General features: G+C 70.3%; 49 protein-coding genes, 1 tRNA gene and 4 pseudogenes (1 of these 54 only partly in view). 27 read left to right on the top strand and 27 right to left on the bottom strand.

Annotated features, from left to right (window positions below):
- A partial coding sequence (locus ACFY1H_RS33260; RefSeq protein WP_386953045.1) for a hypothetical protein occupies nt 1-418 on the top strand: 418 nt, incomplete at its 5' end.
- Between the two features lie 82 nt (nt 419-500).
- Nucleotides 501-1,184, top strand: a complete 684-nt coding sequence (locus tag ACFY1H_RS33255; RefSeq protein WP_386953042.1) for a DUF6766 family protein — start codon at nt 501-503, stop codon at nt 1,182-1,184.
- A 34-nt stretch (nt 1,185-1,218) separates the two neighbouring features.
- On the opposite strand, the gene ACFY1H_RS33250 is transcribed toward ACFY1H_RS33255, so the two are convergent.
- Both ACFY1H_RS33250 and ACFY1H_RS33245 read right to left on the bottom strand, forming a co-directional pair.
- Entirely contained in the window at nt 1,219-1,533 is a 315-nt protein-coding gene (locus ACFY1H_RS33250; RefSeq protein ID WP_366585033.1) for an ANTAR domain-containing protein, read from the bottom strand.
- Nucleotides 1,523-1,867 (bottom strand): hypothetical protein, encoded by a 345-nt coding sequence (locus ACFY1H_RS33245; protein WP_386953039.1) that lies wholly within the window; start codon nt 1,865-1,867, stop codon nt 1,523-1,525. The genes ACFY1H_RS33250 and ACFY1H_RS33245 overlap by 11 nt, the downstream gene beginning before the upstream one ends.
- 533 nt (nt 1,868-2,400) lie before the next feature.
- On the opposite strand from ACFY1H_RS33245, the gene ACFY1H_RS33240 reads away from it, so the two are divergent.
- The 6 genes and pseudogenes from ACFY1H_RS33240 (at nt 2,401) to ACFY1H_RS33215 (ending at nt 5,059) form a co-directional block, all read left to right on the top strand.
- Nucleotides 2,401-2,733, top strand: coding sequence for a plasmid stabilization protein (locus tag ACFY1H_RS33240; RefSeq protein ID WP_366585027.1), 333 nt, complete (start codon nt 2,401-2,403; stop codon nt 2,731-2,733).
- A gap of 414 nt (nt 2,734-3,147) precedes the next feature.
- Nucleotides 3,148-3,354 (top strand): alpha/beta hydrolase, encoded by a 207-nt coding sequence (locus tag ACFY1H_RS33235; RefSeq protein WP_386953065.1) that lies wholly within the window; start codon nt 3,148-3,150, stop codon nt 3,352-3,354.
- Nucleotides 3,351-3,413: pseudogene (locus ACFY1H_RS33230) on the top strand (hypothetical protein); the annotation flags it as partial. The gene ACFY1H_RS33235 and the pseudogene ACFY1H_RS33230, both read left to right, overlap by 4 nt.
- A 100-nt stretch (nt 3,414-3,513) precedes the next feature.
- Nucleotides 3,514-3,843, top strand: coding sequence for a hypothetical protein (locus tag ACFY1H_RS33225; RefSeq protein WP_366585112.1), 330 nt, complete (start codon nt 3,514-3,516; stop codon nt 3,841-3,843).
- A gap of 357 nt (nt 3,844-4,200) precedes the next feature.
- On the top strand, nt 4,201-4,749 hold the full coding sequence (locus ACFY1H_RS33220; protein ID WP_366585025.1) for a peptidase inhibitor family I36 protein: 549 nt from the start codon (nt 4,201-4,203) through the stop codon (nt 4,747-4,749).
- Nucleotides 4,750-4,921: 172 nt separating this feature from the next.
- On the top strand, nt 4,922-5,059 hold the full coding sequence (locus tag ACFY1H_RS33215; protein ID WP_366585023.1) for a hypothetical protein: 138 nt from the start codon (nt 4,922-4,924) through the stop codon (nt 5,057-5,059).
- 34 nt (nt 5,060-5,093) lie between these two features.
- On the opposite strand, the gene ACFY1H_RS33210 is transcribed toward ACFY1H_RS33215, so the two are convergent.
- Entirely contained in the window at nt 5,094-5,321 is a 228-nt protein-coding gene (locus ACFY1H_RS33210) for a DUF2188 domain-containing protein (protein WP_366585021.1), read from the bottom strand.
- Nucleotides 5,322-5,478: 157 nt separating this feature from the next.
- Between ACFY1H_RS33210 and ACFY1H_RS33205 the strand changes: the two genes are divergently transcribed.
- Entirely contained in the window at nt 5,479-5,805 is a 327-nt protein-coding gene (locus ACFY1H_RS33205; protein WP_366585019.1) for an ANTAR domain-containing protein, read from the top strand.
- A gap of 1,445 nt (nt 5,806-7,250) precedes the next feature.
- The gene (locus ACFY1H_RS33200; RefSeq protein WP_386953033.1) at nt 7,251-7,601 is read left to right on the top strand and encodes a dienelactone hydrolase family protein; all 351 of its coding nucleotides are present in this window, start codon (nt 7,251-7,253) and stop codon (nt 7,599-7,601) included.
- A gap of 382 nt (nt 7,602-7,983) precedes the next feature.
- Here ACFY1H_RS33200 and ACFY1H_RS33195 read toward each other — a convergent pair whose 3' ends face one another.
- Nucleotides 7,984-8,220 (bottom strand): hypothetical protein, encoded by a 237-nt coding sequence (locus tag ACFY1H_RS33195; protein WP_366585015.1) that lies wholly within the window; start codon nt 8,218-8,220, stop codon nt 7,984-7,986.
- A 338-nt stretch (nt 8,221-8,558) separates the two neighbouring features.
- Between ACFY1H_RS33195 and ACFY1H_RS33190 the strand changes: the two genes are divergently transcribed.
- Entirely contained in the window at nt 8,559-8,933 is a 375-nt protein-coding gene (locus ACFY1H_RS33190; protein WP_366585013.1) for an STAS domain-containing protein, read from the top strand.
- A gap of 103 nt (nt 8,934-9,036) precedes the next feature.
- Complete coding sequence (locus ACFY1H_RS33185) at nt 9,037-9,477, top strand: ATP-binding protein (RefSeq protein WP_386953029.1); 441 nt, start codon at nt 9,037-9,039, stop codon at nt 9,475-9,477.
- An 899-nt stretch (nt 9,478-10,376) separates the two neighbouring features.
- Here ACFY1H_RS33185 and ACFY1H_RS33180 read toward each other — a convergent pair.
- Genes ACFY1H_RS33180 through ACFY1H_RS33160 form a run of 5 tightly spaced genes read right to left on the bottom strand, consistent with a single transcriptional unit; the run spans nt 10,377 to nt 15,733 of the window.
- On the bottom strand, nt 10,377-11,264 hold the full coding sequence (locus ACFY1H_RS33180) for a Gfo/Idh/MocA family protein (protein WP_386953026.1): 888 nt from the start codon (nt 11,262-11,264) through the stop codon (nt 10,377-10,379).
- Nucleotides 11,261-12,415, bottom strand: a complete 1,155-nt coding sequence (locus ACFY1H_RS33175) for an ROK family protein (RefSeq protein ID WP_386953062.1) — start codon at nt 12,413-12,415, stop codon at nt 11,261-11,263. Before ACFY1H_RS33175 ends, ACFY1H_RS33180 begins: the two co-directional genes overlap by 4 nt.
- A 27-nt stretch (nt 12,416-12,442) precedes the next feature.
- The gene (locus tag ACFY1H_RS33170) at nt 12,443-13,300 is read right to left on the bottom strand and encodes a carbohydrate ABC transporter permease (RefSeq protein WP_386953059.1); all 858 of its coding nucleotides are present in this window, start codon (nt 13,298-13,300) and stop codon (nt 12,443-12,445) included.
- Nucleotides 13,301-13,305: 5 nt separating this feature from the next.
- On the bottom strand, nt 13,306-14,310 hold the full coding sequence (locus ACFY1H_RS33165) for a sugar ABC transporter permease (protein WP_366585007.1): 1,005 nt from the start codon (nt 14,308-14,310) through the stop codon (nt 13,306-13,308).
- A gap of 10 nt (nt 14,311-14,320) precedes the next feature.
- Nucleotides 14,321-15,733, bottom strand: a complete 1,413-nt coding sequence (locus ACFY1H_RS33160) for an ABC transporter substrate-binding protein (RefSeq protein WP_386953023.1) — start codon at nt 15,731-15,733, stop codon at nt 14,321-14,323.
- A gap of 151 nt (nt 15,734-15,884) precedes the next feature.
- Here ACFY1H_RS33160 and ACFY1H_RS33155 point away from each other — a divergent pair, with 151 nt between their 5' ends.
- Genes ACFY1H_RS33155 through ACFY1H_RS33140 form a run of 4 tightly spaced genes read left to right on the top strand, consistent with a single transcriptional unit; the run spans nt 15,885 to nt 20,924 of the window.
- Nucleotides 15,885-16,940 (top strand): zinc-binding alcohol dehydrogenase, encoded by a 1,056-nt coding sequence (locus tag ACFY1H_RS33155; protein ID WP_366585003.1) that lies wholly within the window; start codon nt 15,885-15,887, stop codon nt 16,938-16,940.
- Entirely contained in the window at nt 16,940-17,737 is a 798-nt protein-coding gene (locus ACFY1H_RS33150; protein WP_366585001.1) for a sugar phosphate isomerase/epimerase family protein, read from the top strand. The genes ACFY1H_RS33155 and ACFY1H_RS33150 overlap by 1 nt, the downstream gene beginning before the upstream one ends.
- The gene (locus ACFY1H_RS33145) at nt 17,734-19,035 is read left to right on the top strand and encodes a hypothetical protein (RefSeq protein ID WP_386953019.1); all 1,302 of its coding nucleotides are present in this window, start codon (nt 17,734-17,736) and stop codon (nt 19,033-19,035) included. The genes ACFY1H_RS33150 and ACFY1H_RS33145 overlap by 4 nt, the downstream gene beginning before the upstream one ends.
- Nucleotides 19,032-20,924, top strand: coding sequence for a glycogen debranching N-terminal domain-containing protein (locus ACFY1H_RS33140; RefSeq protein WP_366584997.1), 1,893 nt, complete (start codon nt 19,032-19,034; stop codon nt 20,922-20,924). The genes ACFY1H_RS33145 and ACFY1H_RS33140 overlap by 4 nt, the downstream gene beginning before the upstream one ends.
- A gap of 422 nt (nt 20,925-21,346) precedes the next feature.
- On the opposite strand, the gene ACFY1H_RS33135 is transcribed toward ACFY1H_RS33140, so the two are convergent.
- The 3 genes and pseudogenes from ACFY1H_RS33135 to ACFY1H_RS33125 all read right to left on the bottom strand — a co-directional run bounded on the left by ACFY1H_RS33135 (nt 21,347) and on the right by ACFY1H_RS33125 (nt 23,806).
- On the bottom strand, nt 21,347-21,982 hold the full coding sequence (locus ACFY1H_RS33135) for a hypothetical protein (RefSeq protein WP_386953015.1): 636 nt from the start codon (nt 21,980-21,982) through the stop codon (nt 21,347-21,349).
- Complete coding sequence (locus tag ACFY1H_RS33130; RefSeq protein WP_386953012.1) at nt 21,979-22,443, bottom strand: hypothetical protein; 465 nt, start codon at nt 22,441-22,443, stop codon at nt 21,979-21,981. Before ACFY1H_RS33130 ends, ACFY1H_RS33135 begins: the two co-directional genes overlap by 4 nt.
- Nucleotides 22,444-22,628: 185 nt before the next feature.
- Nucleotides 22,629-23,806, bottom strand: a pseudogene (locus ACFY1H_RS33125) (IS701 family transposase).
- Nucleotides 23,807-24,166: 360 nt separating this feature from the next.
- Between ACFY1H_RS33125 and ACFY1H_RS33120 the strand changes: the two are divergent.
- Nucleotides 24,167-24,346, top strand: coding sequence for a hypothetical protein (locus tag ACFY1H_RS33120; RefSeq protein WP_366584991.1), 180 nt, complete (start codon nt 24,167-24,169; stop codon nt 24,344-24,346).
- A gap of 485 nt (nt 24,347-24,831) precedes the next feature.
- Here the strand turns inward: ACFY1H_RS33120 and ACFY1H_RS33115 are convergent, their stop codons facing one another.
- The gene (locus ACFY1H_RS33115) at nt 24,832-25,092 is read right to left on the bottom strand and encodes a hypothetical protein (protein WP_366584989.1); all 261 of its coding nucleotides are present in this window, start codon (nt 25,090-25,092) and stop codon (nt 24,832-24,834) included.
- A gap of 768 nt (nt 25,093-25,860) precedes the next feature.
- On the opposite strand from ACFY1H_RS33115, the gene ACFY1H_RS33110 reads away from it, so the two are divergent.
- Nucleotides 25,861-26,199 (top strand): helix-turn-helix domain-containing protein, encoded by a 339-nt coding sequence (locus tag ACFY1H_RS33110; protein WP_366584987.1) that lies wholly within the window; start codon nt 25,861-25,863, stop codon nt 26,197-26,199.
- 684 nt (nt 26,200-26,883) lie between these two features.
- Here the strand turns inward: ACFY1H_RS33110 and ACFY1H_RS33105 are convergent.
- Nucleotides 26,884-28,578 carry a sigma-54-dependent Fis family transcriptional regulator gene (locus ACFY1H_RS33105; RefSeq protein ID WP_386953007.1) on the bottom strand — a complete coding sequence of 565 codons (1,695 nt, stop codon included), beginning with the start codon at nt 28,576-28,578 and terminating at the stop codon, nt 26,884-26,886.
- 16 nt (nt 28,579-28,594) lie between these two features.
- On the opposite strand from ACFY1H_RS33105, the gene ACFY1H_RS33100 reads away from it, so the two are divergent.
- Nucleotides 28,595-30,373, top strand: a complete 1,779-nt coding sequence (locus tag ACFY1H_RS33100; RefSeq protein WP_386953004.1) for an FAD-dependent oxidoreductase — start codon at nt 28,595-28,597, stop codon at nt 30,371-30,373.
- An 82-nt stretch (nt 30,374-30,455) separates the two neighbouring features.
- Here ACFY1H_RS33100 and ACFY1H_RS33095 read toward each other — a convergent pair whose 3' ends face one another.
- From ACFY1H_RS33095 to ACFY1H_RS33075, 5 genes and pseudogenes are all read right to left on the bottom strand, one after another.
- Nucleotides 30,456-30,950, bottom strand: coding sequence for a type II 3-dehydroquinate dehydratase (locus ACFY1H_RS33095; protein WP_366584981.1), 495 nt, complete (start codon nt 30,948-30,950; stop codon nt 30,456-30,458).
- Between the two features lie 22 nt (nt 30,951-30,972).
- Nucleotides 30,973-31,236: pseudogene (locus ACFY1H_RS33090) on the bottom strand (citrate/2-methylcitrate synthase); the annotation flags it as partial.
- A 154-nt stretch (nt 31,237-31,390) separates the two neighbouring features.
- A complete protein-coding gene (locus ACFY1H_RS33085) occupies nt 31,391-31,834 on the bottom strand; it encodes a CoA transferase (RefSeq protein WP_366584979.1) in 444 nt (147 codons plus the stop codon).
- Between the two features lie 124 nt (nt 31,835-31,958).
- Nucleotides 31,959-32,270, bottom strand: coding sequence for a phage integrase N-terminal SAM-like domain-containing protein (locus tag ACFY1H_RS33080; RefSeq protein ID WP_366585102.1), 312 nt, complete (start codon nt 32,268-32,270; stop codon nt 31,959-31,961).
- A 180-nt stretch (nt 32,271-32,450) separates the two neighbouring features.
- Nucleotides 32,451-32,524: transfer RNA gene (locus ACFY1H_RS33075), tRNA-Ile, on the bottom strand.
- Between the two features lie 177 nt (nt 32,525-32,701).
- Between ACFY1H_RS33075 and ACFY1H_RS33070 the strand changes: the two genes are divergently transcribed.
- The gene (locus ACFY1H_RS33070) at nt 32,702-32,974 is read left to right on the top strand and encodes a hypothetical protein (protein ID WP_386953000.1); all 273 of its coding nucleotides are present in this window, start codon (nt 32,702-32,704) and stop codon (nt 32,972-32,974) included.
- 307 nt (nt 32,975-33,281) lie between these two features.
- Here ACFY1H_RS33070 and ACFY1H_RS33065 read toward each other — a convergent pair whose 3' ends face one another.
- The gene (locus ACFY1H_RS33065; protein ID WP_220242519.1) at nt 33,282-33,494 is read right to left on the bottom strand and encodes a hypothetical protein; all 213 of its coding nucleotides are present in this window, start codon (nt 33,492-33,494) and stop codon (nt 33,282-33,284) included.
- Between the two features lie 146 nt (nt 33,495-33,640).
- Between ACFY1H_RS33065 and ACFY1H_RS33060 the strand changes: the two genes are divergently transcribed.
- The 3 genes from ACFY1H_RS33060 to ACFY1H_RS33050 all read left to right on the top strand — a co-directional run bounded on the left by ACFY1H_RS33060 (nt 33,641) and on the right by ACFY1H_RS33050 (nt 39,286).
- Nucleotides 33,641-36,202, top strand: a complete 2,562-nt coding sequence (locus tag ACFY1H_RS33060; RefSeq protein ID WP_366584975.1) for a LuxR C-terminal-related transcriptional regulator — start codon at nt 33,641-33,643, stop codon at nt 36,200-36,202.
- Nucleotides 36,203-36,313: 111 nt separating this feature from the next.
- Nucleotides 36,314-38,722: a LuxR C-terminal-related transcriptional regulator gene (locus tag ACFY1H_RS33055; RefSeq protein WP_366584973.1), complete on the top strand. Its 2,409-nt coding sequence runs from the start codon at nt 36,314-36,316 to the stop codon at nt 38,720-38,722.
- Between the two features lie 102 nt (nt 38,723-38,824).
- A complete protein-coding gene (locus ACFY1H_RS33050; protein WP_366584971.1) occupies nt 38,825-39,286 on the top strand; it encodes a hypothetical protein in 462 nt (153 codons plus the stop codon).
- Between the two features lie 9 nt (nt 39,287-39,295).
- On the opposite strand, the gene ACFY1H_RS33045 is transcribed toward ACFY1H_RS33050, so the two are convergent.
- From ACFY1H_RS33045 to ACFY1H_RS33035, 3 genes are all read right to left on the bottom strand, one after another.
- Entirely contained in the window at nt 39,296-40,525 is a 1,230-nt protein-coding gene (locus tag ACFY1H_RS33045) for an AI-2E family transporter (protein ID WP_366584969.1), read from the bottom strand.
- 309 nt (nt 40,526-40,834) lie between these two features.
- On the bottom strand, nt 40,835-41,317 hold the full coding sequence (locus ACFY1H_RS33040) for an ATP-binding protein (RefSeq protein WP_366584967.1): 483 nt from the start codon (nt 41,315-41,317) through the stop codon (nt 40,835-40,837).
- A 122-nt stretch (nt 41,318-41,439) separates the two neighbouring features.
- On the bottom strand, nt 41,440-42,273 hold the full coding sequence (locus ACFY1H_RS33035; RefSeq protein WP_366584965.1) for a helix-turn-helix transcriptional regulator: 834 nt from the start codon (nt 42,271-42,273) through the stop codon (nt 41,440-41,442).
- Nucleotides 42,274-42,429: 156 nt separating this feature from the next.
- On the opposite strand from ACFY1H_RS33035, the pseudogene ACFY1H_RS33030 reads away from it, so the two are divergent.
- A pseudogene (locus tag ACFY1H_RS33030) lies at nt 42,430-43,848 on the top strand (GMC family oxidoreductase); the annotation flags it as partial.
- 255 nt (nt 43,849-44,103) lie between these two features.
- Here ACFY1H_RS33030 and ACFY1H_RS33025 read toward each other — a convergent pair.
- The 4 genes from ACFY1H_RS33025 to ACFY1H_RS33010 are packed head-to-tail and all read right to left on the bottom strand — an operon-like array spanning nt 44,104 to nt 48,548.
- Entirely contained in the window at nt 44,104-45,711 is a 1,608-nt protein-coding gene (locus ACFY1H_RS33025) for an AMP-binding protein (RefSeq protein WP_366584961.1), read from the bottom strand.
- A 22-nt stretch (nt 45,712-45,733) separates the two neighbouring features.
- Nucleotides 45,734-46,525: an Asp/Glu racemase gene (locus ACFY1H_RS33020; RefSeq protein ID WP_386952993.1), complete on the bottom strand. Its 792-nt coding sequence runs from the start codon at nt 46,523-46,525 to the stop codon at nt 45,734-45,736.
- The gene (locus ACFY1H_RS33015) at nt 46,522-47,397 is read right to left on the bottom strand and encodes a fumarylacetoacetate hydrolase family protein (RefSeq protein ID WP_366584957.1); all 876 of its coding nucleotides are present in this window, start codon (nt 47,395-47,397) and stop codon (nt 46,522-46,524) included. The genes ACFY1H_RS33020 and ACFY1H_RS33015 overlap by 4 nt, the downstream gene beginning before the upstream one ends.
- A gap of 32 nt (nt 47,398-47,429) precedes the next feature.
- A complete protein-coding gene (locus ACFY1H_RS33010; protein WP_386952990.1) occupies nt 47,430-48,548 on the bottom strand; it encodes a cupin domain-containing protein in 1,119 nt (372 codons plus the stop codon).
- Nucleotides 48,549-48,638: 90 nt separating this feature from the next.
- Here ACFY1H_RS33010 and ACFY1H_RS33005 point away from each other — a divergent pair, with 90 nt between their 5' ends.
- The 3 genes in view from ACFY1H_RS33005 to ACFY1H_RS32995 are tightly spaced (at most 3 nt apart) and all read left to right on the top strand, a layout consistent with a single transcriptional unit that may run on beyond the window.
- A complete protein-coding gene (locus tag ACFY1H_RS33005) occupies nt 48,639-49,070 on the top strand; it encodes a thioesterase family protein (RefSeq protein WP_366584953.1) in 432 nt (143 codons plus the stop codon).
- Complete coding sequence (locus tag ACFY1H_RS33000) at nt 49,070-51,427, top strand: FAD-dependent monooxygenase (protein ID WP_386952987.1); 2,358 nt, start codon at nt 49,070-49,072, stop codon at nt 51,425-51,427. The genes ACFY1H_RS33005 and ACFY1H_RS33000 overlap by 1 nt, the downstream gene beginning before the upstream one ends.
- A gap of 3 nt (nt 51,428-51,430) precedes the next feature.
- Nucleotides 51,431-51,756, top strand: partial view of a carbon-nitrogen hydrolase family protein gene (locus tag ACFY1H_RS32995; protein ID WP_366584949.1) — the 5' end (the start) only. 694 nt of this gene lie beyond the right edge of the window; only the first 326 of its 1,020 coding nucleotides appear in the window; its start codon is at nt 51,431-51,433; its stop codon lies off the right edge, out of view.

The following is a 51,756-nucleotide window of genomic DNA, read 5'->3' as shown; positions in this document are numbered from 1 at the left end:
GCCCGCTCACGCAGCTCGTCGCTGTACTTCTTCGGTGCCGGCATGCTCTGCATCCTCCCTGAGATCAGAGCCTGCACAGAACTCGGGGCGCATCAGTGGTGCGGCCGGCAGCCCGGATGCCCAGGCCGCGGCACAGGCGTTCATCACCGCAGCCGCCACGGGCGCGGCCGTCGAGGCCTGCGCGTTGCTCGCGCCGCGAGCACGGGACGCGCTCGGGTCAGCCGGGTGTCAGCCGGTGCTGGCCGCGGTGCCGCATGCACCCGTCGTGTCGGCGTCTGTGTGGGGGGACGAAGCTCAGGCGCGCTCAGCTGCGGACACCCTGTTCCTGCACGAGTTCCCGGACGGCTGGCGCGTCACCGGCGCCGGCTGCCATCCGCGCAACGAGCAGGTCTACGACTGCACGGTCGGCGGGCGATGAAGGCCCGCGCGGTGTTTGCCGTCTACCTGGTGCTCGTCGTCGCCGGGTTGGCCTATTTCATCGCGATCGGAGCGCTGGGCCGATGACCACGATCCGTTCCTTCGTCCGGAACAACGGCCTCTCGCTCGCTTTCGGAGTGCTGTTCCTGCTCAGCCTGGCCGGCCAGGCGTGGTCGGGCCTCGCCGACTTCAACGACCAGCAGCTCGCCCACGGGGCCCAAACTGTCGGCTTGGTGGACTACCTCAGGTCCTCGTCGTTCGCCGTCGACGTCGCCGAGAACTGGCAGTCGGAGTACCTGCAGTTCTTCCTCTACGTCTTCGCGACCGTGTGGCTCGTACAGCGAGGTTCCCCCGAGTCGAAGGCTCTGCGCAAAGCCGGGCCCGAGAGTGACCGGGACCAGCTGCTCGGCCGGCACGTCCAAGACGGGTCTCCTCGGTGGGCGAGGGCGGGCGGCTGGCGCACGGCGGTGTTCTCCCGCTCACTCGGCCTGGTCATGGGCTCGATCTTCCTGCTCTCGTGGCTGGCCCAGTCGATCGCCGGGGTCAGCGCCTACAACGCGGAACAGCTGAGCAACTTCGGCGACTCGGTCAGCTGGGGCGAGTACGTGCTCTCGGCCGACTTCTGGAACCGCACCCTGCAGAACTGGCAGTCGGAGTTCCTGGCCATCGGCTGCATGGCGATCTTCAGCGTTTATCTCCGCCAGCGCGGCTCGCCCGAATCCAAACCCGTCGGCGCTGAACACCACGTGACCGACGAGTCAGGCTGAGCCAGCGACGGACTCGCCCCTCACATGTCCGGGTTCACTCCCGCTCGGCGTGCTCAGCACCCCAGATACCGGCGGCCTTGAGCTCGGCGAGCACCGCGGCGGTCGTCTCCTCTGGCACCGCTGCCTTGCCGCCGGCTCCGGCTGCGACCACCACTTCGGCGACGTCGTGGAGCTTCACGTTCGTGTGCTGCGACGCCTCACGCAACGCAGCGAATGCCGCGTCCTCAGGCCAGCTCCGTAGCACCATGAGCATGCCCTTGGCCTGCTCGATCACCGGCCGCGTGGCGAGGGCCTGTTCCAGCTGTTCAACCTTGGTTGCCTGGTCCACACTCTCTGAATCAGGGTTCACCGGGAAATCCTTCCACAACTGCCGGCGCTCTCGCAGCCCCGTCACGCCGGTCGGTCACCCGCCGGCCGGGGGCGATTTCGAGGAGGAGGGCGTGGACGAAACCTTGGGGAAGCCAGCGCCATGAAGACTCGCGCAGCAGGAACGCCCCCTCGGCCTCCCCCAGCGGGCGATCGTCGGGCGCGAAGCGGTAGACGTAGCCGTCTTCGCACTGGTCGGTCCGGATGGCTTCGAGCGTGGCGGGCGCGAGAGCCGGTAGCGGCGCGCCCGGTGTGCGCTTCGAGGCACCACGGGTCGATGCAGCGGTGGGTCGTTCCACCGACCAGCCGGTTGGCAAGACCGGACACTGGGCAACCTGGCACGCCCAGCGTTGCGCTGCGAGGGCGCGCAGAACTGCGATGCAGGCCGGGCGGGAGTGGCGTCGCCGGGGCCGCGTCCAGCGGACACGCAAGTCGCCGGTGCGGGCGGTCCACACGCCCCGCTCATCGCGGGACAACGAGCGCATCGAGCAGAGGCGATGCGACGCGACGACGATCAGCCGGCACGGCTCAGCCCGTCGGCGACTACCTGCTGCAGCGGCTAAGGCACAGAACCCGCTGAACAAACGCGAGACCCTGCTGGCCCCGACGGCCAAGGGCCGCCAAGTCGTGGACCGCGCGGACGGAGAACGACGGCAAGTGCTCGATCAGCTCGACGAAGACGCTCGGGCCGCGGCGGTCTGGGCGCTGGCTCGCTTCGCCGATGCCGCGTCCGCGCTGACAATAGCTGCGGAAGACAAATGACCACACTGCTCGCAACCGGGGTCGCCCTCGGACGCTGTTTCGGCCCTGGTCAGCCCGGGTATCTGCTGGCCAGAAAGAAGGAGGAGTCATGCCGGAGCAGAGCTGGAGCGGGAAGCGCGAACGCCAGTACAAGCACATCAAGTCCTCACAGAAGAACCGGGGTGCCAGCAACGAGCGCGCCGAGGAGATCGCAGCGAGGACCGTGAACAAGAACCGCGCCCAGTCCGGCGAATCGGAGTCAGCCAGCAAGAGCTCGACCCGAGACAAGAGCCCGCAGAAGCGAGGCGGACATCGCTCCGGGAACCGGCAGGGGCCGGGCGGGCCCACCAAGGACCAGCTCTACAACGAGGCGAAGAAACGCAACATCAAGGGCCGGTCGAGCATGACAAAGAAGGAGCTGGAGAACGCGTTGGGTCGCTGACCCCGAGCTGATCCGAAGCTCGGTGTCCTTGACGCCACTCGATAAGCCTGAGCCGGCGACATCGCAAACGCCGTCGTCGAACGGAGGCGGCCGCGCCATCGTGGACCGGACGTTGTCTGCGGCCAGCAGCCTCGGTGCCGACGCGGACGGTTGGTCGACCGCCCGTCCGGCGTAATCATGGGACATGGTCAGCGCCAAGGCACAGCTGTACATGGCTTACCTCCGTGCCACCGGGCAGAAACGGTTCTACGACGACGCCCGCACCCTGGACCGCCGGCTGCACCGACACCAGCGGCCGTCAATGGCCCGGCCGCCCCGGCGGGTCCGGCGCGCGTGTTCGGTGCAACGGTGGGAGGCGGAAGGTTTCGCCTGCTGGACGTTGCGACCACAGGAAGGAACGGCTTCTTGCTGCACGTGGTCCATCTGCACGGCGGCGGATACGTCGAGGAGATCGAAACGCACCACTGGCGCTACGCTGCCGACCTTGTCGATCGCCTCGGCTGTGCCGTGACCCTGCCGATCTACGCCCTCGTCCCCCGGCACGACCACACTGCGGCTCTGCCGATGGTCTACGCCACCTACCCCGCGTCGCCGATCACCACGCAGCCGAAGACACGGTGATTTCCGGCGATTCGGCCGGCGGAGCACTGGCACTCGCCATCGCTCAGAAACTGCGTGATGAAAACCGCCCCCAGCCCGCGCGCGTGCTGCTCTACTCCCCCTGGCTCGTCATCGCACGGGAGGACCCGATCTCCGTCGTGCTCGACGAGCACGACCCCCATGCTCGGCATCACGGGACTCCGGGAAGCCGGCCGCATGTACGCCGAAGGCACCGACGCCCACGACCCCCATCAGCCCACTGCACGCAGACCTGGCCGGTCTCGGGCCGTTCAGCTTGTTCATCGGCACCCGCGACGTCCTCCTGCCGACGCCCGCCGCTTCACCACACACGCCCGCGACACAGAGATCGGCGTGGACTACGCCGAGTACCCCGGCATGTTCCACAACTGGATCATGCAGAACATCCCCGAAGGCCGGGAAGCGATGAACCGCGGCGAACAAATCGTCCGGCGTCCCACGACCAAACCGGGCCGCGACCAGGCCGGATGAGCCCTACCTCCTGATGCGTGGCGAACTTCAGCGTCTACGTCCGCCATGCACCGCAGTCCGGATCCAGATCGATGTGGCTGGGGCCCGTGCATGCCATGCCGGACGTCCAGCGGTGTGTAGGTGACGGGTTGGCGGCGGTTTCCAGCAGGCGGCGTGCCTACTGGGCCGGGATGTCGGTCATCGCGCCCATGAGCTGGCCGGTGTCCGGGCCGGTCCCTGCCGAAGTGATGGGTCAGTCGCACCGGAACCTTGGGGGCAGCATGTCGTCGTGATCGCCGCCGGCCTTGGCCGTGTCGTTGGCCCAGACGCACGCCCACTCGGGATCGTGCTCCTTCCGGTTCTGAGGTGAGACCGAGGATGTACCGGAGTACGGCCGATCAGGTTGTTTTAGACGGATCCTCCCCGAATCAGCCTTTACTGCGCAAAAATGCAGGTATGTCCCCCAGCGTCAGGGGACATTTCAGCGAACAGGGGAGGGTTCTGTTGAGGAACATCGGAAAGGTCCTTGCTCGGACCTCGGTGGCCGTCGGGGCCAGCGTCGTTCTCGCGGCCACAGCAGTCAGCACTGCTCATGCGGCGGCTCGTGACGGGCACTGTGACGTGGGGGAATTCTGCCTCTATTGGGGGAACGAGCGGACGGAGTCGTTGTCGGACTTCACCGGCTCGATCTCGAACTACGGCGACTCGCAGCCGACCTGCTACGAGTTCAAGGGAAGCGGGCGGGGAATCAACACCTGCGTCAAGAACAACGCCATCTCCGCGTGGAACCGCACGAAGTACAAGGTCACGGTGTATTACAACAGCGGGTACGGCGGCGCCGAAATGACCTACTACCCCGGCACTTGGGGCAACTTCGTGCCCGAGCTGCTGAACAACAACGCCAGCCACCTGTTCCGGTCGTTGTAAACCGCAGAGACCGCTCAGCCTTGCCGGGAAAGCGAAGGAACCGGCAGGGCTGAGCGGTCTCGGCCGATGCGTACACGCATCGGTGACGAAATCGATGTCGTCGGGTAGGCCGATGAGATCGAGGTGACGTCGCGCACAAGTGCGCGACGCGGAAGCGTAGCCAAAGTCGGAAGTGACTTCGTCTGCGAGCCCCCGCACCTGCCGCACATCGGCCGAGCTGACCTCCAACGACCTGCCGCACCGCGTCGACGAGCACGGTGACCTGCTCGCTGGTCTGCACGGCACGCGCATGGCGGTGCCCGGCCGCTGACCCGCCTCGACCGGGTACCGGCGGCAGTGGCCGGTCAGCCGGGGACGCTGCGGGGATCGCGGCTGCGCGGATAGGTGTGGTGGTCGGCGATCGTGCCGTCCATGTTGCGGATGAAGTGCTCCACGCCGCGCTCGATCGCCATCTCGCGCCCATTGGCCACCGCCTCGGCTTTCGAGTCGAGGGTGCGCGAAGCCTGCTGGTTGCCCTCGACCTTTGTCTTCCACTGGCCGGCCTCGTAGGAGCTCTCGACGTCACCCGTCACGAGCCATCCTCGCCGTCCGCGGAACGCACTTGCCGCGCCACTTTCATGCTGAATGCCCGGGCCTCCACCAGCAGGAACGTCGGTTTCACCCGATCACCCAAGGGGTACATTCGAATGTCGAGAGAGATCGGAGGCCCGCGGAGCGAGGGGAGCAACCATGTCGTTGGTGGACGCGCAGACTGAGCGGACCAGCTGGCCGGCACCGGCTCCTCAGCACGCGCCAGACGGCGTTGACGCCGCGGCGGTGATCGCGGAAGAGAACCGGCACCTTCGGGAGGCGCTGCAGTCCCGAGGGGTGATCGAGCAGGCCAAGGGCGTGCTGATGGCCCAGCGCCGCTGCGACCCGCAGGAGGCGTTCGCCGTGCTCGTGACGCTGTCGCAGAACACCAACGTCAAGCTCCGCGACGTCGCACAAGCGTTGCTGGACGAATTTCTCACCACCGTGCCCACACAATCGCACGGTGGCCCCGCGGCCCCTCCTTGACCGCGAGGCCACCTGCGGACACGTCAGTTTCCGGCCACACAATGGCCTGTCACCAGCGCACCACCCAGGGCCTACCAGCACGTCCCCACAGGAAACACGGCAAACGGCAAGATCCTCGATCCGGAAGACGCCTTTGGGCGCTACCCGCGGCACCGCACCCGCATAGGGTCGTGCGCTACAGGCTCGGGGGTTCCCAGACCCCGGGTCACCAAGCCCATCTGCCCGGGGTAGTTGTCAGCTTCCTGCGGGTGGGGCAATTCGCTGGCGCAGCGTGGCATGGTGCACGTCCTGACCGCGAGCTGTTGCCGCGCAGCACGGCGACCGCTGCGCCAAAATCGGGACCATGCCAGAGTTCCACCCGAACCTCGGAGGGACGCACCCGCACCCGGAGTACAGGCGAGCGTCAGCCAGCGCCGCGAGGGACCGGCGCTGGTACTGAGCGCGCGCGGCGAGTTCGACGTGCACACCACGCCCGGCTGCGGCTCGCGAGACGCGAGGCCCCCGTCGGGGCCCCGCCGGTGCTGGTGACCGACTTGACCGAAGTCAGAGTTCTTCTCCTCAGCCGCACTCGGGGTGCTTGTCGAGGCGCGCGAGACCACCGGTGAGAGCATCGAGCTGCGGCCTCTGCCTTGCCGGCGGGCCCATCTCCTAGCACGTGGCCTTCGGGGACGAGGTCCCCCGTTCGAGGTCATTGGCCAGGGTTGAGTCGGCGCGGACTCAGCCGAAAACCTGGAACAGGACCGGCCGTCTGGCCACCGTGGACAACTTACGCGGGCGACGAGGCTCGTTCGCGAGGATGGGCGACGGCGGCACACCAGCGCCCGTGACGGCCGAGATAACTATCGCGATGGGAGCCACGGGCAGCGATGCGGCAATCGAAACCGCCGACGTAGTATCGATAGGAACCGATCTGCGGCACGCGCCTTCAAGCACTGCGTCAGGCCCGGCATGCGCCGCTGATCATGCTGGAGAACCCCACCGGCTGGACGCTCCCCTCGGCTTGCCGCGGACCGTTGTCGCCGACCACATGTGCTTCGGTCGCCAAGCCCAGCCGCGGCGCAGAAGGTCTCGCGCCCGGGTTTCGTTTCCGAGCGCCACGGGAAGACCGGTGTTCGACAGCAGGAAAAGGTCATGACGGAACCGTTCACAGTAGACACCGAAACATCCGTGGTCGAAGGCGATCTGACAGTCCCCGCCGATGCCACCGGAGTGGTTGTGTTCGCGCACGGCTCGGGAAGCTCGCGGCATAGCTCACGCAACCAGGCGGTCGCCCGGACGTTGCAGGACAACCGCTTCGGGACGCTGTTGCTCGACTTGCTGAGCCAGGAGGAGGACCGCGCCGAGGCGGCCGGCGGCCGCCGCCGGTTCGACATCGGGATGCTGCGTGACCGGTTACTGCAGGCGCTGGACAAACTGGCCGGCGCCCCTGCGGTCGCGCCTGCCCGGTGGGTCTGTTCGGCGCCAGCACGGGAGCGGCCGCGGCGCTGGGCGCGGCGGCCGCCCGGCCGGATCTGGTGCGGGCGGTGGTCTGCCGGGGCGGCCGACCGGACCTGGCGGGTGACGCACTGGACGACGTGCGCTGCCCGGTGCTGCTCATCGTCGGTGAAAACGACGGCACCGTGCGCAGACTCAACAAAGCCGCAGCAGCCCGGTTGTCCGGTGACCGCGAGCTGGTGGTGGTTCCTGGAGCCGGGCACCTCTTCGAAGAAGCCGGCGCGCTGGAACAGGTTGCCGACGCGGCCGTCGGCTGGTTCGACCGGCACCTCGCAGGCGGCGGGCACACCTTCGCCGTGTGAGAGACGAGACGTGACGCCGCGGTGGCCGGCCCTGAGCGAGCGGACTACGCCTGGGGCCGTGCCAGTGCACGCCCGGATTCGTGCGCCCGACTGCAGTTTCACGCTCTGGTGTTTGGAACAGAGCGGAGCCGCGCTGCGCGGGAGAGTGGTTGCCGCGGACGCACCTTTCCCCGAGGCGAACGACGTGATCTGCGCGGCCCGCACCGACTTGGCTGCGGTGGCTGTCGCCTCCGCGGCGACGGACTCGCGCTCGACTCTTCGCGAGGTGACCGCTGCAGGGCAGCGAGGAGAACAATCATGATCACCACTTCGCCCGTCGCGGCTGTGATCGAGCGGTCAGCTGGGTGACCGGCCCCGTGCAGGACGCGCGGAGTCACGGAAGTCAGCCCGCGGCACCGAGCCGCTGGGCGAGCAGCTTCTTGCCCTGCTCCGCACCCTTCCGGCTTTCCTCCTGCGCCCGGCGGAAGAAGGCGGCCAGCTCGCGGTCGCCCGCGCGGTCGGCGTCGGCGATGTAGGACTCCATTCGCAGCGCATTGCTCAGACACGCCTCCACGAACCAGATGATGTTGTAGTCCTTGTCCTGTGTACCTGTGACCTGATCGGTTTCGCTGCTGGCCACGATTCCTCCTCGAGATTCGCTTCCGATAGCCTCAAATTTCGGCTACCCGGATCCCGTCACTCGACACCTCGAACCGGCGGGCCCACGCGCGGCGAAGGTCCGTTGGTGGCCTCCACTGCCGTCACGCAAGTCTTGTTCGATGATCGACCGCGCGTTTCGCGACAGCCAGTGCCTTCGCCGATCAAGTCACCGTCGACGTTTAACATCCCGCGCGAGGGCTTCTGCGTGGATACCGGGATCGCTTCCAGAGGAAACGGTTGTGACAGCGGAAAACGAGAGTGAACATTCGTCTCCCCTCAGATGGTGCACCGTAGCGTTGAGTGCGAGACGATCGGGCAATGCAGGCATCCGATCGCCACCCCGCCCCAGGCGCCGGCGAGACGTGCGTCAGCCTGCATCACGAGAGTTCCGCTGTTGTGGTCACCGCACGCGGCGAATTCGACGCGCTCACCACGCCCCTGCTTGAGGGAGCAATCCGCGAGGCCCTGAAAACCACACCCGACGTTCTGGTGGTCGACCTGACCTCGGTCGACTTCTTCGCCTCGATGGCGCTCGCAGCCCTGTGCGAGGGACGCCAAGCCGCCGGCGAGCGCACCAGGCTGTGCCTGGCGGTCAAGCGCTATCTGGACCGCACCTTGCGGTTGGTCGGCCTCGACCAGGGGTTCGCCCTGTACTCGTCAGTGGCCGAGGCTCTAGCCGCAGACGACATCTGACCCGCTCGGCGCCACCCAGGGCGGGGTGTATACCTGGGCCGGGTGCGGGTATGCCGCAGGCACGGCCCCAGCAGCTCCATCACGACCGCGTGAGGTGGTGCCCATGTCTCCGACCGGCAACCGCGCTGCTGCAGCGAACTCCGAGTTGTCGATGCGACGACCCGCCCACGCCGACGACGCGACGCTCATGCGGTACGCCCTGGCAGAATGGCTCAGCGCCCACGACCTCACGGGAGATCTCGCCCACGACGTCGAACTCGCCACTTACGAGGCGCTGATCAACACGGCAAGCCACGCCTACCCCTCCAGCATCGCCGGCGCCGTCGAGTTGCACGCCCACCACCAGGATGACCTGATCCGGATCACCGTCACCGACGACGGCCGCTGGCAACCACCCTCCACAGACCCCGGCCAGCTGTACGGACGGGGCCTCAGCATCATGCGCGCTCTCGCCGACCACACCATCCTCGCTCCCACCGACGTGGGCACCACCGTGACCATGACCTGGTACCTGACACTGCCCGAGAGTCTCGACACGAGCTGACCCCGTGCAGCCCACAGTCACCGCCGAGCCCGGCGTACCACACACCTGGCGGCTGAGCCGCGGGCCGTCCGGGCGAGACCACCACCGGCGCCGAAGACTTCTACCAGCCCACCCACTCTGCCCGCGCTAGACGGTCTCGCCGGCTATGACAACGCCGACCGCCGTACCAACACCACCTGGCCGGAACCGGCAGCCAAACCGATGGCTACGACAACTCCAGCCACCAGACCAGCCTGACGGGCAGAACAGCGCCGATACCGAGCTGCTGCAAGCCACCTACAACTACGCCCGCGCACCGAACCCGCGTGGCATCGCCGCAGTGCGGGCCCGCGGTCCCCAAAACTACGGGTCATCGGGCCCGTTCCGCCAACCCTGGCGCCGTCGAACGGGTGAGTCGCGCGTCGGTCTACCTGCCCCGGCGGTGATGACCCCGGCCTCCGGGAGGCTTTTCGGCACTGCGCCGAGGCGCAGCCGTGATCGGTCTGCGCGCAGAAATGCCTACTACCGGCCACGGCCGCGGCGTCGGCGGCGGGAGATCCGACCGCACCGAGCCATTGTCCGACGGCGTCCCACCAGCCGCCGCTTTTGTAGGCAATCCATCCCCACACGATGAACGCCGCGAGCTCGCAGCCGATGAACTCCGGCAGATCCCCGTCGAATTCACTGCGCTGTCCGAAGTGGACGACCCGTGCCAGCTCGTCCGGCGGCGCTGACGACCGAGGCAGCCGCGCATTGCACACCGGAATCACCGAACGCCTGTCGGCGTGGCGCCACGGTGCCAGCGGCCCTGGCCGCGGTCGTCGGCGTTGCGCTCTCCTTCACCACACCCGTCGACGAACATCGAGGATGCTCGCCGCAACGATAAGCCTCCTCAGTTGGTGAATCCGTGACGCCGGCGGTCAGAAGCCGACGCGCAGTGATTCGGTGGCCCGAGTGATCAGCTCCTGGAGCCGGACCCCCCGCCACACGTCCAGCTCGTGGGCGCGTCCCATCCGCACGGCGGCCGCGAACTCGGCCCGCAGGATCGGCCACGCCTGGGTGTGATCGATCGCTGAAGTGTCGTAGCCCAAAGCCCCGTTGGGGCCGAACAGCTCGACGGTCGTCCGGACGCGGTCGAGCCCGATCGCTCCGGAGAGGGAGGCCTGGCTGACCGCGCCGCTCTCGTGCTCGCAGGTCAGCTCGATCCACCGGGTCGAGTCCCCGGCCGCCCGGATCCCGCGAATGGTGCCAAGCGTGGTTTCGAGCAGGTCGAGCAGGTGCGGGCCGAGGTCGGGCAACGCACCGAACTCCAGGCGCCAGCCCGTCGCCAGGTCCCCACCCAGGAACGCGCCGTGCAGGTAACACGAGCGGGCGCCGACGGCGTCGAACGCCTTGGCCCGGTGGAGGAACTGGCGGGTTTCGGGGAGGTACCGCTTGGTGAGCACCAGCTGGCTCACCACGCCGGCGTCCTCGATGGTTTCTGCGAGTTCCCGCGCGGCCGGCAGGGTCAGCGCGACGGGCTTCTCCAGCAGCACGGCCTTCCCGGCACGGGCCGCCCGGCGAGCCAGGTCGGCCTGGATGTCGGGGCGCACGGCGAACGCGACCGCCTCGCACATCCCCAGGAGTTCGTCGAAATCGGTCGTCGCGGTGGCACCGTGTTGCCGGGCGAGTTCGGCCGCTGCTTCTGCCCGGCGCGCATACACCGCGGTGAGCGTGGTTTCGGGTCCGGCCGCGAACGTCGGGGCGTGCATGGTGTGTGCCCACGGTCCCGCTCCGACCAGTCCGACGCGGACAGGTTCGCCGATCACGACGCGCCTTCCCTGTCCAGCCGCTCGTCGACCACGTCCGGGGCATACGCGGCGTCGAGCACCATCGCCTGCGCGCCGTGCAGGCCGGCCAGGTCCCCGAGGCCCGTGCTGGTCACCTGAAGGTGCCGCGTCGCCCGGGGCAGCGCCTTCTGGTAGATGACCTCGCGGACGCCGGTGACGAAGTGCGTGTCGGCGAGGTCGCCCGCGATGACCAGCACCTCCGGGTTCACCATGCACACGACCGTGGTCAGCACCTCGCCGACGAGTCGGCCGGCCTCGCGGGCGAGCTCGACGGCCTCCGGCCGTCCGGCGGCGAGGTGCGCGGCCAGCTCGCGGCTCGACCGCGTCGGCACGCCGCGTTCGGTGAGCCGGCGCGCCAGCGCTCCCCCACTCGCCACTGCCGCGAGGCAGCCGCGGGAACCGCACATGCACACGGCGTCGTCGTGCCCGGGCAGCCGGATGTGCCCGATGTCACCGGCCCCGCCGTCGACCCCGCGCAGCAGACCGCCGTTGAAGACGAGCCCCGACCCGATGCCGGCCGAAATCTTGACCAGGACCAGGGGCGACGAGTTCGGGTAGTGCTGGGTGTGCTCCCCCAGAGCCATGATGTTCGCGTCGTTGTCCACCAGGACCGGGACGTCCCAGCGGCCGGCGAGGTGGTCGGCGATGGAGTAGCCGTCCCAGCCCGGCATGATCGGGGGCTGGCGCACGGTGCCGGTCTCGAACTCCACCGGCCCGGGTACGCCGACGCCGATCCCCCGCACATGTCCCTGCGGTCGGCCCGCCTGTTCGAGCAGCGCGCGGAACCGGACGTCGAGCGTGTCGAGAACGGGAACCGGGCCGGTCGCCACCTCCAGGTCGATCCGCTCCTGCGCAAGCCGGCGGCCGTCGAGGTCGACGACGGCGAGGCGGGCGTCCGCGGTGTCCAGGTCGGCGACCAGCACGACCCCGTCGTCGGTGAACTCAAGCAGGACCGACGGCCGGCCGCCGGTGGAGTCCTCGGTGCCGTGGGAACGCAGGTAACCGCGGTCGAACAACGGCTTCAGGCGCTGCTGCACGGTCGAGCGCGACAAGCCCGTCTGCTGTTGCAGGTCGGCGCGAGTACGTGCCTTGCCCGTGCGGACCAACCAGAGCAGGTAGCCGGAAGACATCGTCACCGGTGCGACTGTAATGATCTTCTACCCCTTTTCCGCGCCGCTGGTGAGACCTTCGGCGAGCAACCGCTCCGCCGCGAAGAACAGGATCACGATCGGGATCGTGAGCACCACCGAGCCGGCCATCAACACCGTTTTCGGCACCTCGAGGCCCCCGGCCAGCTGGGACAGGCCCAGTGACACCGTCCACTTCGAGCGGTCCTCGACCAGGAACAGCAACGCGAAGAGGAACTCGTTCCACGCGATCATGAAGACGTACAGACCAGTGGCCACGATCGACGGCGCCGCCAGCGGCAGCGTCACCCGCCACATCGTGCCCAGCCGTCCATTGCCGTCGATCGCGGCCGCTTCCTCGATGCTCTCCGGGATGGTGGTGAGGTAGTTGCGGAGCATGTAGATCGACACAGGCAGTGCCTGAGCCACGTACACCACCAAGAGCCCCACCAGAGAGTCGCGCAGGCCCGCCTTGCTGAAGATCACGAACAGCGGGATCGCCAAAAGGATAGACGGAAACAGGTAGACCGCCAAGAACAGGAAGTGCACCTGCTTCCGTCCGGCGAAGCGCAGGCGGCTGGCCGCGTACGCACCCGGCAGCGACAGCGCCAGGGTGACGACGACCGTGCCGAGCGCCACCAGCGCCGAGTTGCCGAGCAGGCTCAGCAACCCGTCGCCCCCGGAGGCCACCGACTTGAGCACTGTGGAATAGGTGGACACGGTGAAGTCCGAGAGCTTCGGCAGGATGTCGCCCGGGTTCCGCAACAGCGAGTCCTGCGAGCGCACCGAGAGCAAGACCATGTAGTAGAAGGGGAACAACGTCACGATCGCGAGGAACACGATCGTCACCCAGCGGAGAATCCCGAACAGCCGGTTCTCGAAAGTCATCCGGTTCACGAGCGATCCTCCGGAGCGAAGAACTTGAGGTAGACGGCGAGGAACACGACCAGCACCGCCGCGAGCACCAGCGCCTGCGCGGCCGCGCCGCCGATGTCGAACTGCGCGGTGAGGAAGTCGTAGACCCGCACGCTCAGCACGTCCGTGCCCGCACCGCCGCCGGTGAGCAAGTAGACGTCGTCGAACTTGTTGAAGGTCAAGATGAACCGCAGCACCGACAGCAGGGCCAACACCGGGTAGAGCTGCGGCAGCAGGATGTGCCGGAACCGCTGCGTCGGCGTGGCGCCGTCGACGAGCGAGGCCTCCTCCAGCTCGGCCGGTACGGCCTGCAACCGGGCGATGAGGAACAGGAACGTGAAGGGGAAGTAGCGCCAGCCCTCGAACGCGATCACGACCAGCAGGGCCAGCGGTACGTGCAGGTGCCAGCCGAACAGCGAGATCGTCGAGGTCTCCTGGCTGAGGAACGCCACGGGCTTGTCCCAGCCGAAGAAACTCTTGCCCCACGCGTTCACGACCCCGAACTGGGGGCTGAGCATGATCTCCCAGACGAACGTCGCGGCCACCACCGGCGAAACGTAGGGCAGCAGCATCGCGCTGCGCAGGAACGCCCGGCCGCGGAAAGGCTTGCGCAGCGCCAGCGCCGCGACCAGGCCGAGCGCCAGCGACAGCACCGTGCCGCCGATGGTGTAGATCAATGTCGTGACCAGCGAGCTCCACATGTCCGCGGAGCCGAGCACCTTGGCGAAGTTCTGGAACGTGAAGCGGCCGAAGATGCCTTCGCGTTGCAACGTCGCCAGGCGCAGTCGCTGAAACGCCAGCACGATCGTCCACACCACGGGCAGGACCACGACCACCAGCACGATGATCAGGGTCGGGGAGAGCAGGGCCAGCCCGGCCCTGCTCTCCTGCTGCCGCAGGGTGAGCGCTCGCCGCCGCCGTGGGGGCCGGCCGGTCGGCTTCGCGGGGGCGGGCCGGTTCCGGACGGTGTGCGCCGAGGTCATCCGCGTTTCCCTACTTCAGTGATTTCTGGATGTCCTGGACCGCGGCGCTCGCCTGCTTGGCGGCTCCGGCCGGGTCCACGGTGCCGCCGGTCATGGCGCTGACGGCCTTGGGCACGGGCAGTTCGGCCAGCGAAGCACCGGCCAGCCCGCCCTGGCCTTGCGTGATGCCCCACTGCTGGAAGCTGTCCAGGCTGCTCTGCAGCTGCTGGATCACCTCTGGTGAGTACACCTCGGACAGCGGCTTCTTGCCGTCGGTCCCGACGGGCAGGCTCGCCCAAGCCTTGGTGAACTTGCCGGGTTCGGCGGCGGTGCCGGTGCGCGCAGGGATCTTGCCCTGCGGCGCGAGCCCGAGCCAGCCGCCGTACCCCTGGTCCAGCATGTAGCCGACGAACTTCTGCGCGTTGGCGGAGCGGTCTCCCTGGGTGATCACCCAGGAGCCGAGCTCACCGAAGTTCTGCGCGGCCGAGCCGTCGGGACCCTTGATGGCCGTGATGAACCCCGTGTTCTTCGCGAGGAACGAAGGATCGGCCTGACACTGCGGGCAGCTGGGCGCGGCGTCCTTCTGCAGCCCGGCCAGCTGCGGCAGCAGGTAGGACGACCACACGGTCATCGCGGCCTTGCCCGCGAAGTAGGTCGCGCGGGTCGAGTCGACGTTCTGGGCACCGGGCACGGAGTACTGGTGCACCAGGTCGTTGTAGAGCGAGAACGTGTTCACGCACGCCGGGCTGTCCAGCGTCACCTTCCCGGCCTGGTCCACCAGCTGGCAGCCGTTGCCCAGCGCGAAGTCCTCGAACGTCTGCTGCGTGAACGCGTCACCGGGGTCGGTCGCGATCGAGATGCCCGCAACGTCCGGCGAGTTGAGCTTCTGGGCCGCCTGGCGGATCTTGTCGAACGTGTCGGGCGCCGGGAGGCCTGCCTTGGCGAAAAGGTCCTTGCGGTACACGAGCATCTGTGGCCAGCCGTCGGACGGCACCGCGAGCTGCTTGCCGCCGCTGACGTCCATCTGCAACGCGCGAGCGGAGAACGTGCTGGCACCCAGGTTCTTGACCACCGACGCCGCGGCGTCGGTGTCGACGAGGTCGTTCACGGCCATCTCGTTGACACCGGTGAGCGAAAGGCCACCGACGACATCCGGCAGGTTGCCCGCGGCCGCGGCCGAAGTGACCAGCTGGCTGAACTGGTCCTCGTCCAGCCCGACGATCTTCACCTTGACGCCGCTCTGCGCGGTGAACTGATCGGCGATCCGTTGCGCCGCGGCGACCCGGTCTGACTGGTTTTCCATGCTCCAGACGGTGAGCGTGCCGTCGCCACTGTCGTCGGAGCCGGAGCCACAGGCGGCCAGCGCGCCACCGGCCATCACCACGGCCGCCAGTGCGGCGGCCGATCGGGCCGGGACTCTCGTCCACCTTCGTACTGAAGACATCGGTGCTCCTTTGCGTCGTGCCTGGCGACGATCACAGCACCAGTTAGGCGTTAAAGCAAGACAAGTTATGTAGATTTTTTGGCATAAGTGGGGTAGCTTCTGCCCGGCAGATAGCCATAAATGATCGACAAGGCGGTCGGAGGAGGCCCTGGTGGGCACGGTGGTTCAGTTCGTAGGCCCTCGCCGGGTCGAGGTGGTCGAAACGCAGCAGGAAGAGCTGGGAACCAGGTCGGTGCGCGTGCGCACGCTGTACTCCGGAATCTCGGCCGGCACGGAGCTGACGGCCTACCGCGGCACCAACCCCTACCTCACCCGGGTCTGGGATGAGCAACGCCGGCTGTTCGTCGACGGCGACGCGAGCCAGACCTACCCGGTCGTAGGCTGGGGCTACTCCGAGGTGGGCGAGGTCCTCGAAGTCTCGGCCGACGTCGCCGGACAGCCAGGGGCGCCGGCCGTGGGCGAGGTGGTGTGGGGGATCTGGGGCCACCGCAGCGAAGCGGTCGTGCCGGCGGCGAAGCTCGCCGACCACGTCGTGCCGGCCGGGCTCGACCCGCTCGCCGCGTCGTTCGCGCGCGTCGGCGCGGTGGCGCTCAACGGGGTCCTCGGCGCCGACGTCCACCTCGGCGAGACGGTCGCCGTCTTCGGCCAGGGTGTGATCGGCCTGCTCGCCACGCGCTTGGCGACGCTCAACGGCGGGCGCGTCGTGGCGTGCGACGCCATTCCCGCGCGGCTGGCGATCGCGGAGGAGTTCGGTGCCGTGGAGACGGTGGACGTCACCGCCGCGAGCGCCGCGGAACGGATCCGGGCCGCGACCGGCGGCCACGGCGCCGATGTCGCGATCGAGCTCAGCGGCACCTACCGCGCGCTGCACGAAGCCGTCCGCACGGTCGGCGTCGGCGGGCGCGTGGTCACCGCCGGCTTCTACCAGGGCGACGGCACCGGCCTGCGGCTCGGCGAGGAGTTCCACCACAACCGCGTCGAGATCGTCGCCTCGCAGATCGGCGGCGTGCCGTGGCGGCTGGCCGGCCGGTGGGACCAGGACCGGATGAACCGCACCTTCCTGCGGCTGGCCGCCGACGGCGCGGTCGACCCCGTCCGGCTCGTCACCCACCGCGTAGGGGTCGGCGAGGTCGAGCAGGCCTACGAACTGCTCGACGAACGCCCGGCCGAAGCCCTGCAGGTCGTCCTCGACTACACGGAGAACTGATGCTGAAACTCGCCTGCCAGGAACAGCTGTTGCCCGGCGACACCCTCGAAGAGAAGTGGGAGTTCGCCACCGCGGCCGGCTACGACGCCATCGAGCTGCGAGGCAAGAAGGACTTCGCGCTGCAGCACCGCCTGCCGGAGCTGCACCGCGCGGCCCGCAACGGTGTCGTCATGCGCACCGTGTGCGTCGACATGCTGCACTTCTTCGGCGCCTTCGACCCCGACGTGCGCGCCGACGCGATCAAGCAGATGCGCTCGCAGCTCTCGGTGATCGCCGAGCTGGGCGGGATCGGGGCGATGACCCCGGCGTCCTACGGCATGTTCTCGCGCCGGCTGCCGCCGTTCGAGCCGCCGCGCACCGAGGAGCAGGACCGCGAAGTGCTGCTCGCGGGCCTCACCGAGCTCGGCGAGCACGCGCGGGCCGAAGGCGTGCTGCTCCTGCTCGAACCGCTCAACCGCTACGAGGACCACATGGTCAACCGCCTCGAGCAGGCCGCTTCGCTGATCGACGAGGTGGGCCTGGACTCCGTTCGCATCGGCGCGGACACCTACCACATGAACATCGAGGAGGACGACCCCGCGGACTCGCTCGTACGGTTCGCCTCCTACCTCGGCCACGTGCAGGTCAGCGACTCGAACCGGCTCCAGCCCGGCGCCGGGCACCTCGACTGGCCCGCGGTGCTCGGCGCGCTCGCCGCCCTCGGCTACGAGGGCGACCTGGCGCTGGAAAGCCGGCTGCGCGGGGAACCCGCGGACGCGGTGGCCTCCGTGCCACCGTTCCTGCGACGGCTCGCATGACCGACGACCTCGCCCGGCGGGCGCGGCGGATCCTGCTCGCCAACTGGCGCCGTGGGTTCACCGTGCCCGCTCAGGGGTTGTACCCGCACCAGTGGAGCTGGGACTCGGCGTTCATCGCGCTGGGGCTGCGGCACCTGTCGGCGGTGCGCGCTCAGCGGGAGCTCGAGTCGCTCTTCGGCGCGCAGTGGCCCGACGGGCGGGTCCCGCAGATCGTCTTCAACCCGGCAGTGCCCGCGAACGCGTACTTCCCCGGCCCCGATTTCTGGGGCCCGGGCGCCCGGCTCGCGTCGACCGGGCTGGTCACCTCGGGGCTCGTGCAGCCCCCGCTCCACGCGCTCGCCGCGTGGGAGGTACATCGGGCGGACCCGGTCACCTCGCGCCGCCGCGGGTTCCTGCGCCGCCTCTACCCGAAGCTGCAGCGCTGGCACGACTACCTGTTCGACCGCCGGGACCTCGCCGGCGACGGGCTCGTGTGTGTGATCCACCCGTGGGAGTCCGGTTTGGACAACAGCCCGGCGTGGGACGAACCGCTCGGCCGGGTCGCTCCCGTCGCTCCGGCGACGTTCGTCCGGCGGGACCTGGGGCACGCGGGGGCGGGCGAGCGTCCGACCGACCTCGACTACGGCCGGTACGTGCGGCTAGCCGCCGACTACCGCGACGCCGGTTTCGTCGACACACTCGGCGGTTCGGCGTTCGCCGTCGAGGACCCGCTGACCAACGCGCTGCTCGCCGTGGGGGAGACCGCGCTTGCCGCGATGGCCGGCGAGCTCGGCACCGACCCCGCACCGCACCGCGAACGAGCGGCTTCGCTCACGAACTCGCTCGTGGCCCGGCTCTACGACCCGGCCGAAGGCACCTTCTTCGCCCGCGACGCGCACACGAAGTCGTTGCTGCGGCAGCGCACGGTCGGCGGCCTCGTGCCGCTGGTCGTGCCCGGCCTCCCGGTCGTGGAGGAACTGCTGAAAACCGCGCGCGGCGAGCACTTCCGCCTCGGTGAGCTCAGCCCGGTGCCCAGCTACGACCTCACCTCCGCCGACTTTGAGCCAGCGCGCTACTGGCGCGGCCCGGCGTGGTTCAACACCGGCTGGCTGATCTGGCACGGCCTGCGCACGCACGGGCACGACCAGCTCGCCGGCCGGCTGGGCGAGGGCATGCTGGACGCGATCCGGCTCGCCGGGTTCCGCGAGTACGTCGACCCGCTCACCGGCGCCGGGCACGGCAGCGACGACTTCAGCTGGACGGCCGCGGTGGCGATCGACCTGCTCGAGGTGCCGGCGGCGGACGGGCGGACGGCATGACCGCGCACACGCTCGTGCGGGGCACGACGTTCCTGATCACCGGCCCCGCGGCCGTTGTCGCGGCGGGCACCGAAGGCTTGTACGTCGACGACACCCGGCACCTGTCCAGGTGGGAGCTGTCTACCGAGGCTTCGCTGCGGGTGCTGAGCGAAGAGCACGACCGGCACTCGGCGAGCGTGATCCTCACGCCGGCCACGCCGCGCAACGAGGACCCCGCGTACTCCGTGTTCCGCGACCACGCGCTGGGCACCGGCACGCTGGTCGAGGACATCCGCGTCCGCAGCCATCTCGCGGTGCCCAGCGAGGTGACCGTGTCGTTCCGGTTCGCGGCCGACTTCGCAGACCAGTTCGAGCTGCGCGGCACCAGAAAGTACGACCGGCCGGGGAAGTACTCGGCCTCGAACCGGGCGAACGGTGACGTGCTGCTCGCCTACGAACGAGCCGACTATCGCAAGTGGACGATCGTGCGCTCCTCCGCGCCGGCCGCCTGCACCGACGACCGGATCAGCTGGACCCTCACACTGCCGCCGCACGGGGAAACGTCGCTGCGGGTGGAAGTGGTCGCGGGAGAAGGGGACCGGATTCCGGATCCGGGCGCGCGGCCGGCGGTTTTCGCCGACGTGGTGCGGGAAGCGCAAGCTGACCGGCAGGAATTCCTGGGTACCGCGGGTGTCGCGGAGATCGCGTGGCCCGAGCTGCGCACCGCCGTCGCGGCCGGGCTGGCCGATCTCGCGGACCTGCGGGTGCCGGCGCCGGGCCGGCCGGACCTGCGCGTCCCCGGCGCCGGCGTGCCGTGGTTCCTGACGTTGTTCGGGCGCGACAGCCTGATCACTTCCCTCTCGACGCTGCCGTACCGGCCGGAACTGGCGGCCGCCACGTTGCGCGCGCTCGCCGCGGTCCAGGGCACCACGGTCGACCCGGAACGGGTCGAAGAACCGGGCAAGATCGTGCACGAGGTGCGCCGCGGCGAGCTGAGCCGCTTCGGGCAGACGCCGTACGGGCAGTACTACGGCACCGTCGACGCAACGCCGTTGTTCCTCGTGCTGCTCGGCCGGCACCGGGGCGTGGCGGGCGACGGCGTGGCCATCGAGCTGGAGGACGCGGCACGCGCCGCCGTCGGCTGGATGTTCGACCACGGAGGTCTCGACGAGCACGGTTACCTCGTGTACCGCACGGACGGCCCCGGCCTGGTGCACCAATGCTGGAAGGACTCCGCCCGGTCCATCTGCTTCGCCGACGGCGAGCTCGCCGAGGGACCGATCGCGGTGTGCGAGGCCCAGGGCTACGCCTACGAAGCACTCCTGTCGACCGCCGAGATCGCCCGCGAGGTCTGGCAGGACGCACCGTTCGCAGACCGCCTGCTCACCCGCGCCGCCCAGCTGCGCACCGACTTCGCCGACGACTTCTGGCTGCCGGGCGAGGACTTCGTCGCACTGGCCCTCGACGGCCGCCGCCGGAAGGTCGACGCCCTCGCGTCCAACGCCGGGCACGTGCTCTGGTCGGACATCCTGCCGACAGGGCTCGCCCAACAGGTCGGACACCGCCTCGGCGCGCCGGAGTTCTTCTCGGGCTGGGGACTCCGCACACTCGCCGCCGACCAGGTGCCGTACCACCCAGTGTCCTACCACAACGGCAGCGTCTGGCCCCACGACACCGCGATCGCCGTAGCCGGGTTGGCCCGGGCCGGACTCACGGCCGAAGCCACCCGCATCGCCGAAGGCCTGCTGGCCGCTGCGACGCACCAGCCGGGAAACCGCCTGCCCGAAGTGATGACCGGCTACGCGCGCGGCGAAACCCCGCACCCGGTCCCGTATCCACACTCGGCCTCCCCGCAGGCATGGGCCGCTGCGGCCCCGCTGCTAATCGCCACGGCACTGGGCTCGCCCTGAGTGCTGCGTTACCTCGATGCGAGACCAGCAGCAGCGCGGACAGGCGGATCAGCTGGATGAGTGCGGTGTTCTCGGGCTCGGCCGCGGCGGCGAGGCTGCCGGTGGGTCAGCTGTACGTAGACCTAGTCGCCGACTACCGCCGGCGCACGCGATCATCATCCCCGGGCAACATCTTGGAGCCCAGCTTCCACGCGGCGCTCCTCTTGTCGTCCATGATGTCTCAAACGTCGAGGTCGTCGTTCTCCTCCAACCACCTCACACTGCGGTGACCCATGAGCCAGCCGCGAACCTCGCCGGTCACTTCGTTTACAGCGCGGTCGGACCGAGGGGTGGTCGTATGGCACGGCGCCTCTCCTGGTTAGAGCTTGATGGTGTCCGGTGGCGGGCACTTCCCCTGTCCGTCCACCGGAGCAGATTCACTGCTAACGACCACGGTGTTCGCGGCGGAACGAACCTGCACGTCCAGACCGCGCATTGCTCGCGGTCTCCTCGTGCAGGCGGCAGATGAGCGAGTCCAGCTCCGGGTCATCGCCCGTGCTGGCGACGACGTCGTTGAGCTCAGCCAACTGGTTGTTCGACAGTGCGCGGCGGGTGGAGGCGTTGCGGCGCGGTTTGGTGACCCGGCGGGCCGGGTTGCGGTGCCGGTCAAGACGCCCGTCGTTCTCCAAGTGCCTGTACAGGCAACGCACTGCGGCGACGAAGTTCTCCGCCGCGTTGCGCCCGCCGCGGGAGTTCCGGCGAACCAGAGCGGTGCTTCGCACCAGCTCCGACAGGGCCTTGATCTCGCTGGCGGTGATCGTGTCCATGGCCCGATCACCCCGCTCCGCCTCCGCCTTGTTCCAGTACGACCCGTAGGAGGCCGCCGTGCTCCGGGAAACCAGGCCGGCCATCACCGGGATCCACTCACGGATCGTCGGCATCGGCCGCTCATCCCCCTCCGTGTCCGCCGCTACGGGCTCTTCCCAGCCAGCGGTGACGAGATCGGCCGGGTCGACGCCGAGGCGCGACAGCAACAGCCGGGCCGCCTCCAGGTCCTGTCGTGTTGCGGGGTTGGTCATGACGACTCCTCAGCGGTGGCCAGCGCGGCGTGGAAGGTACGGAGCATCATCTGGAGGGCGGCTTCCGGGTGGACGACGACAACGTCCTGGACGGGGTCGGCGACCAACAACAGGCGACTGCCCGCCAGCGCTCCGCATCCGCGGCGGACTGCGGCCGGGAGCACGACGTAGGGCTTGCGGGGCATCACGAACACTCCGTCCGTGCGCCGGCGGATCACGACGGAGGTCTCGACCAGCGTGATCAGCAACCGGTCCCCCGGGTTCCAGCCGAGGGCCGCGACGGCGCCGCGGTCCTGCAGCCGGCCGCCGCTGTCCATCAGCGCGATCGACAGCCGTGGGCCGTCCACAGCACTGAGGTCGCGAAGCAGCGGGAGGCCCATCGGAACGGGACGTGACGTCTCTGCTCGGGCTGGCACGGTGACCCGGCCCGGCAGCGCAAGGGGCGAGACGAGGCCGGTCACGCGGCACCTCCCCGGCGTCGCGCGCGAAGGGAGGGTGCGATCACGACCCGCCTAGTACTGCAACGGCAGTTAGGTGAGTGGGTAGCCGCGTCGTTTGTAGTGGCTGAGTCGGGCTTGGTGTTGTCGTCGGCGCCGGAAGCGGGACCACGCCCAGACGTGGTCGGCAGCGTTGGTGACACGCAGGATCAGTTTGGTGAGCAGCCGCCGGATCTCCGGTAGCGTGAACCCGATCGTGCCTGGCTCACCGGCACCCGTTCCCCTTTTATGGCAATGGATCGGGAGACGGCGAGCCAGGCGTGGGCGAGCATCGCGAGAGTGATGTGGGCATACCAGGCCCGCCAGGACCGGACCTGGTAGTGATCGAGTCCGGCTTCGTTCTTGGCCTGCTGGAAGCATTCCTCGATCCGCCACCGGGTGCCGGCGATCCAGACCAGGTCCAGCAGGCTCGAGCGGCGGGGTCCGTAGCAGACGTAGTAGGCGATCTCGGTCGGATCCGAGAGCGAGCGGCGGGCGAGCAGCCAGTGCCCGCGTCCGGGCTGCCAGCCGATCCGGATCGGGACCCGCGCCCACTCGTACTCACGCGGCCCGTGCGCCCCGGCGCCGACCGACAACCTCCGCCACGACCGGGCAGGCAGATCCGCGATCAGCTGGTCGGCTCGGGCTTCGCGACCGCCGGTGGTGACCAGGGTGTCGTTGACCTTGGTGGCCAGCACGTGCGCGGCATCGTGAGCTTCCAGCCACAACCGCAGATACTTGCCCTGCCCATAGGCCTCATCAGCCGTGATCCACGCGACCGGCACCTTCGCGGCGAACGCCCGCGCCAGCATCGCCATGGCTAGGCGCGGCTTGGTCTCGAACTCGGTCCCCTCCGGGATCCCCGCCCGCCGGCACCGGGCGGGGTCGGCGATCCAGGGCTCGGGCAGATACAGCTCGCGATCGATCAGCGCATGCCCACGCTCGGAGGCATAGGCCAGAAACGTACCGATCTGACAGTTCTCGATCCGCCCCGCCGTCCCGGAATACTGCCGCTGCACCCCCGCCGACCGCACACCCTTGTTCAGGAACCCGGTGTCGTCCACGATCAGCACCCCACCCGGCTCACCCAGATGCTCGACCACGTAGTCCCGCACATCGTCACGAACACCGTCGATGTCCCAGTCCGCCCAGCGCAGCAGCCGCTGCATCCCATCCGGCGACATCTCGCCGGCCTGCTCGGCCAGCGTCCACCCGATCTTCCGCTCCAAGCCCGCGACCAGCCCGGACACATACTCCCGCGCACGATTACGCGGCTCCGACCGCGCGAACCGGCCCCTATCCGCTCATGCACCCGATCCAGCCGATCCATCACCACATCGACCACCACCAGGATGATCTACCACAACACCGCCAACTGCCGTTGCAGTACTAGCCCGGTCCGCCGCGAATGTCCGCACGCCGGGCGTGGCGCATGGCTGACCCCACGCCGTTCCTCTCGACCATCACCGGGCCAGCCGCCGGCGACGGGGTCGGTGATCCTTTTCCGGTGGCAGGCTTAGGCCCTGCTCCTTGCTTATTCCAGAGCCGTGCAGATCTCCCCGCCGGATCTACACGCACGGGGCTTATACCCCTCTGACGCTGCGTACGTAGTTCTTCCGTAGTTCTTCCGAAGCGAACTCCGAAGCCGCCAGCCACTCTGAATGGGTACGAAACACCCGCGCACGAGGAAGGAAAAGCGACGAACACCTTGAGTGAGCTCGGCGCGCTGCACCTGACCCGCCCAGGTACCGCCGCCGGGCCGGACACCTGGGCCGCCTGGCACGAGCGCCGCGCGCTCGTGCTGGACGCCCTGGCCGCCGAAGGCAGCACGCTGGCAGCTGCCTCCGCCGCGGCGGCACACCGCAAGGCAACCGAACTTGGGAAGTAGCCGGCTGAATGCGGACGTACCCATGGGCGGCGGCCCGTGGACCGTGCGTCGCACGGGCGGCGCGCGAGGGCGCTGCCGGTCAAGCGGCGGTCGGCAGCGCCACCTTCACAGTTCTCAGCGACGGTTACCACGGTCGCGGCCGGGCTGATGATCGCGGTGTTGCGCACGATGGACGACTCCCAGATCGACATCGGCCCGATCCATATCGTCGGCTGCACCGACACCTCCTCCGCCCTGTAGGCCAGGTCCGAAGTGGGTGTCCCAGCGCCACCTCATCCTCACTCTGGGCCACCCGCCGTGCAGCCGACGAGCCACCGCCAGCCTCGGGCGCGATCTGCGCGCCGCGACCGCGGCGCCCTGCCGCGAGACGGACCGTCGCCGGTCGCATCTCCGGCACCCGCGTGGCGTTGCCCGGCTACTGATCCGCAGCGGCCGGGCACCTTTGGGTGCTATCCCGGAGCACCCAACCCGCGAACGTCCGGCCTTCAGGCGCCGAGGCGGCTGTAGAGACGGCTGGCCAGGGAGGCGGCCAGCCGGTTCAACTCACCTGACGGATCCAGCTGCGCGAACTGCCCGAGCAGCTCCGCCGCCGCATAGGCCTCGGCCTCCGACAGCACCGCCACCCACCGCTCCCGCCTCCCCCGCTCCACCAACCCCGTCAGGGCTTCGGCGTACTCGCCCAGGTCGCGCACCCCGAGCAGGCCGTACCGATCGCCCAGCGGATCCTGCGTGACCTCGTCACTCATGCTCGTGTGCCCCCTCGCCCCACCATCCGTCCGACCCGACCCGACCCAGAAAATCTATGGCGGCTGGAGTAGACATTCAACGGCGAGTGTGTGTAATGTTCTCCACGTACGAGAGAGACAACGTCAAGCAGGCGCGGGAGAGAACGTAACTACCCGCGAGGTGAGACAAGACGGTCAGGCAGGACGGAGCCGATCAAGGAACAGGTTCCGGCTGGTGACCGGGAGCAGTACCCGGGACCGGGCGGTGAAGAGGTTCGGCCCAGGTAGTACCGGCCCCGGAGCGGTAGTGCAGGACGCGGGCGGAGCGTGTGAGCCCGTGAAGATCAGCAGTATCAGCAGTGGTTGTTGTTGTGTGTTAGTGCAGTTGCAGGACCGGTCAGGTGCCCGGAGCCGATCAGTGAACGGGGCTCCGGGCAGTGGCCAGCGGCGTCAGTGTGCTGGGACCGATCAGTGGAAGGGTTCCCCGCGATGACGTTCGCAGCAGGTGAAGTAGCAGTACCGAGTAAGTGGAAAACACAGGAAAGAAGGGAACGGGAACATCATTGGATCGCCCGCAGCGGCTGGGTAGCGCCGCGCGGGTGCCGCAGTCCCATCGAGTTCGGAGGTGGTGCTCGGTTACGAATGAGCGATCCCCGCGGGATCCGGCTTTCCGCCGGACGCGGGTGCAAGACGCCGGCGGTCACGTCGGTTGACAATGGTGAAACCCAACCCTTGAGGACCCCGGGTGCCGCATGCGGCACCCGGGGTCCTTCGTGATGTGGAGGTGGAATGATCCCTGACCAAGAAGGACCGGCCACGCCCAGCGGGGCCGACAAGTTCGACGACGAGAACTACCCCGGCTACACCATGGGCCGGGCCGCCGACATGCTCGGCACCACGCAAGGTTTTCTGCGCAGCCTCGACGAGGCCGGCCTGATCACCCCGCAACGCTCCGCCGGCGGCCACCGCCGCTACTCCCGGCACCAGCTGCGCCTGGCCACCCGCGTACGGGAACTGGTCGATCAGGGCACCGCCATCGACGCCGCCTGCCGCATCATCACCTTGGAAGACCAGCTCCACGAAGCCCAGCGCCTCAACCAGGCCCACGGCCTCAACACCGACGACTGACTCGGCACGCGGCCACCGGCGCCGCGTGCCGACAGTCATCCGCCGCCGCCTCCCCAGGGCGACCCGAACTCGGCCGGCTCGGCCGCGGCGAAAGGCGGGCGCTGCCGGCCTCTGCTTGACCGGCAGCGCCCCCCGCGCGCCGCCGGGCGACGCACGCTTCTCGGACCAAGGCTCGTATTCCATCTCCCCACACCGCCGCTTGGGCGGGTGCCGGAGCTCGGGTTCCCGTCCCAGTGCGGCCTGAGCTCAGGCTTCACCGAGACGACGCCGGCGCCACGTTCGCGCAGTGTGAGCCGCCGGTTCGCGCGTGCGGCGATGTGGTTTCGCAGCCCGCCGGGCTCCGGCGCGCGGTACGCGGCCAGGCCGACTATCCGTTGTGCGACAGCACCTTGCGCGTTGTCATCCGGGCGACGCCGTTCGGCCCCAGGTCGGCGGCATGAACCTCAGGACGTGCCCGCGCTGCGCGGGGCTGGCCACCGACGTGGTGAACGCCGAACCGACGTAGAAACACCCGTCAGGCTGGTGACCTGCACTTTTCTCCCGGCGGATGCCGGAATTGCCCGGTTAGGCTCGTGCCAGATGCCGCCGGGCGCCGGCCGCCCGGCTCACCGGCGAGCCGGGGAGGTCCGATGGCCAAGCGCGCGCCGGGTGACCGGTCAGTGGTGCCCGGCTACGTGCGCGTGTTCACTCCAGTCCGTAGCGGCGCAGCTTCCGGTAGAGCGTCGCGCGGCCGATGCCGAGCAGGGCGGCCGCCCGCACGCGGTTGCCACTCGCCGTGCGCAAGGCGTCGGAAATGGCCAGGCGCTCGGCTTTTTCCAGCTCCGTCAGGCGAGGGTGGGCGGGTGAAGAACGCAGGCGTCCTGGCAAATGGCGTGCGCTCACGGTCGTCCCGCATGCTTCAGCCTCCGCCCACGCGACCACTGCCTTCAATTCGGTGAGGTTGCCCGGCCAGTCGTGGCGCTGCAGCGTCGAGCGCGCGTCCTGCGTGAAGTGCGCGCCTCCGGCGAATCGCTGCGCGAGTTCGGGGATGTCGGCCGTTCGCTCACGCAATCGGGGAACCACGACCTCGACAGGTGACCAGCCGGTACGCAGCACCTCCGCGGTGGCCGAACCGGTGCCGGTGGTGAATGTCGCGATCACCCGTGCGGAATGGTCTTCGGCAAGAAGGGCGGCGAGCCGGGTGGCTCGGCCGCGCCGCAAGCGCTCGACATGACGCAACAGCACGGCGGGTGCCGCCAACGCGTCGGCGACATCCTCCAGCCAGGCGTCGTCGTCTACTGCGTCGAGGACAATGGAATCGCCGAGCACCGCGAGCGCGACGTCGGCCTTGCCCACACCTGGCTCGCCCACCAGCAACATCGGCCGGGTGCCCGCCCGCACTACGGAACGCTCGAGCGAGCGCCAGGCCGGCGAGGTCCCCGCCAGCCCCGCGTCAGCGAACAGCGAAAGCTTGGCACTCCGTTGTGCGGTGCGGGGCCGCGGCGGTTCGACGACGACCAGCACACCTCTGCTGTCACCCGGTATTGCGAGTCTGAGCCGGACCTTCACCCCGTCGTCGAGGATCAGTTCGGTGGTGGGCAATGCGCCATCGCGTGCCGCCTCGATCGCGTAGGACTCCAGGGTGTCGATGTCACGAGGCCGCAGGAGGCGGGCGGCGGAGTCGCTGACGAGCCTGGTCCGGCCGTCCAGCACAGCGATCGGATACCGGACAGGCCCGGCTCGCAGGTAGGCCTCGAGCAGGCGGTGCTCGTGCGCCGACGCGGCGTGCACGAGTTCCCGCTCGATCGCGCCGGTCGCCGTGGTCACAACCGCGTGCAGCACCCGCAACGGCGCGTCGAGCCCGCACACTACGGCGACGGCGCCGCTGACCTTCCGCGTGACCGGGTCGGTCACCGGCGCACCCGCGCACACCGTGTTCTGGTACAGCCCGAACAAATGTTCGGGCCCGCCGATCACGCACGGACCGCCCGTGTCCAGGACGTGGCTGATCCCATTGGTCCCGGTGGAGCGTTCCGACAGGTCCGCACCCAATCGGGTGTCGATCCGGGCGAGGTGGGCGCCCACTGCTTCGTCATCGGCCCAACAGCCGACAACACGGGCGTGACGGTCACTGAGCACCAGGGCGGCACCGAGCCCGACGAGGTCGCCGGCGAGCTTGGTCAGAACCGGAGTCGCGGCGCGGACCAGCGGGGTGTCCAGCGAGACAGGCGAGGCGGGCACGTGGTCGCGAGTGACGTCGAGCTCGGCGAAGTACGAACGGCGCCAGGCAGCGGACAACCAAGCCGGCAGGTCTTCCGGTAATCGCCGCTCGGTCAGGAAGAGCTCCCTGGCCTGTCGCAGACGGGCGAGGCCGTCCTGGGTTTCGATCTCGTAGCCCATCCGTTGTCACTCCATTGTGTTCACCGGATTGTGTTCACCGTACCGACCCTCCCGGCGCTCTCATTCTCTTCCACCGGGCCGGCATCGCCACTGTCTCATTGTGAGACAACCACGCGGGGCGGAGCCGTCTCACAGTGAACGCATGACGACGGATTTGGTTGCTCCGAGGGAGAGCGCCCGACCCACATCTCTCACGTCCGCAAATCTCGAAACCGATGTAATCGTGGTCGGAGGCGGTGGCGGCGGTCTGCCGACCGCGCTGTTCAGCAAGTGGCTCGGCAACGACGTGATCCTGCTGGAGAAGGCACCGGAGCTCGGCGGCACAGTCAGGAAAGCCGCGTTCTGGTACTGGGTGCCGAACAACGAGCCCATGCGCGCCCTCGGCATCGAAGACCGGTTCGAGGATTTCCTCCGCTACGCCGCCCGCCTCTCCCAGCCGACCAGGTATGACCCGGAAAGCCCGACGGCCGGTCTGACCGAGTGGGAGGTCGGCATGGTGCGCGCCTTCCACGAGAGCGCGAGCCCCGCTGCCGAGCTCCTCGCCGAACGCGGCGCGCTGACCTACCGGCATTGCCCGGACGTGCCGGACTACTGGTCGGAACTGCCGGAGGACAAGGCACCAAAGGGGCGCGTGCTGGTGCCGGCGGACGCGCGGGAATCGATGTCCGACGGCGGTGCGCGCGCGGTCGAGCAGTTGTCCGCCGCCGCCGAGCGAGACGGCGTGCACGTGTACACCGGGCATCGGGTCCAGAGGCTCATCCTCGACGCCGGCCGCGTCACCGGGGTCGAGGCCACTACGGTTTCCGGAGACACCGTTCGGGTCCTCGCACGCAAGGGCGTGGTTTTCGCGACCGGTGGCTTCACCCACGACGACCAGTTGCGCCGCGACCACCTCGGTGTGCCGGCCTATCCGGGGTGCGCGGCGGTGACGAACGAGGGTGACTTCGTGCGCATCGCTTCGCCACTGGGAACGCAGCTTGGCACCATGAACCACGCCTGGATGTGCCCAGTACCGCTGGAGAAGACCGGGCGATCCGACTTGGTCGGCATGTTCTCGGTGGCCGGCGATTCAATGATTCTCGTGAATCGCCACGGCGAGCGCGTGGCCAACGAGAAGCAGCCCTACAACGAAGCCGCGCGGACGTTCTTCCGCTGGGACCCGGCGACCGGCAGCTACCCGAACCTGGTGCTCGTGCAGCTGTGGGACCAACGCAGCCAGGACCACTCCGCTAGCGACGAGTACGGCCGGCTGATCGTCCCGCCCGGAAACGACGACGAGCACGTCATCAAGGGTCAGACGCTCGCCGAGCTCACGGCGAAAATCCGCGAGCGGCTCTCGGCCCTCGCGGCCAAGACGGGCGGCTTCAAACTCGCCGAGGATTTCGAAGAGAACCTGCCGGGGACGATCGACCGGTTCAACGGCTTCGCCGCGAACGGCAAGGACGAGGACTTCGCCCGGGGCGATACCGCGATCCAGCTCGTGTTCAACGGACCGGTGAAGGAAGAACCCGGCCGCACCAACCCGACCATGTGGCCGATCAGCGACACCGGCCCCTACTACGCCGCACTCGTCACCGGCGGCACTCTGGACACCAAGGGCGGCCCGAGGACCGACCCCGACGGACGCGTGCTCGACGACCTCGGCGCGCCGATACCCGGCCTCTACGGTGTCGGCAACTGCGTGGCCTCCGCGTCGGGGCGCGCCTACTGGGCAGGCGGCGCCACCCTTGGCCCCATCATCGCGTTCGCCTACCGCGCCGCCCGCGCTGTCGACCGGGCTGACGTGCGAGCCTGACCCGCCGCCGGCAGCCGGCGGCGGAGTACCAGCATTCCGACCCTGACCGACCCGCTATGTCGTCTTTCCTACCGATTGCCCGCTAACTCGTCACTCGCGGAGGGATCTCCGCGGCCAGAATGCTCTGAACCTTGAAGACGAGCGCCTCGAAGGCCAGCGCGTAACCGTGCCAGCCCGCACCGGCCAGGTACACCGCGGCAGAGGCGGCGAAGATGTCGGTGCGCTCCTTACCGTCGAGGGCGTGCCACTGGGAGATGTGCACGACGGCGAACGGGCGATCGGTGTCCCGGATGGCGTCGAGGAGCGAGTAGGCCACCGGAGTCAGTCCGGCCGGGTTGATCACGATCGCGTCGACCGCGCCGCGGTGGGCATGCACCCAGTCGACGAGCGCGCCCTCGTGGTTCGACTGGTAGTGAACGGCCGTGGCGCCCCACCGCGCCGCGGTCCGGTCGACGTCGGCGGTGATCTCGGCGAGCGTGGTGGTCCCGTACGTCTCCGGACGGCGCTCCCCCAGCAGATTGAGGTTCGGACCGTGGAGGACGGTGGCCGAACCCGGGCAGGTACGGGTCGCGCGCACGGTACTCGGCGACCACTTCCGCCGTCGCGGCTTCGAGATCCAGTCCGGTCGATTCCCTCGCCACGACGTCGGACAGCAGCTCCACGCACTGCTGTCCGGCGCCACCGTGGGAGTCACCGAGGGCGTTGACGCCGGAGGCGATCGCGTTGTTCATGCCGACGCCGCACGTCGCCGTCATCCTGGCGATCTCGATGGAAGGCGCCTGCGGGCCGTGGTCGACCGAGGCGACCATCGCCGCCTCCAGCAGCGCGGCCTCGGCGGTGGTCGGACTGCTGCCACGGACCATCAGCCAGATCGTCGACACCAGACCGCGGTGGCCGATCAGCTCCTGCACCGGGATTCCCCGGAGCTCGACCACACCGGGCTCCATCCGGCAGATGCTGTTGGCCCACCAGTCGGCGACATCGTCCACAGTGGCCTGTCGAGGCGTAACTGGCATGTCAGTCCCTTTCGGTCCGGCCGAGCGACACCTGGTCGGGAATCGGCCGCGCCGGCGACGGAATACCGGTGTCCCGCCAGCGCCTTACGAGTTCGGCGGTTTCGTCGTTGTGCTCCCCGAGCCGCGGTGGCGCGGTCGTGGGCCGGAGCGGTTCGCCGTCGACGAGCACGCCGTTGCCGCTGGCGCGCAGGGTTCGCTCGGGATCACCGGGGAACCCGATCTCGGTGAAGAATCCGCGGTGCGCGAGCTGCTCCGACCGCAGCGCCTGGGGCACCGTGAGAATGCGTGCGGCGGGCACGCCGGCAGCCGACAGCTCGGTCTCCCACTCCAGCGCGCTCCGAAGCCGCAGCGCCCGGTTGAGCTCGTCGCTGAGCTCCGGGCGATGACGTTTCCGGTCTTCTCGATCGGCGAACCGCGGATCCGTCACCAGATCGGGCCGCTCCACGAGACCGCGATGTACGACTCGCACAAGTCCGTGCCGACCATCCCGGCCTGGCTCGTGCTCGACTCCCGGACCCTCTCCCGGTATGGGCTCGGCATGATCCGCCCGCACGTGCCCAAGGCCGTCCTCAGGCGGTACACCGAGTCCGGCTACCTGCACACCGCCGGCACCGTCCGGGAACTCGCCGCCACGATCGGCGTCGACCCCGACGGCCTCGAGCGCAGAGTGACTTCCCTGTGCGGAAGTTCGGACGTTCCCGCAAATACTCGAAGTAACGTTCGAGTTCTCGCCGGTCGACCTCACGAGCCAGCATCGACTTGTTCTCGTCGTCGAGGTAGTTCACCAGCATGGCGACGCTCTCGAGGTACGCATCGATCGTGGAGTCAGCGCGGTTCTTGGCCTTCAGATGCGTTCTCCAGTCCCCGACGAGCGCCCTGATGTCCTCCGGAGTCCAGCACCTCGTCCGGTGCCTCAGCGGCGGTCATGAGATCAGTCGTACTCGGATAATCCCTTGGGTTCCAAGCGCTGTTCTAGTTGTTGGCACCTTGCCAAGAGTCTCGCGAAGATCAACTAATGACCACGTTTACGCAGGTGAGAGGCACAATATAGGCTTGAAGAGTGGGCCGGGTCGGGCTCGAACCGACGGCCAAGGGATTATGAGTCCCCTGCTCTAACCAACTGAGCTACCGGCCCCTCGCTGGCACCCAAGTTTGCATTAGCACATGAGCCCCAGTTCGATCCAAAATATCACAGGGCCCGGGGTGGGCCGGTGCAGTACGCCGAACAGGTTGAGGTTGTGCCGTGGAGTGGGACGGGTCGTCTAGGTTGCAAGGACGTCGCCGCCACGACCCCGCTCGGGAGGGTTGAGCAATGGGTGCCGCACGACGTCCGCCCGGGCCGGGGCTGGTTCGGGTGGCGCTGGTGGACGCGGTGGCCGTCGGGATCGCCGTCGGGTTTCTGGCGCGGCACTACCGGGAGGTGCTGCTGGCGCACGCCGGGGTGATCAGCCTCGGGGTGCTCGTCGTCGTGGCCGCGGGAGTCCTGGTGCGGCTGGCGACGCGGAGCCTGCGGAAGGCTTCGGGCCGGCTCGACGCGATTCTCCTGGACGAGCTGCCCCCGAGGCCGTCGCCCCGGCCGCGCTGAGGGTGCGGTCGGGACGAACCGGCCCGCTGCGACATCGGAGAGCGGGTCGAACGCGTTGACCGCCCGCGGCGTGTCTGCGGCTCCGCGGTCACCGCGGGACGGCGCCGTGATCGCCCCAAGCCATCACCGTCCGTGACCCCCTGGGCCGGCCGCGGCGAGCCCGGCCGCAGCCACCACCCTGACCTGGCGGACTTCCCTTCGTGACGAGCAGAACCGGTACGTCGCCGCTCCACCACGGGGTGTTAGCCGGGCCGACGAAGCTCACCCGAATGCCGACGGGCGTGAAAAAGCCGTGCCGGCGGGAAAATCACGGGACTTGGTGCATGGAAACGACGTCGAGGCCGAGGACGCGGAAGAGGCTCAGCAAGCGGTGCAGGCGTTCCTCGTCGGTGACGTGGCAGTAGATGATCGTTTCCGGTGGGGCGGCGGCGACTTCCAGCTCGCCGAAGTCGACGACGGCGTGGGCGGCGCGGTCGGACAGGCGGCCGGAGACGCGGAAAACGTAGCTGGACTGCGACACCTGAGCCTCCCGTCTGGCCCTTCGAGCGCCCCTCGCCGCCACCGTCGCGCGTGCACGGGTGGGCGTCCTCGCCCGTGCCGGATGAGCTCGTGTTCGGGCGGTGGGCGTGCAACAGTGGGATCCGGCGGGGCTGGAGGGAGAAGCGGGTGTCCCACAAGGAAAAGCCGCGCGTGCCGCGGCGCAAGAGGAGTGTGCCCGAGTTGCCGGACGGGTTCGTGTCCCGGCCGCGGCTGCTGAAAGCTCTCGATCGCGCGGCGCCGGAAGCCGCCACGATGGTGTGTGCGCCCGCGGGATCCGGCAAGACCCTCGTCCTCGCGGAATGGCTGCGCAGCGGCGGACTCGGTTCCGCGGCGTGGCTTTCGCTCGACGCCGCCGACAACGACCAGTACCGGTTCCGCTCCGGACTCCTCGATGCGCTGACCCCCGCGGCGCCCGGCCTGCACGACTTCGACGCGGACAGCCCGAGTTTCCTGGCCGACCTCGTCGACGCCCTCGACACCCTGCCCGCGCCGCTGCGCCTGGTCCTCGACGACGTGCACGAGCTCGTGGCGACGGAACCGTTGCGCGACGTGGAACAGCTGCTTCGCCTGCGCCCGCGCGGGTTGCGGCTCGTGCTGTCGACGCGCTGGGACCCACCGCTCCCGCTGGCCCGGCTGCGGCTCTCCGGCCGGCTCGCCGACCTGCGCTCCGACCACCTTCGATTCCGCCCCGACGAAGCCGCGGCGCTGCTCACCGCCGAAGGCGTCACCATCGGCGCCGAGCAGGTCGACCGGCTCGTCACGCGCACGGAGGGCTGGGCGAGCGGGCTGCGCCTGGCGGCCGAAACCCTCAAGGGCGGCGCGGAGTTCACCGGCGCCGACCCGACGGTGAGCGCCTACCTCGTCGACGAGGTCCTCGCGCCACTGTCCGAAGAGGAGCGTCAGTTCCTGCGCGAGATCAGCGTGTGCGAAAGCGTTTCCGCGTCGCTCGCCACCGCGCTGTCCGGGCGCGCCGACGCGGGCGAAGTGCTGGCGCATCTGGAACACCGCACGGCGATGTTGTTCCGCACCGGCGCCGGCCGCCGGATCTACCGCCTGCACACGCTGCTGCGCGCCCACCTGCTCACCGACCTCATGCTCCGCACGCCCCGCCGGGTGCCCGCGCTGCACCGCCGCGCCGCCGAGTGGCTGCGCGCGCGCCACCAGGCCGGCGACGCCGTGTCCCACGCGCTGGAGGCCGGCGACGCCGCGCTCGTCGCGGACCTGCTGCGCCGCCACGCGCTCGACCTGCTGCTCGCCGGCGAACACGACGTGCTGCGCCGAGCCCGCGCGGCGCTCAGCGACGACGTGGTCGGCGACGACCCGTGGCTCGCCCTCACCGGCGCGCTCGAACACCTCGACGCCGCCCGCCCCGGTGCCGCGCGCGCCCAGGTCACGCTGGCCGAACGCGCGTGGCCCCGCGAGCCGTCGCGCGAGCTGCACGCGTTGCGCGGGCTCGTCGACTCCCGTTTCGCCCACGCCGCGGGCTCTCTCGAAGGCGACATCGACGCCGTCGCCGTGCAGGGTTCCGCGCTCAGCGCCATGACGCTGCTGGAGTCCGGCCAGGCGCTGCTCGCCGCCGGCCGCGCCGTCGAGGCCCGCCGGCCCGTGGAGTCGGCGCTGGCCTTCGCCCGCGCGCACGGCCACGGGCACCTGGAACAGCAGTGCCTCACCGTGCTCGCCGGGATCGCCGCGGCCACGGGCGACTTCCGCGCCATGACCGCCCTCGCCCGCGACGCCGACACGCTCGCGGAAACCCACGGCTGGCGCGACACCGTCGCCGGCGCGAAAACCTCACTCATCCTGGCCTGCGGGGCCCTGCTGCGCGCCGACGCGTCGGCCTGCCTCGCCCAGATCGAGCGCGTCGCGCGCGTGCTCGCCACCACCGACGCCCTCGGTGACAACGGCCTCACGCTGCTGACCGCCACCCTCGAAGGAACCGCGCGCTTCGACGGCGGGCAGCGCTCGGCCGGGCTGCGCCGCATGACCGACGCCCGTCTCGCCGAAGGTCCCGCTCCCCTGCCCGACGGCGTCGTCGCCCTCGCCGCCGTGTGCGAGCACGACGCCGCCACGCGCCTCGGCCGCGGCGAAACCGCCCGTGACGTGCTCACCTGGGCGCGCGAACGGATCCCCGCGGCCGCCGAGATCCTCCTGGTCCGCGCGAGCACGCAGGTCGTGCTCGGCCGCGACGGCCACGCGCGCAACCTGCTGCGCCCGCTGCTCGACGGCGCGGTCGCCCCGGTGCTGCCGTGGACCCCGGTCACGGCCTGGCTGCTCGAAGCCGAAATCGCCCTGCGCTGCGGTGAGGACGTCCGGGCGCGGCGCGCCGTCGCGAAGGCGCTCGGCCCGGCCGAGCGGCTCGGCGTCCTCCGCCCGCTCGTCACCGCGGCCCCGGAGGTGCTCGACCTGGCGCTGCTCGACGTGCCCGGCGGCCACCGCTTCACCACGGACCTCCGCCAAGCGCGCGCGGTCCGCGGAAGGCAGCCTGACGCCGTCGCGCTCACCGAACGTGAGCGGACGGTGCTGCGCCTTCTGCCGACGGTCCGCTCGCTCGACGAGATCGCCGGAGACCTCATGGTGTCGCCCAACACCGTGAAAACGCACGTCCGCGCTTTGTACCGGAAGCTCGGCGTCGGCTCGCGACGGGAGGCCGTGCGTTCGGCCGTCCGACGCGGTCTCGTGGACAGTTAGTTGGGACGTTCGGCCCTTCCTTCGTCACAGCGACGCCTTACGGTCGAAGGCGTGAGTGGAGCCGGCCGGTCGAGGACCAACCGGTGGCGGGTGCCGGGCGCGAAGGTGACAATGCCCTTGCTGCCACCGGATTTCGTGACGCGCCCACGACTGCTCGAGGCGCTCGACGCGGCCGCCGGCAGTCCCGTCACGGCCGTCTGCGCGCCCGCCGGCTTCGGCAAGACCGCGCTGCTGGCCGAGTGGGCCACGACCCGGCCGGTCGCGTGGGTCTCCCTGGACCCCGACGACAACGACCCGCGCCACTTCTGGTCCGCGATCCTCTGCGCGCTCGACAAAACCGTGCCCGCCGACAGCCGGGTCCACACCGTGGCGGCGCCGGAAGGCGACAGCCGCGCGGATTTCCTCGCCGAGCTCGTCGACGCCCTCGACGCGTTGCCCGCCCCGGTCCACCTGGTGCTCGACGATTTCCAGGAGATCGTGGCCGCCGGCCCACTGCACGACATGACCGCGCTCATCCGCACCCCGCCCGCCGGGCTGCGCCTCACGCTCGCGGCGCGCGCCGATCCCCGGCTGCAGCTCGCGCGCCTGCAGGTGCAGGGCGACCTCGCCCGCGTCAGCGCGGACGACCTCCGCTTCACCACCGCCGAGACCGCGCAGCTGCTGCGGGTCACGGGCGTGCGCTGCGGCGAGGACGATGTGCGCCGCCTCGTCGAGCGCACGGCGGGCTGGACCGCCGCCGTGCACTGGGCCGCGGTGTCGCTGCGGACCGGGGCCGACGTCGACGCCTTCCTCACCCAGCTCGACGGCGACGACCGCTCCGTGGCCGGGTTCCTGGCCGACGAGGTGCTCGCCCGCCTGCCGGAAGGCGCGCCCGAGCTGCTGCGCCGCATCAGCGTGTGCGACGCCGTGCCGGCCGCGCTGGCCCGTGAACTGGCCGCGCGAGAAGACGCGGGCGCGGTGCTGGCCGAGCTGGAGCGCCACACGTTCCTCGTCGCGCGCATCGACGACCCCAGCGCCTCCTACCGCGTGCAGCCGTTGCTGCGTTCCTACCTGCGGGCCGACCTCGACCTGCGCTACCCCGGCCTCGCGGGCGAGCTGCACGCCACGGCCGCGCGCTGGTTCGCGAACGAGGAGCGCATCGGCGAAGCGCTCGAACACGCCGTCGCCGGCCTCGACCGCGACGGCATCGTCGAGCTCCTCCACGCCCACGCCATCCCGTGCCTGCTCGCCGGCGACGACGTCGCCGTGCGCGAAACCCTGGCCCACCTGGGTGCCGACCTCGACCCCGGCCTGCGCGCCGCCCGCACGCTCGCCGCCATCCAGAGCGGCGACCCGGCCGAACCGTCCGACGACCCCCTGCTGGCCCGCCATCAGGCGCTGGCCGAGGGCCGCCGTCCGGACGGGCCCGGCCCCGCCGAGCCGGGCACCTGGGCGGACCTCGACCGCGCGTGGTCCTCGCTCTGCCGCGGCGCGTGGCGCGACGCGACCAAACGCCTCCGCGACACCCTCGCCGCCGCACGCGCCGACGGCCAGGACTACCTCGTGCTCCACGGCCTCGCCGCGCTCGCCGTGGCCGACGCGTTCGGCGGAAACCAGGACGCGGCCCGAGCGGCCGGCCAGGAGGCCGTCGAGCTCGCCGTCCGGCACGGCTGGCCGCGGTCGCCGTGGCTGGCCGTCTGCCGGCTCGTGCTCGCGTGCGACCACCTGCTCCGGCTCGACCCGGCGGCTGCCGCCCGCGAAGCGTGCGACGCGGCCATGCCGCTGGGCGCGTTCCTCGGCGGCGCGGCGCAGTTCGACAGCGAGGACCGCCGCGACGGCCTCGAGACCATGCGCCGCGCCCGCCACGACCTCGGCGAGCTCGCCGCCGGCCCGGCCGCGCTCGTCGCCGTGCTGGAGCACCACGCGGCCGTGTTCCTCGGGGAACCCTTGCACGCCAACGAAGTCCTCCTGTGGGCGCGCGACCGTCTCCCCGACACGCGCGAGCTGGACCTGATGCAGGCGTGGACCCACCTCGCCGCCGGCCGGCCCGACGAGGCCGCGGCCGCGGTGCGCACCCGCCGCGCGGCGCTCCTGCCGACCACGCCCGTCGACGTCGAGCTCACCGAAGCCGCGCTCGCCCTGCGCGCCGGGCGGCGCACCGAGGCGCTGCGGACGCTGGAACACGCGCTGGGCCTGGCGGTCGGCGGTGACTTCGTGCGGCCGTTCGCGCTGGCCGACCCGGCCGTGCGGCACCTGCTCGTGGACCACTCGGGCGGCTTCGGCCGGCTCGACGGCTTCGCGGCGTCGGTTCGCGACCGCTTGCGCCGCTTCGACCCGGCGCCCGTGGACGACCGCCTCACCGAGCGCGAGCAGGTCGTGCTGCAGCGGCTGCCGTCGCAACGCTCACTCGACGAGATCGCCGCGGACCTGACGGTGTCCGTCAACACCGTCAAGACCCACGTTCGCGCGATCTACGTGAAGCTCGGCGTGACGAACCGCCGCGACGCCGTGCTCGTCGCCCGCGAGCACGGTCTCGCGTGAGGCTTCATCCGCGACAGATGAGGCCGGACCCGCGCCGGAGTCCGACGCTTTCCGCAAGACCGCCACGGGCACGGATCCCGCGGACACGAGAGGACTCTCACCATGACCGACACGGGAGCACGAGCGCCGCACACCGAGGCCGGCGGAACCACCGGCCGTCGCCCTGACAGCCAGTCGATACCGAGCGGCTGGACCGGCTGGGTCGCCTTCGCCGCGACCATGATGATGCTGCTGGGCGCCTTCCAGGTGATCGAAGGGCTCGTCGCGCTGCTCAACACCCGCTATTTCGTGGTTGACGAGACGGGGCTCGTCGTCTCGGTCAACTACACCACGTGGGGCTGGGTGCACCTCGCCCTCGGCGCCCTGCTGATCCTCGTCGGCATCGGCGTCTTCATGGGCAACCGGGCAGCGCAGATCACCGGAATCGTCCTCGCGGGCCTGAGCGCGATCGTGAACCTCGCGTTCCTGCCGGCGTACCCGCTGTGGTCGATGCTCATCATCGCCATCGACGTGCTCGTGATCTACGCGCTCGCGGTGCACGGCAAGGAGATGAAGAAGCTCTGACCGGGGCGGTCAGGCCGGCGCGGGCCCCGGTTCTCCGGGGTCCGCGCCGGTGTCGGCGCGGGGTTTCGCCGGTTTCCCGGGTTCCTCGGCCGCGGCTTCGGGAGCCGCTTCGGGAGCCGGCTCGCGGTCGGGGCTCCTGGCGACCATGCGGATGAGTGCGTCGGCCGAGCCCGCCGTCGGGTCGATGTCCACGAACAGCGCCTTGATCAGCAGCGTCGCCGGCACGGCGAGGATCGCGCCCAGCGGGCCGAGCAGCCACGTCCAGAAGACCAGGGAGAGCACGGTCACCAGCGTCGAGAGCCCGACGGAACCGGCCACGAAGCGTGGCTGGATGAGCGACTGCACCACGAAGTTCAGCGCGCAGTAGACCACGATGACGACGATCATCTTCTCCCAGCCGCCGTCGAGCAGGCCCAGCAGCGCCGGCGGGATCACCCCCAGCACGAACCCGACGTTGGGGATGTAGTTGGTGACGAAGGCCAGCAGCCCCCACAGGATCGGCACGGGGATACCGATGATCGCCAGCGCAGCCCCGTCGAGCACCGCCACGATGAAGCCGAAGACGGTGGTCACGAGGATGTAGCTGCGGGTGCCCGCGGCGAAGCGGTGGAACGCGGCGGTGAGCCACGGCCGGTCGGTGTCGATGGCGTCCAGCCGCTTGTCGGCCCAGGTGGCCTCGGTGCTGAGGAACAGCAGCAGCGCCAGCAGGAACACGAGGTTGGTGAGCACACCGCCGATGCCGGAGAGCAGCGAACCGACGAAGTTCGAGAGTTTGCCGAGATCCAGTGAAGACACCATCTCGCGCAGCTGCTGCGGTCCCACGCCGAACTGGGCGAGCTTGTCGGTGACGGACCGCAGCAGGTCGCTGGCCTTCGACGCATAGGTCGGCAGCAACGTCGCGAGCTGCGCCAGTGACACGATCACCACGAACACCAGGCTCACGATCACCAGGTAGACCACCGTGACGAGCACGACCGTCGTGAGCCAGCGCGGCCAGCCCTTGCGCCGCAGCCAGGCCTGCACGGGGCTCGCGGTGACCACGATGACCATCGCCAGGAACACGGGCCCGACGATGAACGCGATCGCCCGCAGGCCGGCCAAGGTGATGACGACCGACGCGGCGCCGACCATGATCACGAGCACCCGCGGCAGAGCGCTCCCCGGCGGGAAGGTCGGCGCGACCGGCCCCGGCTGGGAGCGCTTGCGCTTGGTGGCACCGGTTCGTCCGCGCAGCTTCACGAGACCACCTCACCCTCGTCCGGGTTGGGGGCTGCGGCGGTGCCCCGCGTCGACGGGCGACTCCCCGATGTCACTGCCGGTGTGGCCGGACCTGCGCGGCGGCTCCGGCCGGTGGGTCCCGGGGATACGGTCACCGTCCGCACACGGCTCGCGCTTCACCCGTGCCGGATGAGACCTGGGCCGGCGCGGTGGGAGCGTCGGCGGCGGGGCTCCCGCGGGCGGGTTCGCGGAGCCGCGACGCACGAGGGCGGCCACGGCGGCGAGGTCACCCCCGGCGGATGAGTCCGTCCACAGGGGACAGTCGTGGCCTCAGCCGGCCAGCTCGCCGGACCCGCCGCCGTAGGTGGTCTGGTCGGCGGTACGCCCGGGCCGGGGGCACCGGCCGAGGCACGGGATCTGCGCCCACACCGTCTTGCGCTCGAACTCGGTCTCGGGCAGCACGCCCCACGTCACCGACAGGCGATCGACGAGCAGGAGCCCGCGGCCGCGCGGGCCGGGCAGGCGCGACAGGCCCATGGTCGGCTGCACGAGATTGCGGTCGGCCACCTCGACCCGCACGGTGCACGGGCGCAGGCTGTGCCACAGCTGCAGGTGGCGCGGGCCGTCGCCGTGGTCGTGGGCGTTGGCCAGCAGTTCGGTGGCGACGAGGAGCACGTCGTCGCGGTGCTCGTCACCCAGCGTGGCCAGGTGCTCCGACACCCATCTCCGCATGGTCCGCACCGTCGCCGCCGTGGTGCCGTGCAGCGGCAGCACCCACGTGCCCGGACGGCCGGCACTTCGGGCCCCGGTCAACGCCACCACCTCCCCGATCCGCGGTTAGCGCACTTCCTGTCGACTTACCCGATCGGGTCACGAATGAATCACCGGAGGTGGCCCCGGTCACAGCCGACCAGGGTCCACCCTGGACGCGAAGGTCAGCTCACCGGCACGTTTTCCCTGGCCAGGAGCTTGTCGACCGCCTCCGCGGTGCCCGTTCCGGGGCGGGGGACGAAGGTGAAAAGGCTCTGTCCGCCGGCGCCTTGGGAGGCCAGGTGCTCGACGTAGAAGTTCAGCTCGCCCGCGACGGGGTGGAACATCCGCTTGGTCGAGCGCGGAGTCGCCTCCACGCGGTGGTCGGCCCAGACGCGGCGGAACAGCGGGCTGGTAGCCGACAGCTCGGCCACCAGCCGCCGGGCGCGCAGGTCCCCGGGGTCGCGGCCGACCGCCAGGCGCAGCATGCCGATCATCTCCTCGACGATGCCCTCCCAGTCGTCGTGCAGGGCGCGGGCGGACTCGTCGCACAGCAGCCACCGCACCACCACGCGGTCGCGTGCGGGCATGCCGGGGAAGTCGGCGAACACCAGGCGCGCGATCCGGTTCGCGGCGAGCACCTCGGTGTGGCGGCCGAGCAGGATCGCGGGCACGCGACCCAGCTCGTCGAGCAGGCCGCGCATGCCGGGCCCGACGCAGCGCGCGGGGGTGTCCGGCGGACCGGCGCGGCGCGCGGACAGGCGGCGCAGGTGGGCGCGTTCGGCCTCGTCGAGCCCGAACACGCGGGCCAGCGCGTCGAGCACCTCGTGTGACGCCGTGAGCTGACGGCCCTGCTCCAGGCGCGCGTAGTAGTCGGCACTGAGCCCGGCCAGGGCCGCGACTTCCTCGCGGCGCAGCCCGGGCACGCGGCGCCGCGCCGTCGGCGGCAGGCCGACCTGGGCGACGTCGACGCGGGCGCGCCTGGTCCTCAGGAACTCGCCGAGCTCGGAGCCCCGCATCGGCACCCGTCCTTTCGCCTGGTCACAGCCTACGTCGGCCCGGACGCGGGGCCGTCCGGTGCGGACCGGCCGTACCCGCGGAACTGCCCCGACCGGTCGCTCGTGTGACGCCGATCCTAGGAACGGCAAGTCCCGGCTGAGCCCTCTTTCACCCGCGTGGGTCTGGCTTCATGGGGCCGTGGGCACCCGGAGGGGCCCGTCGAGGAGGGACACCCGAGAGATGAAGTACGACTACGTGGTCGTGGGCGGGGGCACGGCCGGTTCGGTCCTCGCCGCGCGGCTGAGCGAAGACGCGGCGACGACCGTCCTGCTGCTGGAGGCCGGCCCGGCGACCGGACCGGACGTGATGGGCGTGCCGCCCGCGTGGCCGGCGCTGCTGGGCAGCCCGGTCGACTGGAACTTCCACACCACCCCGCAGCCGGGCCTGCACGGCGTCGAGCTGCCCTACCCGCGCGGGCGCACGCTCGGCGGGTCGAGCTCGATCAACGCCATGGCGCACCTGCGGGGCCACCGGGCCGGCTACGACGCGTGGGGCGTCGACGGCTGGCGCTACGACGACCTGCTGCCCTACTTCCGCCGCAGCGAGACCGCGCGCCCCGGCAGCGACCCGAAGTACCGCGGCACCGACGGCCCCATGCGGGTCGCGCCGCCGCCCGTGCGGCACCCGCTGGCCCACGCCGCGCTGGCCGCCGTGCGGGAGCGCGGGTTCCCCGAGACGCCCGATCTCAACGGCACCGAGCCGGAAGGCGCGACCTGGCTGGAGATGAACATCGTCGACGGCGCGCGCCAGTCGGCCGCCGACGCCTACCTGCGCCCGTGCTGAACCGGCCGAACCTGACCGTGGTGACCGGCGCGCTCGTGACCCGGCTCGTGCTCGCCGGCGGCCACTGCACCGGCGTCGAGTACCGCGCCGGCGACGGCACGGCTTCCGCCGAAGCCGAGCGGTCCGTGGTGCTGGCCGCCGGCGCGATCGGCTCGCCGCACCTGCTGATGCTCTCGGGCATCGGCGACCCGGCCGCGCTGGCGCAGGCCGGGGTCACCCCGCGGATCGCGCTGCCGGACGTCGGCCGGAACCTGCAGGACCACCCGCTGACCGGCGTCGTCTACTCGAACGCCCGCGCCCTGCCCGACGGCGCCAACAACCACAGCGACCTCGTCGCCGCCGTGCGCAGCAGCGCCGACCTCGAGACGCCCGACGTGCAGCTGCTGTTCCTGGACATCCCGTACTTCCGGCCGCCCCTTTCCGGCCCGGCGACCGGGTTCACCATCGGCTTCAGCTACCTGTACCCGCACTCCCGCGGCTCGGTGACGCTGGCGTCGGCCGATCCGGCCGTCGCGCCCGTCGTGGACCCCGCGCTGCTGAGCGACCCGCGCGACCTCGCCGGCATGCTGGCCGGCCTGCGCCTCGCCCGCCACGTCGGCACCGCCGGTGCGCTGGATCCCTGGCGCGACAAGGAAGTCCTGCCCGGGCCGGCTTCGATGAACCCCGCGGCCGAGGAGGACTTCCTGCGCCAGAGCACAGGCAGCTACTTCCACGCCTGCGGTACCTGCGCACTGGGCCCGGTGGTGGACCCGGCGCTGAACGTCCACGGCGTCACCGGCCTCCGCATCGCCGACGCTTCGGTCCCCCCCCGCCCTCATCGGCGCGAACACCAACGCGACGGTGCTCGCGGTGGCGGAACGGGCGGCGGACCTGCTGCTGGGCCGGGAAGCCGCTCGGTGACACCCGGCCCCTTCGCCCGGTGCCTGCCGGCGTCGACGATCACCGGGCGAAGGGGCCGGATGGGCAAGGAGCGGACCGTCGCCCACCGGGCGAGCGACGGCTCGGCGTCACCGGTCCCGCGTGGCCACCAGCTCCCTGAGCCGGTAGTGCTGGATCTTCCCGCTCGGGGTTTTCGGCAGCTCCGTGACGAAGTCGATCGCCCGGGGGTACTTGTACGGCGCGATCGCCTGCTTCACGAACGCCTGCAGCGCGGCGGCGTCCTCGGCCGCGCCCGGTCGCAAGTGGACGAACGCGTGGACGATGGTGCCGCGCGCCGGGTCCGGGGCAGCGACCACGGCGGCCTCCAGCACGTCCGGGTGGGACAGCAGGGCCTGCTCCACCTCGGGGCCGGCGATGTTGTAGCCGGAGGAGACGATCATGTCGTCGTTGCGGGCCTGGTACCAGAAGTAGCCGTCGGCGTCGCGGAGGTACGTGTCGCCGGTGACGTTCCAGCCGTTGTCGACGTAGTTCTTCTGTCGGCTGTCGGCGAGGTAGCGGCAGCCCGTGGGGCCTTTCACCGCGAGGCGGCCGGGTGTGCCGTCGGGGACGGACCGGCCGGCGTCGTCGAGGACGGTCGCCTCGAAGCCGGGGACCGCGCGGCCCGTGGAGCCCGGACGGATGTCGTCGTCGGCCGCCGACACGAAGATGTGGAGCATCTCCGTGCCGCCGATGCCGTTGATGATCTTGATGCCGGTCGCGGTGTGGAACTCCTCCCACGTGGCCACGGGCAGGTGTTCGCCCGCGGACACACAGCGGCGGAGTTTCGACAGCGCCGCCGCTTTTCCGGAAGACAGCAGGGCCTTGTACGCGGTGGGCGCGGTGAACAGCACCGTGACGTGGTGACGTTCGACGGCGTCGGCGAGCTCGTCCGGCGACGCTTTTTCCAGCAACAGCGTCGAAGCGCCGAAGCGGAGGGGGAACAGGACCAGGCCCCCGAGGCCGAAGGTGAAGCCGATCGGCGGAGTGCCGGTGAAGACGTCGTCGGCGACGGGCTTGAGGACGTGCCGGGCGAAGGTGTCCGTGGTGGCCAGCACGTCGCGGTGGAAGTGCATGGTGGCCTTGGGTTTGCCGGTGGTGCCGGACGTCGGGGCCAGCAGGGCGACGTCGTCGGCCGCGGTGTCCACGGCGGTGAACGCCTCCCGGACCTCGCCCGCCCGGGCCACCAGGTCGCCGGGACCGTCGGCGCCGTAGGTCAGCACCGGCAACGCGACGTCCGCGAGATCGGCGGCGAAGCGGTGGTCGGTGACGATCAGGCGCGGCCGCGTCAGCTCCACGAGGTCGTCGATCTCGCGGGCCCGCAGCAGCGGCATCGTCGTGACGGGCACCGCGCCCGCCTTGAGCACCGCGAACCACGCGGCCACCAGCCACGGGTTGTTCGGCCCGCGCAGCAGCACCCGATTTCCGGGCACCACCCCGAAGTCCCGCACGAGGACGTGGGCGACCTGGTCGCTGCGCCGGTCGAGGTCGGCGTAGCTCCAGGTCTGGGTGTCGGTGAGTAGGCACGGCCGGTCGGGGCCGAAGCGGTCGATACTCCCGCGCAGCAGCTCGACGGCGCAGTTGAGCCTCGGCGGGTAGGCGAGCTCCGGCAGCGTGAACCGGAACTCGGGCCGGTCCGCCGGCGCGGGGAGGTTGTCGCGGCAGAACGAGTCGATGTGGGCCGATGGGGTGAGCTCCATCTGCGGCCTTCCTGGGAGTCCGTCAGCCGACGGCGGGCGGGACGGGATAAGGGGATTCGGCGTAGCGGCCGGACAGCAAGGCGCCGGCGCCGGGCGCGACGGCGGGCAGGCCGAGCGCGCGCATCATCTGGTGGGCGGTGGCGATCGACGCCGAGAGCACGGGTTTGCCGAGCTCGTTCTCGACGATGTCGATCGACGCGAGTGAAGGCATCTGCACACACGCGGACAGCACCACCGCGTCGGCTCCACTGTGGTCGAGGTCGCGCGCCAGCGGCACGAGCTTGCGCGGGTCGTGGGCGGCCACCTCGAGGTTGTCGGGGATCTCCAGCGCCACGTAGTCGGTCACGGCCACGCCCTCGTCGCGGATGTAGTCCACGACCGTCTCGGTCAACGGCTTGAGGTACGGGCAGATCACGGCGATCGACTTCGCCCCCAGCACGTCCAGCGCGTTCACCAGGGCCCCCGCGCTCGTGACGACCGGGGCCGGCGCGTCGTTCTCCTCGGTGATCCGGGCGAGCGCCGACTCCGAAGTGCGGTGGTAACCGGGACCGAGGCTCATGATGGCGACGAGACACGCGTACCCGAGCACGTCGACGTGGGCGTCCGAAAGCTCGGCCGCGCACCGCCCGGAGTCGGCGTCCATCGCCGCGAGCTCCTCCTTGCGCACGTGTTTCATCCGCATCCGGCTGGAGTGGAACGTGAACCGCTCCGGCGCGACGGTCTCGCGCGCCCGGAAGATCGCCGGGATCTCGGTCTCCATCGTGACGTTGGAGCTCGGCACGATCTGGCCGATGCGGTAGGTCCGGCCGGTCATCGGGCGTCCACCACGGGGTTGCGCAGCGTGCCGATGTCCTGAATGGACGCTTCCACCACGTCGCCGGGCGTGAGGAACTGCTGCGGGGTGAAGCTGGCGCCCACCCCCGCCGGGGACCCGGTCGCGATCACGTCACCCGGCTCCAGCGTCATGCCGGAACTGATGTCGGCGATCAGCTCGGCGATGCGGAACAGCATGTACTTCGTGCTCGACTTCTGTTTCACGTCACCGTTCACGCGCAGCGACAGCTCCAGCGCGTACGGGTCGGCCACGTCGTCCGCGGTCCGGATCGCCGGGCCGAACGGCGCGTAGGAGTCCTGGCCCTTGGAGAAGAACCACTGGCCCGACCGCCGCTGGTCGCGCGCGCTGATGTCGTTGACGATGCTGTAGCCGAAGACGTGGTCCATCGCGTTTTCTTTCGAGACGCGCTTCGCCGTTTTCCCGATCACCACGGCGAGCTCGCACTCCCAGTCCAGCTGCGCGGTGAGGTCACCGTCGTGCCGGATCGGCTCCCCCGGCCCGACGACGGCGGTGGCCGGCTTGCTGAACAGCACCGGGCGCTGCGGCAGCTCCTTGTCGGTGTCGAGCGTGCGCGCGGACTCGGCGACGTGCTCGGTGTAGTTGAGCCCGACGCCCACGATCTTGCCCGGCCGCAGGGGCGTGCGCAGGGTCACCGTCTCCAGTGGACTCCGCACGGGTGAGTCCACGAGGGACTCCAGCGCCGCCGTGCCGGCGTGGATCGCATCGAGCATCGACGCCGGGGCGGCGGTTCCGCGGTGGGTCGCCGCGGCCCGGACGTCGATGACGTCGGCGCCGTCCTGGATCCCGAGCCGGTCCTGGCCGTCGGAACCGGCGAACGTGACGAGCAGCATGAAAGGAACTCCGTTCGAAGTGGACAGGGAAGTCAGGCGACGAGCTGGTGGCCGTCGTTGTCCGAATAGGCCTCTTCGCGGAAGAAGCCGAGCGAACGCATCACCGGGAAGTCGTTGAACGAGAACAGGCACGCGTCGTCGGAGCGGCTGGCGTTGGCGTGTTCGTGCCACGCCCACGACGGGACGCAGAAGATGTCTCCCTCGGACCAGTCGATGCGCTTGCCCGCGACGATCGAGGTGCCGCTGCCCTTGGCCGCGGTGTAGATCTTCGACCCGACCTGGCGGTGGGCCAGCGTGGACTCGCCGGCGCGCAGCAGCTGCATGTGCGCGCTCATCGTCGGCATCACCGAACCGCCGGTGAGCGGGTTGCTGTACTCCATGATGATGCCGTCGTAGGGCGAACCGTCGCTCGCCTTCGCCGCGTTGAGGAGCGCTTCGTAGGTCGGTTCCCACGGATAGGCCAGCAGCGGCGAGTGGTTCTTGTGCCAGGTGTCGCCGAACGGGCGCAGCTGTCCGGCGCCGTAGGTGAACAGTGAGGAGTTCACGACCCCGTCCTGCTTCTGGTAGATGTCCGGGTGCACCTCGTAGAACGGCGCGTCGAGCGCGTTGACCAGCGGGATGTCGAGCCCGTCCTGCCAGATGACCGGGCCGTCGACGCCTTCGAGGCCCTCGTTGCCGTGCTCGTGCCAGGTCCAGTTCGGCGTGATGGCGAAGTCGCGCGGGCCGACCTTGAGTTTCTGCCCGTCGACGATCGTCCACGCGCCGGTGCCCTCCAGCACGAAGCGCAGCGCGGCGGCCTGGTGCCGGTGCGCGGTCATCGACTCGCCGGGACCCATCACCTGCAGGCCGGTGTACAGCAGGCCGACGGTGGCGGCGATGTCGCGCCGCAGCGGGTTGTAGAGCGCCACCACGCGGCGGCCGGCGTCGTCGCCACTGACGAGGTTGAGCGCTTCGAGCACCAGCGGGCGCAGCTGCTCGTAGCTCCACTTGATCGGTACGGACTGCGGCTGCGGGTACCACGGCTCGATCTTGTTCGCGATCGTCCACAGTGCACCGGCGTCGAGCTGCTCCAGCTTCTCGTAGTACGCCCGCAGATCTTCGTTGTCCGTCACCCGTGCGCGGCCCAGCTGGTCATCGCTGTGTGTGGTCATCGCGCCTTCCCGTCCGTATGTCGTTTTCTTGACGACAGTCATAGTTCAGCTATACCGTTCGTGATGTCAAGGGCGCCAGGAGGAAAACTCATGCCGACATCCCCTTCCGCGGGTTCTCCCCCGCTCGCCGGTCTCGAGACCACGATCGAGCGACGGGTCGAATGGCACGACACCGATGCGTCGGGCCACCAGCACAACTCCGTGGTCCTGCGCTGGGCCGAAGAGGCCGAAGCAGACCTGTTGCGGGGCAAGGACCTCGCGTGGCTGTTCGGCCGCACACCACGCGTGCGCCACGAGGTGAACTACCGCGGCCGGCTGTGGTTCGGCGACCCGGTGCGCGTCACGTTCCGCGTCGCGCAGCTCGGGCGCACGTCGCTCACGTTCGCCTTCGAGGTCCACGGCCCGAACGGCGTCGCGGCCGACGGATCCGTCGTCGTCGTCCACGCCGAACCCGACGCACCGGCGGCCACGCCGTGGCCCGAAGCGGTGCGGACCGCGCTCACGAAGGAGGTGCCGGCGTGATGCGGATCGCCATCGTGGGCGGCGGGCCCGGCGGGCTCTACTTCGCCGCGCTCGCCAAGCAGCTCGACCCGAGCCGCGAGGTCACCGTCTGGGAACGCAACGCCGCCGACGACACGTTCGGCTTCGGCGTCGTCTTCTCCGACGAGACGCTCGAAGGCATCACCAACGCCGACCCCGCCGTGTTCTCCTCGATGGAGCGGGAGTTCGCCCGGTGGAGCGACATCGACGTGCACTACCGCGGCACCACGCAGACTTCGAGCGGCCACGGCTTCGCCGCCATCGCGCGCAAACGCTTGCTGGAGATCCTCCAGCGCCGCTGCCACGACCTCGGCGTCGACGTCCGGTTCCGCACCGAGGCGCCCGACGTCGAGCGGCTCGCGGCCGAGTACGACCTCGTGATCGCGGCCGACGGCGTGAACTCCGCCATCCGCACACGCTTCGAGCAGGTGTTCCGCCCCTCGCTCGACGTGCGCCGGTGTCACTACATGTGGCTGGCCACCGATCGCGTGCTGGAGGCGTTCACGTTCCTGGTCGAGGAGACCGAGTTCGGCCCGGTGCAGGTGCACGCGTACCCGTTCAGCACGGACCGCAGCACGTTCATCGTGGAGATGAACGACGACACCTGGCGCCGCGCCGGGTTCACCGAAGCCACCTTCGGCCCGGGCGTCAGCGACACGGCGAGCGTCGAACGCTGCCGCGAGCTGCTGCGCGGCTTCCTCGGCGACGCGGAACTGCTCACGAACAACTCGAAGTGGCTGCGCTTCACCACCGTGCGCAACAAAACGTGGCGCCACGGCAACGTCGTGCTGCTCGGCGACGCCGCCCACACCGCGCACTTCTCCATCGGCTCGGGCACCAAGCTGGCCATGGAGGACGCGCTGGCGCTCGCCGCCGCGCTGGAGACCGGCGATCTCGCCGCGGCGCTGGAGCACTACGAGACCGAACGCCGGCCCGTCGTCGAGTCCACGCAGCGCGCGGCGCAGGCGAGCCTGGAGTGGTTCGAGACGGTCGGCCACGTGGTGGGCCAGGAGCCGCCGCAGTTCGCGTTCAACCTGCTCACGCGCAGCCGCCGCGTCACCTACGACAACCTGCGCCTGCGCGATGCCGCCTACATCCGCTCGGTCGACGGCTGGTTCAGCACCCACACCCCGGGCGGCCGCGACGACGGCACGCCGCCGCTGTTCCAGCCGCTGGTCCTGGCAGGCCGGCACCTGCGCAACCGCATCGTCGCCGCGCCGATCGCGACGTACAGCGCGGTCGACGGCGTTCCCGGCGAGGCGGAGCTGCTGCACCTTTCGGGCAAAGCCCTGGGCGGCGCCGGGCTGGTGCTCGCCGGGATGACCGCCGTGACCGCGCACGGGCGCGTGACCCCCGCGTGCCCCGGCCTGTACACCGACGAGCAGGCCACGGCGTGGCGCCGCATCACCAGCGCGGTGCACGCGCACAGCGGCGCGCTGATCGGCGTGCAGCTCAGCCACTCCGGGCGCAAGGGCTCCACGACGGTGCCCGACGCGGCTGCGCTGGGCCCGGCGCTGCCCGCCAACGGCTGGCGGACCGTCGCGCCCTCGGCGCTGGCGTACGGCGACCTCCCCGTGCCGCACGAGCTCGCCGAAACCGAGCTCCCGGCGTTGATCGAGGACTTCGCCGCGGCCGCCCGCCGGGCCGACGAGGCGGGCTTCGACGTCCTCGAAGTGCAGGCCGGGCACGGGTTCCTGCTCTCGACGTTCCTGTCACCGCTCACGAACCGCCGCACCGACGGCTACGGCGGAAGCCTGGAGAACCGGCTGCGGTTCCCGCTCGCCGTCGTCTCCGCGGTGCGCGCCGTCTGGCCGCACTACAAACCGCTGCTCGTGCGGCTCTCGGCCGTCGACTGGGCCGAGGGCGGCACGACGATCGAGGACAGCGTGCGCATCGCCGCCGCGCTGGCCGAACGCGGGGTGGACGCGATCGACGTGTCCAGCGGCGAGGTCGTCGCGCACGAACAGCCGGCGTACGGCCGCAGCTACCAGACGCCGTTCGCCGAACGCATCCGCGCCGACGTCGGCGTGCCGACCATCGCCGTCGGCGGCATCTCCACCTGCGACGACGCGAACTCGATCGTGCTCGCCGGCCGCGCGGACCTCGTCGGCGTCGGCCGGGCGCAGCTGCACGACCCGTCGTGGGCACTGCACGCGGCCGCCGAGCTCGGCTACTCCGGGCCGGGCGCGTACTGGCCGCCCATCCAGGCCGGCGGCGAGGCCAAACCACCCAGCGGCGGCCGCGCCCGCCCGTTGCTCACCCTGCGCACGGGCGAACCCTCGCCGGCCCGTTCGCGCTGGACCCCCGTACCCGCAGGAACCCCGAACAGGAGCGTCTGAGCCGTGGAAGACTTCCCCCGTTTCACTGCCGCCGCCGTGCAGGCCGCGCCCGTGTACCTCGACACCGCCGCGACGGTCGCCAAGGCCGTCTCGCTCATCACCGAGGCCGCTTCGCACGGCGCGTCGCTCATCGCGTTCCCCGAGGTCTTCGTGCCCGGCTACCCGTATTGGAACTGGACGATGAACCCGGTGCAGGGCTCGCCGTGGTACGAGCGCCTCTACCGCTGTGCCATCGACATCCCCGGCCCGCACCTCGACGCCCTGCGCGCGGCCGCCGCGGCCACGAAGACCACGGTGGTCATCGGCGTCAACGAGCGCAGCCGCCACAG

It is taken from the genome of Amycolatopsis sp. NPDC001319 (assembly GCF_042896185.1).
GTDB lineage: Bacteria > Actinomycetota > Actinomycetes > Mycobacteriales > Pseudonocardiaceae > Amycolatopsis.
Note: the sequence above shows the minus strand (reverse complement) of the source record. Positions and strands in the feature narration are given on the sequence as shown.

What these genes read in the sequence shown, in the direction of transcription:
- ACFY1H_RS33000 (WP_386952987.1), top strand. Translation starts at nt 49,070, where the DNA reads ATGCGGATCGCCATCGTGGGCGGCGGGCCCGGCGGGCTCTACTTCGCC.
- ACFY1H_RS33115 (WP_366584989.1), bottom strand. Translation starts at nt 25,092, where the DNA reads ATGAGTGACGAGGTCACGCAGGATCCGCTGGGCGATCGGTACGGCCTG.
- ACFY1H_RS33025 (WP_366584961.1), bottom strand. Translation starts at nt 45,711, where the DNA reads ATGGAGCTCACCCCATCGGCCCACATCGACTCGTTCTGCCGCGACAAC.
- ACFY1H_RS33150 (WP_366585001.1), top strand. Translation starts at nt 16,940, where the DNA reads ATGCTGAAACTCGCCTGCCAGGAACAGCTGTTGCCCGGCGACACCCTC.
- ACFY1H_RS33110 (WP_366584987.1), top strand. Translation starts at nt 25,861, where the DNA reads ATGATCCCTGACCAAGAAGGACCGGCCACGCCCAGCGGGGCCGACAAG.
- ACFY1H_RS33175 (WP_386953062.1), bottom strand. Translation starts at nt 12,415, where the DNA reads ATGTCTTCCGGCTACCTGCTCTGGTTGGTCCGCACGGGCAAGGCACGT.
- ACFY1H_RS33145 (WP_386953019.1), top strand. Translation starts at nt 17,734, where the DNA reads ATGACCGACGACCTCGCCCGGCGGGCGCGGCGGATCCTGCTCGCCAAC.
- ACFY1H_RS33020 (WP_386952993.1), bottom strand. Translation starts at nt 46,525, where the DNA reads ATGACCGGCCGGACCTACCGCATCGGCCAGATCGTGCCGAGCTCCAAC.
- ACFY1H_RS33160 (WP_386953023.1), bottom strand. Translation starts at nt 15,733, where the DNA reads ATGTCTTCAGTACGAAGGTGGACGAGAGTCCCGGCCCGATCGGCCGCC.
- ACFY1H_RS33185 (WP_386953029.1), top strand. Translation starts at nt 9,037, where the DNA reads ATGTCTCCGACCGGCAACCGCGCTGCTGCAGCGAACTCCGAGTTGTCG.
- ACFY1H_RS33140 (WP_366584997.1), top strand. Translation starts at nt 19,032, where the DNA reads ATGACCGCGCACACGCTCGTGCGGGGCACGACGTTCCTGATCACCGGC.
- ACFY1H_RS33220 (WP_366585025.1), top strand. Translation starts at nt 4,201, where the DNA reads ATGTACCGGAGTACGGCCGATCAGGTTGTTTTAGACGGATCCTCCCCG.
- ACFY1H_RS33190 (WP_366585013.1), top strand. Translation starts at nt 8,559, where the DNA reads ATGCAGGCATCCGATCGCCACCCCGCCCCAGGCGCCGGCGAGACGTGC.
- ACFY1H_RS33165 (WP_366585007.1), bottom strand. Translation starts at nt 14,310, where the DNA reads ATGACCTCGGCGCACACCGTCCGGAACCGGCCCGCCCCCGCGAAGCCG.
- ACFY1H_RS33015 (WP_366584957.1), bottom strand. Translation starts at nt 47,397, where the DNA reads ATGCTGCTCGTCACGTTCGCCGGTTCCGACGGCCAGGACCGGCTCGGG.
- ACFY1H_RS33255 (WP_386953042.1), top strand. Translation starts at nt 501, where the DNA reads ATGACCACGATCCGTTCCTTCGTCCGGAACAACGGCCTCTCGCTCGCT.
- ACFY1H_RS33005 (WP_366584953.1), top strand. Translation starts at nt 48,639, where the DNA reads ATGCCGACATCCCCTTCCGCGGGTTCTCCCCCGCTCGCCGGTCTCGAG.
- ACFY1H_RS33225 (WP_366585112.1), top strand. Translation starts at nt 3,514, where the DNA reads ATGCTCGGCATCACGGGACTCCGGGAAGCCGGCCGCATGTACGCCGAA.
- ACFY1H_RS33035 (WP_366584965.1), bottom strand. Translation starts at nt 42,273, where the DNA reads ATGCGGGGCTCCGAGCTCGGCGAGTTCCTGAGGACCAGGCGCGCCCGC.
- ACFY1H_RS33170 (WP_386953059.1), bottom strand. Translation starts at nt 13,300, where the DNA reads ATGACTTTCGAGAACCGGCTGTTCGGGATTCTCCGCTGGGTGACGATC.
- ACFY1H_RS33105 (WP_386953007.1), bottom strand. Translation starts at nt 28,578, where the DNA reads ATGGGCTACGAGATCGAAACCCAGGACGGCCTCGCCCGTCTGCGACAG.
- ACFY1H_RS33055 (WP_366584973.1), top strand. Translation starts at nt 36,314, where the DNA reads ATGCCCTTGCTGCCACCGGATTTCGTGACGCGCCCACGACTGCTCGAG.
- ACFY1H_RS33070 (WP_386953000.1), top strand. Translation starts at nt 32,702, where the DNA reads ATGGGTGCCGCACGACGTCCGCCCGGGCCGGGGCTGGTTCGGGTGGCG.
- ACFY1H_RS33240 (WP_366585027.1), top strand. Translation starts at nt 2,401, where the DNA reads ATGCCGGAGCAGAGCTGGAGCGGGAAGCGCGAACGCCAGTACAAGCAC.
- ACFY1H_RS33010 (WP_386952990.1), bottom strand. Translation starts at nt 48,548, where the DNA reads ATGACCACACACAGCGATGACCAGCTGGGCCGCGCACGGGTGACGGAC.
- ACFY1H_RS33050 (WP_366584971.1), top strand. Translation starts at nt 38,825, where the DNA reads ATGACCGACACGGGAGCACGAGCGCCGCACACCGAGGCCGGCGGAACC.
- ACFY1H_RS33135 (WP_386953015.1), bottom strand. Translation starts at nt 21,982, where the DNA reads ATGACCAACCCCGCAACACGACAGGACCTGGAGGCGGCCCGGCTGTTG.
- ACFY1H_RS33205 (WP_366585019.1), top strand. Translation starts at nt 5,479, where the DNA reads ATGTCGTTGGTGGACGCGCAGACTGAGCGGACCAGCTGGCCGGCACCG.